58 protein-coding genes and 1 tRNA gene (2 of these 59 only partly in view) are annotated in these 55,555 nt (G+C 62.7%); 14 read left to right on the forward strand and 45 right to left on the reverse strand.

Going from position 1 to position 55,555, the window contains the following annotated elements; genetic code table 11:
* Positions 1-31: the final stretch of a Gfo/Idh/MocA family protein gene (locus ACKLNI_RS17720; protein WP_413720428.1), read on the forward strand. 1,085 nt of this gene lie to the left of the window's left edge; 31 of the gene's 1,116 nt are visible here — the last part of the coding sequence; its start codon lies off the left edge, out of view; its stop codon occupies positions 29-31.
* Positions 28-891: a MurR/RpiR family transcriptional regulator gene (locus tag ACKLNI_RS17725; RefSeq protein ID WP_413720429.1), complete on the forward strand. Its 864-nt coding sequence runs from the start codon at positions 28-30 to the stop codon at positions 889-891. Before ACKLNI_RS17720 ends, ACKLNI_RS17725 begins: the two co-directional genes overlap by 4 nt.
* On the opposite strand, the gene ACKLNI_RS17730 is transcribed toward ACKLNI_RS17725, so the two are convergent.
* The 5 genes from ACKLNI_RS17730 to ACKLNI_RS17750 form a co-directional block, all read right to left on the reverse strand.
* Positions 888-1,964, reverse strand: a complete 1,077-nt coding sequence (locus ACKLNI_RS17730) for a Gfo/Idh/MocA family protein (protein ID WP_413720430.1) — start codon at positions 1,962-1,964, stop codon at positions 888-890. The two genes, ACKLNI_RS17725 and ACKLNI_RS17730, sit on opposite strands and share 4 nt — an antisense overlap.
* Before the next feature lie 2 nt (positions 1,965-1,966).
* Positions 1,967-2,782: an SDR family oxidoreductase gene (locus tag ACKLNI_RS17735; RefSeq protein WP_413720431.1), complete on the reverse strand. Its 816-nt coding sequence runs from the start codon at positions 2,780-2,782 to the stop codon at positions 1,967-1,969.
* 164 nt (positions 2,783-2,946) lie between these two features.
* A complete protein-coding gene (locus ACKLNI_RS17740) occupies positions 2,947-3,210 on the reverse strand; it encodes a hypothetical protein (RefSeq protein ID WP_413720432.1) in 264 nt (87 codons plus the stop codon).
* Positions 3,211-3,326: 116 nt separating this feature from the next.
* Positions 3,327-4,034 (reverse strand): hypothetical protein, encoded by a 708-nt coding sequence (locus tag ACKLNI_RS17745; protein ID WP_413720433.1) that lies wholly within the window; start codon positions 4,032-4,034, stop codon positions 3,327-3,329.
* The gene (locus ACKLNI_RS17750; protein WP_413720434.1) at positions 4,031-6,472 is read right to left on the reverse strand and encodes a Lon protease family protein; all 2,442 of its coding nucleotides are present in this window, start codon (positions 6,470-6,472) and stop codon (positions 4,031-4,033) included. The genes ACKLNI_RS17745 and ACKLNI_RS17750 overlap by 4 nt, the downstream gene beginning before the upstream one ends.
* Positions 6,473-6,585: 113 nt before the next feature.
* Here ACKLNI_RS17750 and ACKLNI_RS17755 point away from each other — a divergent pair, with 113 nt between their 5' ends.
* Positions 6,586-7,893, forward strand: a complete 1,308-nt coding sequence (locus ACKLNI_RS17755) for an APC family permease (RefSeq protein WP_413720435.1) — start codon at positions 6,586-6,588, stop codon at positions 7,891-7,893.
* 80 nt (positions 7,894-7,973) lie between these two features.
* Here the strand turns inward: ACKLNI_RS17755 and ACKLNI_RS17760 are convergent.
* The 10 genes from ACKLNI_RS17760 to ACKLNI_RS17805 form a co-directional block, all read right to left on the reverse strand.
* Positions 7,974-8,049: transfer RNA gene (locus ACKLNI_RS17760), tRNA-Ala, on the reverse strand.
* 197 nt (positions 8,050-8,246) lie between these two features.
* A complete protein-coding gene (rpmE, locus tag ACKLNI_RS17765) occupies positions 8,247-8,468 on the reverse strand; it encodes a 50S ribosomal protein L31 (protein ID WP_413720436.1) in 222 nt (73 codons plus the stop codon).
* Between the two features lie 11 nt (positions 8,469-8,479).
* The gene (gene rplS, locus ACKLNI_RS17770) at positions 8,480-8,863 is read right to left on the reverse strand and encodes a 50S ribosomal protein L19 (RefSeq protein ID WP_413720437.1); all 384 of its coding nucleotides are present in this window, start codon (positions 8,861-8,863) and stop codon (positions 8,480-8,482) included.
* Positions 8,864-9,041: 178 nt separating this feature from the next.
* A complete protein-coding gene (locus ACKLNI_RS17775) occupies positions 9,042-9,584 on the reverse strand; it encodes a hypothetical protein (protein WP_413720438.1) in 543 nt (180 codons plus the stop codon).
* Positions 9,581-9,985, reverse strand: coding sequence for a hypothetical protein (locus ACKLNI_RS17780; RefSeq protein ID WP_413720439.1), 405 nt, complete (start codon positions 9,983-9,985; stop codon positions 9,581-9,583). Before ACKLNI_RS17780 ends, ACKLNI_RS17775 begins: the two co-directional genes overlap by 4 nt.
* A gap of 39 nt (positions 9,986-10,024) precedes the next feature.
* On the reverse strand, positions 10,025-10,825 hold the full coding sequence (trmD, locus tag ACKLNI_RS17785; RefSeq protein WP_413720440.1) for a tRNA (guanosine(37)-N1)-methyltransferase TrmD: 801 nt from the start codon (positions 10,823-10,825) through the stop codon (positions 10,025-10,027).
* Positions 10,826-10,918: 93 nt separating this feature from the next.
* Complete coding sequence (locus ACKLNI_RS17790) at positions 10,919-12,277, reverse strand: S41 family peptidase (protein ID WP_413720441.1); 1,359 nt, start codon at positions 12,275-12,277, stop codon at positions 10,919-10,921.
* 9 nt (positions 12,278-12,286) lie between these two features.
* Positions 12,287-13,396, reverse strand: coding sequence for a murein hydrolase activator EnvC family protein (locus ACKLNI_RS17795; protein WP_413720442.1), 1,110 nt, complete (start codon positions 13,394-13,396; stop codon positions 12,287-12,289).
* Positions 13,393-14,919, reverse strand: a complete 1,527-nt coding sequence (gene gpmI / locus ACKLNI_RS17800) for a 2,3-bisphosphoglycerate-independent phosphoglycerate mutase (RefSeq protein ID WP_413720443.1) — start codon at positions 14,917-14,919, stop codon at positions 13,393-13,395. Before gpmI ends, ACKLNI_RS17795 begins: the two co-directional genes overlap by 4 nt.
* A 99-nt stretch (positions 14,920-15,018) precedes the next feature.
* Entirely contained in the window at positions 15,019-16,023 is a 1,005-nt protein-coding gene (locus tag ACKLNI_RS17805) for a ligase-associated DNA damage response exonuclease (protein WP_413720444.1), read from the reverse strand.
* Between the two features lie 159 nt (positions 16,024-16,182).
* Here ACKLNI_RS17805 and ACKLNI_RS17810 point away from each other — a divergent pair, with 159 nt between their 5' ends.
* The 4 genes from ACKLNI_RS17810 (at position 16,183) to ACKLNI_RS17825 (ending at position 19,778) form a co-directional block, all read left to right on the forward strand.
* Positions 16,183-17,607, forward strand: coding sequence for a circularly permuted type 2 ATP-grasp protein (locus ACKLNI_RS17810; protein ID WP_413720445.1), 1,425 nt, complete (start codon positions 16,183-16,185; stop codon positions 17,605-17,607).
* The gene (locus ACKLNI_RS17815) at positions 17,604-18,566 is read left to right on the forward strand and encodes an alpha-E domain-containing protein (protein WP_413720446.1); all 963 of its coding nucleotides are present in this window, start codon (positions 17,604-17,606) and stop codon (positions 18,564-18,566) included. Before ACKLNI_RS17810 ends, ACKLNI_RS17815 begins: the two co-directional genes overlap by 4 nt.
* The gene (locus ACKLNI_RS17820; RefSeq protein ID WP_413720447.1) at positions 18,566-19,372 is read left to right on the forward strand and encodes a transglutaminase family protein; all 807 of its coding nucleotides are present in this window, start codon (positions 18,566-18,568) and stop codon (positions 19,370-19,372) included. The genes ACKLNI_RS17815 and ACKLNI_RS17820 overlap by 1 nt, the downstream gene beginning before the upstream one ends.
* A gap of 88 nt (positions 19,373-19,460) precedes the next feature.
* The gene (locus ACKLNI_RS17825) at positions 19,461-19,778 is read left to right on the forward strand and encodes a hypothetical protein (protein WP_413720448.1); all 318 of its coding nucleotides are present in this window, start codon (positions 19,461-19,463) and stop codon (positions 19,776-19,778) included.
* Between the two features lie 59 nt (positions 19,779-19,837).
* On the opposite strand, the gene ACKLNI_RS17830 is transcribed toward ACKLNI_RS17825, so the two are convergent.
* The 4 genes from ACKLNI_RS17830 to panC form a co-directional block, all read right to left on the reverse strand.
* Positions 19,838-20,836 (reverse strand): molybdopterin-binding protein, encoded by a 999-nt coding sequence (locus ACKLNI_RS17830; protein ID WP_413720449.1) that lies wholly within the window; start codon positions 20,834-20,836, stop codon positions 19,838-19,840.
* A complete protein-coding gene (locus ACKLNI_RS17835; protein ID WP_413720450.1) occupies positions 20,833-21,831 on the reverse strand; it encodes an XdhC family protein in 999 nt (332 codons plus the stop codon). The genes ACKLNI_RS17830 and ACKLNI_RS17835 overlap by 4 nt, the downstream gene beginning before the upstream one ends.
* 321 nt (positions 21,832-22,152) lie before the next feature.
* A complete protein-coding gene (panB, locus tag ACKLNI_RS17840) occupies positions 22,153-22,968 on the reverse strand; it encodes a 3-methyl-2-oxobutanoate hydroxymethyltransferase (RefSeq protein ID WP_413720451.1) in 816 nt (271 codons plus the stop codon).
* Positions 22,965-23,822, reverse strand: a complete 858-nt coding sequence (gene panC / locus ACKLNI_RS17845) for a pantoate--beta-alanine ligase (RefSeq protein WP_413720452.1) — start codon at positions 23,820-23,822, stop codon at positions 22,965-22,967. The genes panB and panC overlap by 4 nt, the downstream gene beginning before the upstream one ends.
* 149 nt (positions 23,823-23,971) lie before the next feature.
* Here panC and ACKLNI_RS17850 point away from each other — a divergent pair, with 149 nt between their 5' ends.
* Positions 23,972-26,473: a GcvT family protein gene (locus ACKLNI_RS17850; protein WP_413720453.1), complete on the forward strand. Its 2,502-nt coding sequence runs from the start codon at positions 23,972-23,974 to the stop codon at positions 26,471-26,473.
* Between the two features lie 173 nt (positions 26,474-26,646).
* On the opposite strand, the gene ACKLNI_RS17855 is transcribed toward ACKLNI_RS17850, so the two are convergent.
* From ACKLNI_RS17855 to meaB, 5 genes are all read right to left on the reverse strand, one after another.
* Positions 26,647-27,252 carry a DUF6639 family protein gene (locus tag ACKLNI_RS17855; protein ID WP_413720454.1) on the reverse strand — a complete coding sequence of 202 codons (606 nt, stop codon included), beginning with the start codon at positions 27,250-27,252 and terminating at the stop codon, positions 26,647-26,649.
* A 291-nt stretch (positions 27,253-27,543) separates the two neighbouring features.
* Complete coding sequence (locus ACKLNI_RS17860; protein WP_413720455.1) at positions 27,544-27,942, reverse strand: c-type cytochrome; 399 nt, start codon at positions 27,940-27,942, stop codon at positions 27,544-27,546.
* Positions 27,943-28,646: 704 nt separating this feature from the next.
* Positions 28,647-28,934, reverse strand: a complete 288-nt coding sequence (gene rpmB, locus ACKLNI_RS17865) for a 50S ribosomal protein L28 (RefSeq protein WP_413720456.1) — start codon at positions 28,932-28,934, stop codon at positions 28,647-28,649.
* A gap of 142 nt (positions 28,935-29,076) precedes the next feature.
* On the reverse strand, positions 29,077-29,859 hold the full coding sequence (locus ACKLNI_RS17870; RefSeq protein ID WP_413720457.1) for an alpha/beta fold hydrolase: 783 nt from the start codon (positions 29,857-29,859) through the stop codon (positions 29,077-29,079).
* Complete coding sequence (gene meaB / locus ACKLNI_RS17875) at positions 29,859-30,848, reverse strand: methylmalonyl Co-A mutase-associated GTPase MeaB (RefSeq protein ID WP_413720458.1); 990 nt, start codon at positions 30,846-30,848, stop codon at positions 29,859-29,861. The genes ACKLNI_RS17870 and meaB overlap by 1 nt, the downstream gene beginning before the upstream one ends.
* A gap of 104 nt (positions 30,849-30,952) precedes the next feature.
* Between meaB and hrpB the strand changes: the two genes are divergently transcribed.
* Positions 30,953-33,346, forward strand: a complete 2,394-nt coding sequence (gene hrpB, locus ACKLNI_RS17880; protein WP_413720556.1) for an ATP-dependent helicase HrpB — start codon at positions 30,953-30,955, stop codon at positions 33,344-33,346.
* 56 nt (positions 33,347-33,402) lie between these two features.
* Positions 33,403-34,008, forward strand: a complete 606-nt coding sequence (locus ACKLNI_RS17885; protein WP_413720459.1) for a 2-hydroxychromene-2-carboxylate isomerase — start codon at positions 33,403-33,405, stop codon at positions 34,006-34,008.
* Positions 34,009-34,022: 14 nt separating this feature from the next.
* On the opposite strand, the gene ACKLNI_RS17890 is transcribed toward ACKLNI_RS17885, so the two are convergent.
* Positions 34,023-34,910: a LysR family transcriptional regulator gene (locus tag ACKLNI_RS17890; protein WP_413720460.1), complete on the reverse strand. Its 888-nt coding sequence runs from the start codon at positions 34,908-34,910 to the stop codon at positions 34,023-34,025.
* Positions 34,911-35,003: 93 nt separating this feature from the next.
* On the opposite strand from ACKLNI_RS17890, the gene ACKLNI_RS17895 reads away from it, so the two are divergent.
* Complete coding sequence (locus tag ACKLNI_RS17895; protein ID WP_413720461.1) at positions 35,004-35,228, forward strand: hypothetical protein; 225 nt, start codon at positions 35,004-35,006, stop codon at positions 35,226-35,228.
* A 60-nt stretch (positions 35,229-35,288) separates the two neighbouring features.
* Here ACKLNI_RS17895 and ACKLNI_RS17900 read toward each other — a convergent pair whose 3' ends face one another.
* From ACKLNI_RS17900 to pgsA, 4 genes are all read right to left on the reverse strand, one after another.
* A complete protein-coding gene (locus tag ACKLNI_RS17900) occupies positions 35,289-36,170 on the reverse strand; it encodes a hypothetical protein (RefSeq protein ID WP_413720462.1) in 882 nt (293 codons plus the stop codon).
* A gap of 174 nt (positions 36,171-36,344) precedes the next feature.
* A complete protein-coding gene (locus ACKLNI_RS17905) occupies positions 36,345-36,785 on the reverse strand; it encodes a molybdenum cofactor biosynthesis protein MoaE (protein ID WP_413720463.1) in 441 nt (146 codons plus the stop codon).
* On the reverse strand, positions 36,782-37,033 hold the full coding sequence (gene moaD / locus ACKLNI_RS17910) for a molybdopterin converting factor subunit 1 (protein ID WP_413720464.1): 252 nt from the start codon (positions 37,031-37,033) through the stop codon (positions 36,782-36,784). Before moaD ends, ACKLNI_RS17905 begins: the two co-directional genes overlap by 4 nt.
* Positions 37,030-37,692: a CDP-diacylglycerol--glycerol-3-phosphate 3-phosphatidyltransferase gene (gene pgsA / locus ACKLNI_RS17915; RefSeq protein ID WP_413720465.1), complete on the reverse strand. Its 663-nt coding sequence runs from the start codon at positions 37,690-37,692 to the stop codon at positions 37,030-37,032. Before pgsA ends, moaD begins: the two co-directional genes overlap by 4 nt.
* A gap of 108 nt (positions 37,693-37,800) precedes the next feature.
* On the opposite strand from pgsA, the gene trhA reads away from it, so the two are divergent.
* Positions 37,801-38,448: a PAQR family membrane homeostasis protein TrhA gene (gene trhA, locus ACKLNI_RS17920; protein WP_413720466.1), complete on the forward strand. Its 648-nt coding sequence runs from the start codon at positions 37,801-37,803 to the stop codon at positions 38,446-38,448.
* Positions 38,449-38,452: 4 nt separating this feature from the next.
* On the opposite strand, the gene ACKLNI_RS17925 is transcribed toward trhA, so the two are convergent.
* The 13 genes from ACKLNI_RS17925 to ACKLNI_RS17985 all read right to left on the reverse strand — a co-directional run bounded on the left by ACKLNI_RS17925 (position 38,453) and on the right by ACKLNI_RS17985 (position 52,367).
* The gene (locus tag ACKLNI_RS17925; protein ID WP_413720467.1) at positions 38,453-39,283 is read right to left on the reverse strand and encodes a DUF6544 family protein; all 831 of its coding nucleotides are present in this window, start codon (positions 39,281-39,283) and stop codon (positions 38,453-38,455) included.
* 9 nt (positions 39,284-39,292) lie between these two features.
* Positions 39,293-41,158 carry an excinuclease ABC subunit UvrC gene (uvrC, locus tag ACKLNI_RS17930; RefSeq protein ID WP_413720468.1) on the reverse strand — a complete coding sequence of 622 codons (1,866 nt, stop codon included), beginning with the start codon at positions 41,156-41,158 and terminating at the stop codon, positions 39,293-39,295.
* Positions 41,159-41,470: 312 nt separating this feature from the next.
* Positions 41,471-42,256: an SDR family oxidoreductase gene (locus ACKLNI_RS17935; RefSeq protein WP_413720469.1), complete on the reverse strand. Its 786-nt coding sequence runs from the start codon at positions 42,254-42,256 to the stop codon at positions 41,471-41,473.
* Entirely contained in the window at positions 42,253-43,212 is a 960-nt protein-coding gene (locus tag ACKLNI_RS17940; RefSeq protein ID WP_413720470.1) for a calcium/sodium antiporter, read from the reverse strand. Before ACKLNI_RS17940 ends, ACKLNI_RS17935 begins: the two co-directional genes overlap by 4 nt.
* A gap of 4 nt (positions 43,213-43,216) precedes the next feature.
* Positions 43,217-43,378 (reverse strand): hypothetical protein, encoded by a 162-nt coding sequence (locus ACKLNI_RS17945; protein ID WP_413720471.1) that lies wholly within the window; start codon positions 43,376-43,378, stop codon positions 43,217-43,219.
* Between the two features lie 7 nt (positions 43,379-43,385).
* Positions 43,386-44,186, reverse strand: coding sequence for a S49 family peptidase (locus ACKLNI_RS17950; RefSeq protein ID WP_413720472.1), 801 nt, complete (start codon positions 44,184-44,186; stop codon positions 43,386-43,388).
* 106 nt (positions 44,187-44,292) lie between these two features.
* Positions 44,293-45,054, reverse strand: coding sequence for an ABC transporter permease (locus ACKLNI_RS17955; RefSeq protein WP_413720473.1), 762 nt, complete (start codon positions 45,052-45,054; stop codon positions 44,293-44,295).
* Complete coding sequence (locus ACKLNI_RS17960; protein ID WP_413720474.1) at positions 45,051-45,980, reverse strand: ABC transporter ATP-binding protein; 930 nt, start codon at positions 45,978-45,980, stop codon at positions 45,051-45,053. The genes ACKLNI_RS17955 and ACKLNI_RS17960 overlap by 4 nt, the downstream gene beginning before the upstream one ends.
* A 186-nt stretch (positions 45,981-46,166) precedes the next feature.
* Positions 46,167-46,787, reverse strand: coding sequence for a 30S ribosomal protein S4 (gene rpsD, locus ACKLNI_RS17965; RefSeq protein ID WP_413720475.1), 621 nt, complete (start codon positions 46,785-46,787; stop codon positions 46,167-46,169).
* Positions 46,788-47,009: 222 nt separating this feature from the next.
* A complete protein-coding gene (locus ACKLNI_RS17970; RefSeq protein WP_413720476.1) occupies positions 47,010-47,936 on the reverse strand; it encodes a DUF4253 domain-containing protein in 927 nt (308 codons plus the stop codon).
* Positions 47,937-48,063: 127 nt separating this feature from the next.
* Positions 48,064-49,113 (reverse strand): Hint domain-containing protein, encoded by a 1,050-nt coding sequence (locus ACKLNI_RS17975; RefSeq protein WP_413720477.1) that lies wholly within the window; start codon positions 49,111-49,113, stop codon positions 48,064-48,066.
* 78 nt (positions 49,114-49,191) lie between these two features.
* A complete protein-coding gene (locus ACKLNI_RS17980) occupies positions 49,192-50,109 on the reverse strand; it encodes a lipid A-modifier LpxR family protein (RefSeq protein ID WP_413720478.1) in 918 nt (305 codons plus the stop codon).
* Entirely contained in the window at positions 50,085-52,367 is a 2,283-nt protein-coding gene (locus ACKLNI_RS17985) for an adenosylcobalamin-dependent ribonucleoside-diphosphate reductase (RefSeq protein WP_413720479.1), read from the reverse strand. Before ACKLNI_RS17985 ends, ACKLNI_RS17980 begins: the two co-directional genes overlap by 25 nt.
* 114 nt (positions 52,368-52,481) lie before the next feature.
* Here ACKLNI_RS17985 and ACKLNI_RS17990 point away from each other — a divergent pair, with 114 nt between their 5' ends.
* A complete protein-coding gene (locus ACKLNI_RS17990; protein WP_413720480.1) occupies positions 52,482-52,910 on the forward strand; it encodes a DUF1489 family protein in 429 nt (142 codons plus the stop codon).
* Between the two features lie 78 nt (positions 52,911-52,988).
* Positions 52,989-53,321, forward strand: coding sequence for a DnaJ family domain-containing protein (locus ACKLNI_RS17995; protein ID WP_413720481.1), 333 nt, complete (start codon positions 52,989-52,991; stop codon positions 53,319-53,321).
* Between the two features lie 3 nt (positions 53,322-53,324).
* Here the strand turns inward: ACKLNI_RS17995 and hisG are convergent, their stop codons facing one another.
* The 3 genes in view from hisG to hisS are tightly spaced (each overlapping or abutting the next) and all read right to left on the reverse strand, a layout consistent with a single transcriptional unit that may run on beyond the window.
* Positions 53,325-54,017: an ATP phosphoribosyltransferase gene (gene hisG, locus ACKLNI_RS18000; protein ID WP_413720482.1), complete on the reverse strand. Its 693-nt coding sequence runs from the start codon at positions 54,015-54,017 to the stop codon at positions 53,325-53,327.
* A complete protein-coding gene (locus tag ACKLNI_RS18005) occupies positions 54,014-55,066 on the reverse strand; it encodes an ATP phosphoribosyltransferase regulatory subunit (RefSeq protein WP_413720483.1) in 1,053 nt (350 codons plus the stop codon). Before ACKLNI_RS18005 ends, hisG begins: the two co-directional genes overlap by 4 nt.
* A protein-coding gene (gene hisS, locus ACKLNI_RS18010; RefSeq protein WP_413720484.1) for a histidine--tRNA ligase crosses the window boundary here: on the reverse strand, positions 55,063-55,555 show its final stretch. The gene runs 989 nt beyond the window's last position; 493 of the gene's 1,482 nt are visible here — the last part of the coding sequence; its start codon lies beyond the right edge, outside the window; it ends in the stop codon at positions 55,063-55,065. Before hisS ends, ACKLNI_RS18005 begins: the two co-directional genes overlap by 4 nt.

A 55,555-nucleotide genomic window follows, 5' to 3' on the forward strand; every position in this document is an offset into this window, starting at 1 on the left:
GTCGCAACAGGAGCGCTGGCTGGACACATGATGGAACCCCCCGCCGACTACGAGGATCTGATCCGCATCATCCACGAACGCTATGACGGGATGAGCAAGACGCACCAGCGGATCGGGGAATACCTGACGCAGAACCCGAACGACGTTGCAGTGATGTCCGTGAACGCCATCGCGGACACCTGCGGCATCCATGCCTCCAGCTTCGTGCGCTTTGCTCAGTCCCTCGGTTATTCGGGGTTCAAGGATCTCCAGACACTGTTCCAGAAGCGGCTCTCGACCGCGGCGCCGGGTTTCGCGGCACGCCTGCGCGCGCTGGAAGCTGAGCTGACCGGCGATCAGGGCGACAAGCAATCCAACATCCTCGGCGAGCTGGTTGTCCGCGACGTCGCCTCGCTGCAGGATCTGATGACATCCACGCCGCCGGACCAGATCGACAAGGCGGTCAGGATGATGGACAAGGCACAGACGATCTACCTGATCGGCCAGCTCCGCTCCTCGCCCCTCGTATTCCTCTTGCACTACGTGCTGACGATGATCGGGAAACCCTGCGTTCTCCTCGACGAAGCCGGCGGCCTTGCCACGCACCGCGCGAAACTGATCACGAAGAAGGACCTGCTCTTCGCTGTCTCCTTCCGCTTCTACGCGACAGAAGTCGTGACCATTACCGAGGAAACCAAGAAGCGCGACGTACCGATCCTGGCCATCACAGATTCAACGCTGTCACCGCTGGCCAAGTCCGCGGATCTCATCTTCTCCATCCCCGAGCACGCCTACACCTTCTCTCGTTCGCTGGCTGCACCGATGTGCTTGGCCCAGGCGTTGGCCGTTGCGCTCGCAGCGCGCATGCAGCGTGACAGCGATCCGCGAATTCCGACGGTGACCCAGCCTTAAAGAACCAGACGCCGGTCGGTTCTGGGCAGCACACGAACACAGGCTTGATCCGGGTGGTTGTCACGGTTCGGGGTGTCCACGCGCTGCGGTTGGCCCGTCTTCGCGGCCGCCTCGATCGCCAGCAGGGCACGTACGTCCGCCAGCCCTTCCTCGCCGTCGGGAACAGGACGCTTGCCGCTCAGGATGCAATCCGAGAAATAGGCCGTCTGCCCGGCAAAATGGTCCGTTTCCGGCACATCGATCTCACGGCGCTCCCGTCCCTTCGACACCCAGATCCGCGGATTGAAGTGCAAGTCATAACATTGCTCCACGGTGATTTCGCCCTCGGTCCCGATGATCCGGTAGGTGTCCGTATCGTCGGACTCGAAGCTGATGATGAACTGCGCAAGTCGGTCCTTCGGAAATCGCATGGTCACCGCCATCGAACCTTCCACCTCGCGGAACCGCGGGTCTCCGTTTCCGTGGACCTTCATCGCAGTCACCTCGACAGGCTCCGAACCCAGGCAATGCCGCGCCGCGTTCAGGCAATACACCCCGATATCCTGCAGCGGGCCGCCCCAGTGCTTGGCAAGCAGCCGATGGTTCTCCGGCGCCGACTGGAACGAGAAGGTTGAGGCGAACAGCTTCGGCTCGCCGATCTCGCCCGACCGGATCAGATCCAGCACCTTCACCGTGCCCGGCTCCGAGTGCAGCCGGTAGGCCGTCATAAGCAGCGTGCCGTTCTCTTCGGCCGCACGGATCATCGCCTCGCACTCGGCAACCGACACCGCCAGCGGCTTCTCGACCAGCGCATGCTTGCCCGCTCTTGCAGCACGGATCGAATAGTCCGCATGCATCGAGTTCGGCAGGGCAATGTAGACCGCGTCGACAATGTCCTCCGCCAGCATCCGATCATAGTCGTCGTAGCCGAAGACATGCGGAATGTCGTGAAACTCCGCCAACTGGCGCGCCACCTCGCCGCTGCCAGAGACGATCGCGGTCACCTCGGAATTCGGCGTCGCATGAATGGATGGCAGGAAAGCTTCCTGGCTGATCCACCCGGCGCCAACGACGGCATATCTGACCCTCTGCATCATCATACTCCCAAGGGTTCGGCCGGTGCCGGTGCCTGACCGTCGTATCCGCCCCAGACCGACTGGTCGAACTGGATGACCGAGCCCGTCATCATCCCGCTGTCATCGGACGCAAGGAATGCCACCGCCCGCGCCACCTCCGCCGGGTCCAGAAGCCGGCCGAAGGGTAACGTCGCCGCGACACGGTCGATGAAGTCGGGATCGCCCTGCTCCTCTTCCTGGATCTTGCGCTCATGGTCCGAGTTCATCCAGCCGATATCCAACTGGTTCACGCGGATCCTGTTGCGCATCAGCGCATAGCCCGCATGCCGGGTCAGTGTCGAAAGGGCACCCTTCGACGTGGAATACGGCGCAAGAAATGGCTGCCCGGCGCGGCTCGAAGTCGACCCGATATTCACGATGCTGCCTTCGGCACCCTCCCGGATCATCAGCTTGATCGCTCCCTGCATCAGGAAGAATGGCGCGCGCACGTTGACGGCCATCATCCGGTCGAACAGGTCGGGCGTCGTGTTCAGCATGTTGCCCCGATCCGTCAGCCCGGCGGCATTCACCAAAACATCGATACGACCGAAATCCCGGTCGGCGGCCGCGATGATTGCCGCACAGTCATCCAGCGACTCGAGATCCGCCTGAACGAAAGTGACCGGCGTCCCGTACGCCTCGGTGATGGAGGCAGCTACCGCTTCGCCTTTCGCCGCACCACGGCCGCATGTCACGATACCTGCGGCACCGGCCGAGGCAAAGTTCCTCGCGATTGCAGCCCCTAAGCCCTGCGTGCTGCCCGTGACGACAGCGATCTTTCCATCAAGTCTGTTCATGACACCCTCCCTTGGCCGGCATAAGCCGACATGAACCTATAATTGCGATACAGTCAAATCCGCAATTTTGATTGCAGCAACTTCCGCGAATACCCGACGGCAAAAATGCCGCCTCGTCAGGGCCCGGCCGCTGAAAACGTCCGGACCCGGCACTGTCCCAAGGATCAGTGAACCCTGTGCGTGCGGTCGTTTCTGTCCTCTGCGCTCTCTTCCTCGGCAAGAGCCAGACCATCGGCGACCATGTCGAGAATATCGGAAGACGGAACGCCGGCGCGCGCCAGATTGGCAACCATCTCCACGATGAACCGATCGGTCAGGCAATCCACGCAGATGCCTCTTTGCTGCGCACGGTGCCCAAGACGCGCCATTTCCTCTTCGATGAAATCTTCGAAGCCCGGTTGTCCCTCGTGAATGGGTTCGTCCTGCATCGTTTCTCCTATTCTGACCATCACAGGCTCAGACGCCCGTGCCGGGCCCCTCATGAAGCCAAAGAGTCTCTTCAGCCGGTCCCGGAATGTAACGGCAACAATATGAATGCATTGCGCTACGATCCAGTGTCGACTTTCGATCGCGAAAGACGGCTTCCACCCAGTACCGCAACAGGACACCTGGCCGCGGCGAACAGCCGCCGGAGATCATCCGCGCTCTTGAATGGACCAGATTCCAGATCGACAACTACCGCACAGGCATAGCTTCGGTCTACGCGGGAAACGATATCGTCCTTTTCGGCCTGGCTCTCTTTTCGCATGGCGACAACCGACGTGGAGGTCGCACGCGCCAACGCTTCGGCAAGACTTCGCGACGCCTCCGATGGCCCGTGCTCGGCCTCAAGCAACAGCACCTTCCCGCTGCGCCGAAGCATGCGACGCTGCCCCAGTAACAGGATGTCGTTACCCGCCACTGCAGCGCATGCAGCACTGACGAGTTCCCCTCGAGACACCTCGCAGGCCCAGTCGGTATCAAGCGCCGCCGCAAGGCTGGCAAGCCGCGCACCCAGCAGGTTTGCGTCACCCCGTGCAATGCGCCGCAGCCTGTCCGGGGACGGCACAGCAAGAACGGCGCCGCTCGTCGAGACAAGCCTTTGATCACGGCTTGTCCAGAACGGCGTTCCGTCCGGCTCGATGATAAGACCTCTCGGCTTTGCCGGCCCCCACTCGAGTATCGTTCGACAGAAAGAAAGAGCAGCTTCCGCACCGCCAAGACTTTCGGCGGCAATGACCAGCTTTCGATCCCTAGCGTTCGCCGCGCTCACGTGTGCTCTCCCGCTTCAGGTGCAGGACCACGTGACGCGAACGATTTCCGGACCTGTGCGAATTCGCGAAGCCGGGCCTCCACAAGCTTGTTCACGCTCCCATCCGGGAAATTTCCATCCGCCCCCCGCTTGCCGGCCGGAACCCCGGTCAGAAGTTCGACGGCCTCGTCGACAGTCGAAACCGGAATGATTCCGAACCGCCCGGCCGCCACCGCTTCCATCACACGATCCCGCAGCATCAGGTGATCCACGTTCGCCGCAGGGATAATCACCGCCTGCGCGCCGGTCAGACCCCGCTCGGCGCAAATGTCGAAGAACCCTTCGATCTTCTCGTTCACCCCACCAATCGCCTGAACTTCGCCAAGCTGGTTCACCGACCCGGTCATGGCCATGTCCTGACGCACATCCTTTTGCGACAAGGCCGACAGAAGGGCGACAAGCTCCGCGCAGGACGCGCTGTCGCCTTCGATGCCGCCGTAGCTTTGTTCGAACACCAGGCTCGCATGAAGCGAGAACGGCACGTCAAGCGCGTATGTCGACGTCAGGTAGCCGGACAGGATCATGACGCCCTTGGAATGCAGCGGGCCGCCCAGTTCCACCTCGCGCTCGATATCGATCAGCTTGCCGGTCCCCATCCTGACACGCGCGGTGATGCGCGAGGGCCGGCCAAACCGGAAGCCACCCATTTCGTGAACTGAAAGGCCATTGATCTGGCCAACCTTCCGGCCTTCGGTGTCGATCATGACCGTCCGACGCGCAATGCTCTCTTGCACCCGGTCGCGGACACGGGAGGCGCGTCTGTCCTGCTCTTCCACCGCGCGCTCGATATCCTGCCGCCGCACTTCGGCGACAGACTCGGCACGGGCGTAATGTTCCGCTTCCCTCAGGATATCGGTAACCGGACTCAGCCTCAGCGATAGCTTCGTCGCATCCTCCGCAATCCGCGTGGCTTCATCCAGAAGACGTGCCAGCGCATCGTCGGCAAGCGGCAGCAACTCTTCCTTTTCTGCATAGTGCCTCAGAAGAAGCGACATCCCGGCAAGGGTCTCGTCGTTTCGGACCACGGACTCCTCGAAGTCCGCCTGAACCTTGAACAGCTCCTGGAAATCGGGATCCAGCATCACCAGGAGTTCGTGAAGAAAACGATCGCCGACAAGAACCACCCTGACATCCAGCGGAATCGAATCCGGCTCCAGAGAGGTGGTCGAAAACAGGCTCATGCGCTCGGCCAGCGACGTGATCTTGATCGCGCGTTCCTTGATGCTGCGCTTGAGAGCATCCCACGCGTATGGCTCGCTCAGTACCCGGCGCGCATCCAGCACCAGGTAACCGCCATTCGCCCGATGCAGCGCACCCGGACGGATCAGCGTGAAGTCCGTCACCAGCGATCCCATCTGCGAGATATGCTCGATCCTGCCAACCAGGCGGTCGAAGGTGGGAAGATCCTCGACAACGACCGGAGCGACACCCTTGGCATCCGCCGAATGTGCAACCATGACGTTCACCATGTAGCGCCGGAACACTGGCTCCAGATGCGCCTTGCCCAAGGCTTCGGGAAACGGCCCGTTCGATTTCTGCGCGGCCGCCTGAAGGAAAAGCTCGGGGTTCTCGATCATGTCGTCGTGGACCCGCGTCAGAAAATCGGCAACCACCTTGGTGTCGCCCAGCACTTCCCGCGCTTCGTCGATTCTGCTCGACACCACGCGCCCGGCCATCTCGGCATTCAACGCCTCGATCCTTATCCGGTGCTCGCGCTCCAGCTTCGGCCCATTGCTCAACACCTCGGACAATTCCGCCTGGAACCGCGCGATCTTCTCTTCGATAACGTCCTGCTCCGCCTCGGGAAGCTTCTTGAAATCCTCTGTCTTGACGACCTCCCCATTCCGAGTAGCCGCCACCATGAAACCCATCGGCGTCCGGATGAGAGCGATGTCCTCGGCACGCGCGCGACTGGTGAAATCCGCCATCGCCTGTTCCTGGCGCTCACCGAACTCTTCGTCGATCGCGCGCCGCTGGGTCTGGTACTCCTCGGATTCGAAAAGCGCCGGAATGTCGTTGGCCAGGTCGTCCACGACACGAGCCATCTCATCCCTCAGCTTGTCAGCCGCCCCGGGGGGAAGCCCAAGCACAACCGGCTTGTGCGGATCGTCGAAATTGTTGACGTAGACCCAGTCTTCGGACGGTTTCCGGGTAGAGGCATGTTTCCTCAGGATATTCTCGACCGCGGTACGGCGACCGGTGCCCTGCGGCCCAAGCACGAAGAGATTGAAATCGTTGTGGCGAATTTCGACGGCCAGGCGCAAAGCGCTCAGCCCGCGTTCCTGACCGACAAGGCCGCTTTCCCCGCCCTTGGCCGCCGCGGCTCGCGCAAGGACCTTGGGGTCGCATCTTCGACCAAGCCGCTCGACCGGCAATGGCTCCGGTACCTTGCTCACCATCTCCGTCCTCCCGCAAGATCGTACAGTTCAACGCTAGCGTTTCTGCCGCCGGCAAACGCTGATCTCGGTCAAGCATCACCACCCTCGGAAACGTTGACATTCGTCAAAGCCCGATGCGGGCACATTCTGCGATTATCCCACTACCCACGCGATACCGGGAGGTCGCCATTAGTAACGGGAACCAGCCCAACTCCGAGGCCGGCAAGGCGAAGCTGAGACGGTCGATCGGATTGACCGGCCTCGTGCTGTACGGCCTCGGCGTGACTATCGGGGCCGGGATATATGTCCTGGTCGGCGAGACCGTGGTGCGCGCGGGTACGCACGCCCCGGCAGCATTTCTCCTTTCGGCAATCGTCATGGCCTTCACCGCCGGTTCCTTTGCCGAGTTGTCCGGACGGGTGCCGCAGGCAGCCGGGGAGGCGATCTACGTCGAAGCCGGTTTCCACCGGGGCTGGCTGACGCTGATCGTGGGACTTGCGGTGCTGATCGAGGCGATGATCGCTGCCGCTGCCATCGCGGTCGGCGCGTCCGGTTACGTCGCCGAACTGATCCCCATGCCGCAACCGGTCCTGATTGCGGGAATCGTGCTTCTGATGGCAACAGTCGCGGCATGGGGCATCCGCGAGTCCGTCGCTATCGCAGGTGCGATGACGCTGATCGAAATCCTCGGGCTCTTGGTGATCATCGTGTCCGGGATCAGTATCGATCCGGCCGCACTGGCGGAACTGCCCGCAGCACTGGCCCCTCCCCTGTCGGACGCGAACGCGGTCGGGGGCGTTCTCGCGGCCAGCCTCATCGCATTCTTCGCCTTCATCGGCTTCGACGACATCGTGAACCTCGTCGAAGAGGCCCGCGATCCGAAACGGGACCTGCCGTGGGCGATCGCAATCACGCTTTTCATCGTAACGCTGATTTACGTTCTCGTCTCATTCGTCGCCATCAAGGCGGTTCCGGTCGAGGCACTGGCCGAAACGAATGCGCCGATCAGCCTGCTGTTCGAGGAACTCACGGGGCTTCCACCCTTCGCGATCAACCTGATTGCGATCCTGGCGACGATGAACGGCGTGGTGATCATCCTCATCATGGCCGCCCGCGTGGCCTATGGGATGTCGCGCGAAGGCCGCCTGCCGGAATGGCTGGGCGAAGTGTCCCCCAAAACGAGAACCCCGCTCAGGGCGACCGTTCTCGTAGCCGCAGCGGTTCTCGTGCTGGCGCTCTTCACACCACTCGACGTACTGGCTGAAACTACTTCCGCCGTCATGCTGGCGGTATTCTTCATGGTCAACATCGCGCTCGTTCGACTCAAGATGACCGGCGCTCCGACACCAGTAGACGGTTTCACCGTACCCCTGATCGTGCCCATCGGCGGCGCGCTGAGCTGCCTCGGACTGCTGGCGGGCGCCATGTTCCCGGGCTCCTGACACGGCTGGAAGCGAACGCTCGAAAATCCCGGCGTCGGCAACGGCCCGGGGGATCAGCGATGCAATGCTCGGAACTTGTCTGGTGGAGCCGATCGGGATCGAACCGACGACCTCGTCATTGCGAACGACGCGCTCTCCCAACTGAGCTACGGCCCCACGACGCAGGCGATGTACTGCGAAGACGGGCGCGGATCAAGAGGTGTCACGGCCAAGACGGCCGTGCACGCGGAAAACACATCCGAAACCCCGGCGGGACGCCATCAGCAAATCCCGAGGCTCTCCACCCCTCATCCCAACGAAAAACGCCGCCCCGGATCCGGAGCGGCGTTCTGTCCCTCGCATGGGGCTCTGGATCAGAAACCCAGTCCCTCGTATTTCTTCTTGAACTTGGACACGCGGCCACCGGTGTCCATCAGGCGCGACGAACCGCCAGTCCATGCGGGATGCACGGAGGGGTCGATGTCCAGCGCCAGTTGGTCGCCTTCGGAGCCCCAGGTCGACCGCATTTGCACAACGTCGCCATTGGTCATCTTGACCTCGATGACGTGATAGTCGGGGTGAATATCTTTTTTCATCTCGCCGCTCCTTACGCGTCTGCGCCGTCGATCGGCTTGTAGTTGGAATCTTCCGCGATCCGGGCCGATTTTCCGCGGCGCGAGCGGAGATAGTACAGCTTGGCACGGCGAACGCGGCCGCGACGCACAACGGTGATGCTGTCGATGTTCGTCGAATGCAGCGGGAACACACGCTCCACGCCCTCACCGAAGGAAATCTTGCGAACGGTGAACGATCCGGCGATGCCCGAGCCATTCTTCCGGCTGATGCAGACGCCTTCATAGTTCTGCACGCGGGTGCGCGTGCCTTCCGTCACCTTGTAGCCGACACGAATGGTGTCGCCCGCTTTGAAGTCCGGAATTTCTTTGCCGAGCGCAGCGACCTGCTCGGCTTCCAGTTCAGCGATCAGATCCATCTGACCAACTCCTATCTTGCCCCGGGTACATCCCGAGAGGTGTCTCGCCTCATAGCTCCGCATGGTTGGGGCTGGATCATCGCCGCCCGCCGGAGGGTTCAGGTCGTCTTTGCTTGGGTGTTCGTCCTTGCGAACTCGCGCCGTATAAGGCCCTCGCGGCCGCCGATCAAGGGAAAAGTCAGGCCGATTTGCGCCAGTCATCACCCGGATAACTCAGATGCAGGCCAGCATCATCCCAGAACGCGTAGCCGGAGGATACATGGCGCTCATACCCGTCGTTCGGATCGATTTTCGGGTCCAGCAGGCCCTCCGGACGCGGCAGGGCGGCAAGCTGCGCCGCAAGAGCCTCAGCGCCCACAGACCGCCTCTTCGCCGAGGCAACGGTACGGATCGAATCGAATTGGTACAACCCGGCATTGTATCGGCGCACCACATCTGCGAAACGCGAAAGGATGTCGCCGCCCATCTCCGGTCGTTCCAGCATGCACTCGACGAAGCTCAGGATGAAATCCGACGCCGTCGCCTTGTCGCATTCGGGCCGCTGGAGAATCCGGAATGTCGCGTCCAGCCGTTCTCGAGCAGATGGTCGCAGTTCGGGTCGTCCACCTGTTCCTTCCAGGCCGCGCAAGCGTCGTGACGTGCGGTGCGCATACCAGTCATCGACCTTCTTCCTCAGATCGAGGAACGCCGCCGTGTCCCGGACCCCGCGAAACTCCTTCATGGGCGGAGCGCTCCGGTCTGCATTGAACGTGTCAACGAACCGTAGCAGTTGCGTTCTGACCGCAATTCGTCGTCCGGCGTCGCGCCATCGACGACCCTCTGCCGGGCGATATTGCCCAGCACCACCGCCATGCCATCGGCCGCCGAAAACAGCGTGGTGCTTCCCCGCTCTTCCGGTTTCAGCGGCTTCCAGAAGGTCCTGGGCTTGAGAAGCCCCAACCGGCCAAACCGTATCAAATAGGCATGCCGTCCCAGATAGATCAGACCGGCGACCCCTAAGATGGCGATTATGACATCCTGGGACTTGGCCGACTCCATCATCGTGGCCGGAACGGCAATCGCGGCAAACAGGAAGGCCAGGAAAAGGAGTGTAGTAAGAAACGTCCGCATGAAGTCAGTCATGGCGTGCCAATCTGTCCAGATTGTGCCCTCAAACCGGCGTCAGTCGCCCGCGTCCCTGGCCAGCAGGTCGGGCCGGCGTTCTCGCGTAATTCGCTCTGCCTGCTCCCTCCGCCACTTGGCGACCTTCCCGTGATCGCCCGACGTCAGAACCTCGGGGATGGTCCGGCCTTCCCATTCGGCGGGGCGTGTATATTGCGGATGCTCCAGCAAGCCGTCCGAGAAACTCTCCTCCTCGGTAGAGGCTGCGTTCCCCAGAACGCCGGGAAGCAGCCGCACAGTCGCGTCGATCACCGCCTCGGCGGCGATCTCGCCCCCGGTCATCACGAAATCGCCCAGGCTCACCTCTTCGATCCCGAAATGCTCGATCACCCGCTCGTCCAAGCCCTCGAAGCGGCCGCAGATCAGCGTCATGCCATCGCATCCCGCGAACCGCCGCGCGGCCGCCTGATCAAAGGGTCGCCCACGCGGGCTCAGATAGACGATCGGCCAGCGTGCACGGTCTTCCGGCACGCCGCGCTGCGCAAAGCGGATCGCCCTTCCCATGACATCGGCCCGCAGCACCATCCCGGCTCCGCCGCCTGCAGGTGTGTCGTCCACATTGCGATGCTTGCCCTCGCCGAAAATCCGCAGGTCGATCGGCTCTAGGCGCCACAGACCATCCTGCAACGCCTTGCCCAAAAGAGAGGCGCCCAGGAACCCCGGAAATGCCTCGGGCAGAAGCGTGATCACCTTCGCCGTCCACGCACCCTTCAGATGCGGACGGTCGGTCATCAATTCGCGCGGCCGCGCAGTCGCGCTGATCGCAAGCCGGCCATGGGATTTCGAAGGTGTATCGGACATGGCGCGGGGCATAGCGCGCCGCCCGCGAAGGAGCAAATGAAAAGGCCGGCCACACCGGGCCGGCCTTTCGATTCGAGCGTAACGCGATGCGCGTCAGTTCGCCCGGCGCGCCAGTGCGGCGGCATATTCCGGGCCAAGCGCAGAAAGGCCCTTCAGGATATCGATGGCATAGGCCAGCTGATAATCCTCAAGCCGCAAGTCGGCGGCCTTCTCGGCCTCCGCGCGCTCTTCCTCAATCTGGCGGCGCTCGTCCTCGGTCAGGCTGTCGTTCGAAAGCGATCCGCGCAGATCCGCCTCGCTCCGGCCATTCCGCTGAGCTTCTTCCTCCTCCGTGGCCTCGCGCCGCGGCGGCTGCTCCACGATGATGTCGGGCGACACGCCCAAGGCCTGGATCGACCGCCCGGAGGGCGTGTAGTACCGCGCGGTTGTCAGGCGCATCGCGCCTTCGCCCCGCAGCGGCATCACCGTCTGAACCGATCCCTTGCCGAAGGACTTGGTGCCTACCACGATGGCCCGGCGATGATCCTGCAGCGCACCGGCCACGATTTCGGACGCCGATGCCGAACCGCCATTGATCAGCACGACGATCGGCTTTCCTTCTGCAAGATCGCCCGGCTCTGCATTGAAGCGGTCGCCGTCCTGCGGTTCACGCCCACGGGTCGAGACGATCTCACCCGACTCCAGAAATGCATCCGACACCCGAACAGCCTGCGTCAGCAGACCGCCCGGGTTGTTGCGCAAATCCAGTACGAAGCCGTTCACCTTCTCCATGCCGCCCAGTTCTGCAACCCGCTCGTTCAGCTGGTCGCGCAGCGTGGGGAAGGTCTGGTCACTGAATGTGGTCACACGAAGCACGACCGTTTCTCCTTCGATGCGCGAACGCACCGCAGTCAGCTTGATCGTGTCGCGGATGATCGAGACATCGAACGGTTCCGCCTCGCCCTCGCGCACGATGGTGACGATGATCTCGCTGCCCACCGGGCCCCGCATCATGTCAACGGCTTCATCCAGTGTCAGACCAAGAACGCTTTCGCCATCCACATGCGTAATGAAGTCGCCCGCTTCCAGCCCCGCGTCATCGGCCGGTGTGCCATCGATCGGCGACACCACCTTCACGAAACCCTCTTCCTGGGTCACTTCGATTCCAAGCCCGCCAAACTCGCCACGAGTCTGAACGCGCATGTCCGCCGCGTCGTCAGGCGACAGGTAGGACGAGTGCGGGTCAAGCGACGTCAGCATGCCGTTGATGGCCGCCTCGATCAGTTCGCCCTCGTCGACCTCTTCGACGTACTGCGACCTGATCCGCTCGAAGATATCGCCGAAAAGATCAAGCTGCTCGTACACCGATGCCTTGCGCTGCGCCTCCTGGGCAAGAAGCGGTCCGGCGATCTGCGTGGTAACGACCGTACCGAACATGACGCCGGTGATCGTGGCCAGAATAAACTTCTTCATCTGCTTTCCTTATTCTTGCGAAGGGCGAAGAAAGGCCGCGGGATCGACCGGTGCCTGACCCTGTCTGATTTCAATATAAAGCGTTTCATCGCGAGGTTGACCACCGAGAAGCGAAGTTTCGATCAAATTCTCTTGTGCAGAGGCCTCACGCCCCCCCATCAGCGCAATTGGTTCGCCTTCCGAGACAATCTGCGTCCTGCGGACAAAGTTCGTCGCCTGCCCGGTCAGAATCACAAGACGTCCGGGCGAGGTCTCCAGAATGATGACCGGCCCATTGCTCGGCATGCTGTCTGCAAAACGCACCGTCGCGTCTGCAGGCGCGGTCACCAGCGCCTCGGCAGCCGTGCCGATCAGCCACCCGGGACGGCGCACCCCGGCCTCGTCCGCCTCGTCGAATGTCCGGATGATGTCGCCCGCCACGGGCATCGACCAGCCGCGATCCGCACCGCTGCCCGCATCGCCCGAGGTCACGAGGCTGTCGGCAAACCCGGCCAGAGTCTCGGCCGAGTTGATAAGTGCTTCCATGGCCGCCTCGTCCGTCGCCGCGGGCTGCGGCAGGTCCGTCCGCTCGGAAATCGCCTTCGACAGCTGAAACCGCGCGTCGCGCACCTGTTCCAGTCCGCTGCTCAGAGTTTTGATCCCAGCTTCCTGAACCGTCCGCAACGCGACGATATCCTGCAGATCCCGTTCCAGCGCGTCCGAGCGCTCCTCCAAAGAGGGAACAAGCGCGGCACCCAGAATCCCGGCACGCACGGTCTGAACCGCACCGCCCGGATGCAGGGCCGAGCGGGCCTGACCGGCACGCGTCACTTTCTGCAAAAGGGCAAGCAACTCCCCAAGTTCGGCATCCTGCCCCACCAGCCGAGCGCTCACATCGCGCTCGCTCAGCGCCGCCTGCCGAAGACCTTCGCGCATCGCGGCCAGACCTGCCTCGTAGGCGCGTATCGTGTCGGTCAGGGCCGCGATCCGGTCCGAAGCGCCCTCGGCATCCGCCAGGGCCTCCGCCGCCCGCCCCAAAGCCTCGGAAGCCTCGATCGCCAGCCGGCCCGCTTCGTCGCCGGCCCGCGCCAGTCCTGCCAGCGCAATGAACGCAATCGCGGCCAGCCCGGGAAGTCTCATTTCCGGATCAGACTCCCGCCCGTCATCTCATGTGGCTTCGGCAGCCCCATCAGCTCAAGCAGCGTAGGCGCAAGATCGGCCAGCCGCCCGTCATTCAACGACGCGCCTTCGGGTCCCCCGATCATGGCCACCGGGACGAGGTTTGTTGTATGCGCCGTGTGCGGCCCGCCGGTTTCCGGGTCGATCATCGTCTCACAGTTTCCGTGATCCGCGGTCAGAACCATCGCGCCACCGGCCTTTTCCAGCGCCGCGACCACGCGCGCCAGGCCTTGGTCCACCGCTTCGCAGGCTTTGATGGCCGCATCCAGATCGCCTGTATGCCCCACCATGTCCGGATTGGCATAGTTCACCACGATCAGGTCGTAGCCCGCTTCGATCGCCGCCACGAACCGGTCCGTCACCTCCGCCGAGGACATCTCGGGCTGCAGGTCATAGGTCGCGACCTTGGGCGATTTCGGCATGAACCTGTCTTCGCCCGCCTCCGGCACCTCTTTCCCTCCATTGAGGAAGAAGGTGACATGCGGGTACTTCTCGGTCTCGGCCAGACGGAACTGCCGTAGCCCGTGCTTTGCCACCCATTCGCCCAGCGTGTTCACCAGTTTCCGCTTCGGGAAGACAGTGGTCATGTAGGCGTTGTGCGCATCCGAATACTCGACCATGCCGAGCAGGCCCGCCAGCTTGGGCCTTTCCCCGGTATCGAATTCCGCGAATCCCGGCTCGCCGATGGCCCTCAGGATCTCGCGCGCTCGGTCAGCTCGGAAATTGATGAAGAACACGCCGTCGCCGTCCTTCACGCCCGCGTAGTCCCCGATCAGGACCGGTTCGATGAACTCGTCGTTCACGCCCTTTGCATACGAGGCCTTCGCAGCCTCGGGTGCGCGTGCCGCGACACGTCCCTCGGTCTCGCCAAGAACGATCGCGTCATAAGCCCGTTTCACCCGCTCCCAACGGTTGTCCCGGTCCATCGCGAAATACCGCCCGCAGACAGTGACGATCGCCGCGCCTGCCGGCAGATCGCGCGACAAGGTCTCAAGCTGACCCGCCGCCGATGTCGGAGCCACATCGCGCCCGTCGGTCAGTGCATGCACCGCCACCTTCAGTCCCCGGTCCGTCAACGCCTTCGCAGCCGCCACGATGTGATCCTGATGCGAATGCACGCCCCCCGGAGACGCCAGCCCGACCACATGTGCCGTCCCGCCGCTGTCCTCCAGCGCGGTGGCAAACTCCAGGATCGCCGCCTCGTCGAAGAACGAGCCATCCTCGATCGCAAGGTCGATCTGACCGAGGTCCATCGCCACGACCCGCCCCGCGCCGATATTCGTATGCCCGACTTCGGAGTTGCCCATCTGGCCCGTTGGCAGACCGACATCCGGCCCGTGCGTGATCAGCGTCGCATGCGGACAGGTCGCCATGATCCGGTCATAGGTCGGCGTGTCGGCCAGCAAGGGCGCGTTGCCCTCACGCTCGGTCCGCAGGCCCCAGCCGTCCAGGATGCAAAGAACCACGGGTTTCGGTGCGCTCATGTCTTGCCTCGTTCTGTTTGGCCGCACTCATACAGCGCTAACGGGGCAAGGGGAACCGCCCACCCGGCAGCGCTGCCCAAATACGCATTTCCCGGCCTGTCAGTCCGCCTCGTCCGCGTCAGTTCCGAACTCGGTCTCCACGATACCCGCGTCATAGCCCTGTTCCCCCAGCCAGCGCCGGAACACCGAGGTATAGCCATGCGTCACGAACACTCGCTCGCACCCCGTCGCCCGAATTGCGCTGTTCAGCCCCTCCCAATCCGCATGATCCGACATCACGAAGCCCCGGTCCGCCGCCCGCCGCCGCCGGACGCCCCGAAGCGCCATCCACCCGCTGGCGAAAGCGGTCGAGGCCGGGCGGAACCGTCCGGCCCACGTGCTGCCAAGCGCCGATGGCGTGGCCAGAACGAAGGCCCCGGAATACGCCTTTACGTCCAGCTCCGGCGTCACCCGCACCGTCTCCGGCAGCGCGATGCCCTGCCCGCGCAACACCGCGTTCGTGTTCTCGATCGCGCCATGGGTCAGGATCGGCCCGACCGACGGATCAAGCGACGCTAGAATCCGCTGCGCCTTGCCCAAGGCATAGGCCCCGCAGATCGAGAACCGTCCCGCCTCCCGGTTCGCCGCCCACCAGCGGTTGATCTCGTCGGCCACCGCTTCGGGCGTATTCCATTTGAATACCGGCAGACCAAAGGTGCATTCGGTGATGAAGGTATGGCAATCGATCGGCTCGAACGGTTCGCTCACGCCGTCCGCCACGACCTTGTAGTCGCCCGAAACCACCCAGACCTCGCCGCCGACCTCGACCCTGATCTGCGCCGATCCCGGAACATGACCGGCAGGGTGAAAGCTGACAGACGCATCCCCGATGCGTCGCGCCTCGCCATAGGCCACCGTCTCCAGCGCAACCTCGCCCAATCTGTGGCGGATCACCGGCGCGGCGGAATGCGTCGACAGGTAACGCCCCATCCCGGAACGCGCATGATCGGAATGCCCGTGCGTGATCAGGGCGCGATCGACGGGTCGCCAGGGGTCGATGAAGAAATCGCCTGCCGGACAGTAGATGCCCCTCTCGGAAAAGGTCAGAACGCGTTCCTTGGCCATGGTCTCTACCTAGATCGCCGCCGCCAAAGTCGCCACAGGAAACGCCAACGCCCGCTTTCTGCTCATTTTCTATGCAACCGTCGCCAAAACATGCAACTCCGGAGAAACCTGCTTTTCATCCCCCGCACACTCGACATAATGGGAGTGAATGAGGGACACATGACCGGGAAAACACCCACATATTTCAATGAAATGTTCGAGAACGGTTCCGTCCGGCCACCCTATGCCGGGCTGGAAGACTGGGCCCGCGACATGCCCGACGAGTTCCGATCTCTCAAGCAATCCGAGGCCGAGGCCCTGTTCCGCCGGATCGGCATCACCTTCGCCGTCTACGGCGAAGGAGGCGACCCGGACAGACTGATCCCCTTCGATATGTTCCCCCGCGTCTTCGCCGCCGATGAATGGCGAAAGCTGGAGCGCGGGATCAAACAACGTGCCCGAGCGCTTAATGCTTTCCTGATGGACGTCTACGGTCAGGGCGAGATCGTCAAGGCCGGCCGCATACCGGAACGGCTGGTCTATCAGAACGAGGCCTACGAGAAAGCCGTCGTCGGCTTCAAACCGCCACGCGGCGTCTATTCCCACATCGTCGGCATCGATCTCGTACGCACCGGCCCGGATGAGTTCTTCGTACTTGAAGACAACTGCCGCACGCCCTCCGGCGTGTCCTACATGCTGGAAAACCGCGAGATCATGATGCGCATGTTCCCGCATCTGTTCCGTGAAAACCGCATCGCCCCGGTCGAAAGCTACCCGGCGCAGTTGAAACGCACTCTGGCCTCCGTCGCTCCCCAGAAATGCGAGGGGGATCCGACTATCGCGATCCTCACACCCGGCCATTTCAACTCCGCATATTACGAACACAGCTTTCTTGCCGACATGATGGGCGTGGAATTGGTCGAGGGTCAGGATCTCTTCGTCGAAGGCGACTTCTGCTGGATGCGCACGACGCAAGGCCCGAAGAGGGTCGACGTGATCTACCGCCGTATCGATGACGCCTTCCTCGATCCGCTCTGCTTCCGTCCCGATTCGATGCTGGGCGTTCCCGGCCTGATGAACGTCTACCGCTCGGGTGGTATCACCATCGCCTCGGCCCCCGGTGCCGGGGTGGCCGACGACAAGGCCATCTACACCTTCGTCCCCGACATGGTGCGCTTCTATCTCGGTGAAGAACCGATCCTGAACAACGTGCCCACCTGGCAATGCGCCAGGCCGGACGAACTGAAATACGTCCTCGACAACCTCGGCGACCTCGTCGTCAAGGAGGTGCACGGCTCGGGCGGCTACGGCATGCTGGTCGGTCCCCGCTCCACGAAGGAACAGATCGAGGCGTTCCGCCACAAGATCGAGGAAAACCCCGACAACTACATCGCCCAGCCGACGCTCGCCCTCTCGACCTGTCCGACCTTCGTCGAGGAAGGCATCGCGCCCCGCCATGTCGACCTGCGCCCCTACTGTCTTGTCGGCGAGACCATCGAACTGGTCCCCGGCGGCCTGACCCGCGTCGCGCTGACCGAAGGCTCGCTCGTGGTCAACTCGTCCCAGGGCGGCGGCGTCAAGGATACATGGGTGATCGCAGAATGACCCTTCTCGCCCGCCACGCAGACAACCTCTTCTGGATCGGCCGCTACGTCGAGCGCGCCGAAACACAGGCGCGCCTTCTCGAAGTGGGCGCGCGCAACGCGCTCATCCCGAACACCTCCGGTGGCTTCCGCAACGAATGGGAAAGCGTGCTTTCCGCCACCGGCGCAAACCTTGGGTTCGTTCAGAAATACGGCGACGATGTCCGCCAGCGGAACATCGAAAGCTATCTCTTCTTCGACGAGGACAATCCATCCTCGGTCTTTTCCTGCATCTACGCGGCCCGAGAGAACGCCCGCATCGTGCGAACCGCACTGACAAGCCAGTCATGGGACGCAATCAACTCCGCCCTTCAGGAAATCCGCGAACTGAAACGGACCGAGCGCTCCAAGCTCTCGGTCAATGACCTGATCGACTGGACCCTCCGGCAGGCCGCGCTTATCCGAGGTACGGTCGAGGACACCCAGCTTCGGATCGACGGGTACGATTTCCTGAATATCGGGCTCTACCTCGAACGCGGCGACAGCACAGCGCGGCTTCTTGACGTGAAATATTTCGTTTTGCTTCCGCAGATCGACTATGTCGGTTCGGGGCTCGACAACTACCAATGGCGCACGATCCTGCGGGCCATGTCCGCGCACCGCGCCTTCAACTGGGCTTACGGTGGCGAGGTAACACCGCGCAAGATCGCAGATTTCCTGATCCTGAATCGCAAGTCGCCCCGTTCGCTGATTACCTGCGCCGAGGAGGTCAACTGGCATCTCGACCGGTTGGCACGCGCCTATGGCCGTACGACGGTGGCCCAGACCCAGTCCCGCAACATTCTGGCCTACCTCGCGGAAGTAACCGTGGACGACATATTCGACGAAGGCCTGCACGAGTTCCTGACAAGGACGATCAGCGAAATCGCCTCGCTGTCCTCGACCATCACGAATGTCTATCTCAGCGGGGAGATGCGGTGATGCGGCTGGAAATCAGGCACGACACCACATACGAGTTTCACCCGCCCATGCGGGGCGTCGTGCAATCGCTCAGACTCTGGCCCTCCCGGTTCGAAGGACAGGCCGTCGTCGACTGGAGCGTTGTCGTCGAAGGGGCCGTGCGGGGCGCAGGCTTCCGGGACGGTGCCGGCGACAAGATCGAGACAGCCGTAGTCATGGGCCCGGTCGAAACCGTAGTCGTCTCAGTCGCGGGCACGGTCGAAACAACCGATCTCGCAGGCGTCCTGCGAGGTCATCGCGAAAAGATCAAACCCGCCGCCTACCTGCGGCATACCGGCTTTACCAAGCCGGACGCCGCCCTGTCGGATCTTGCCCGGTCGGCGGTGGACCAGACCTCCGGGGCTCTTGAACGCGGGCATGCCCTGTCGAATGCCATAGGTGACGCGATCGCCTATACCCCCGGACAGACCGATCACAACACCACGGCGGCCGAAGCGCTGGCCGCGGGGCACGGCGTCTGTCAGGACCACGCCCACGCGCTGATCGCCGCTGCACTCTCACTCGACATCCCGGCGCGCTATGTCACGGGCTATCTCCACGCCGAGGGCGGCATCGCCGAGGCCAGCCACGCCTGGGCCGAACTGTACGTGCCCGACCTTGGCTGGGTCGGCTTCGATCCTTCGAACGGGGTCTGCCCGAACGAGCATTACGTACGCATCGGTTCAGGCTTCGACGCGCTCGACGCCGCTCCGATCCGCGGCGTCGCCCAAGGCCGGGGAACCGAGGCGCTGAAGGTAGACGTCAATGTCGTAGAGGCCGCGCAATAGGCCGCGCAGGAGAGGCCTGACACCGGAAAGTATGCCTTCTGCGCTATCTGTGCTACCCTGAAGTCTCACACTCACAGGGGGATGGACGATGTCCATGATTGCACGCTGGCACTTCGAGGCGAAGTTCGGCCACAAGCAGGAAGCTATCGCACTCAGCAAGGAATGGGACGAACAGATCGGCAAACAGACCGACCTCGATTTTGACGGGACGCGCATGTTGTCGGGTTCGGTCGGAGCGAAAGAGGCAGAGGTTCAGGTCGAGTTCGAGATCGACGGCCTCGACGAACTTCAGACGTTCTTCGACAAGATCGCGTCCATAAAGATGCACGAGGACTGGGGCAAAAGGATGGGCGAGGTGATCGTCTCCGGCTCCACGTACTGGGAAGTTTTCCGTATCGTGGACTGACCCGCCGCTGCCACGGCCGACATGAGACCGGCCGGCCGGCGCCGACCGGAGCGCCGGGTTTAGCTACTGCGTTTCGGCCGGCGCGGATGTGGTCTGTCGGGCATCTCCTTCAGCAACCCGCCGACCCCCATCGCGGCAATGTCGGCATCGGTCACCCTTAACCCGGCCGCCAGACGCTCCAGCACCCAGTCGGCCCCGTTCAACGCGGGCGAACGGGCACAGCCCGGCAGTCCGACCACGGGTTTCCCCCGAAGCGTTCCCATGAACAGCAGGTTTCCGGGATCGACCGGCATGCCGAAACGCTCGACGGAACCGCCGGCCGCGACAACGGCAGCGGGCGCGACATCCTGCCGGTCCGACGTAGCCGACGCACCAAGGATCAGCGTCAGATCGGCGTCGCCTCTAAGGGCAGCGGCGACCGCGGCGGTGTCGTGATCGACGATCGCGACCTCTTCCAGCCGGTAGCCCAGAGCGGTGACGCGATCTCGCACGACCGCTTCGCCCTTCTCCAGCAGACTGTCCTTGAACCCAGCGGTCCGCGTCAGCACCAGACAGGCTCGCCCGCCGCGAAACGGCAGATGCCGGATTGACGCACTGCCCAACGCCGCCGCGGCGCGGTCGACAACCTCCGACGGCACTCCGTAGGGGATGATCTTCACCGTGGCGACAAGCTGGTCGGCCTCGACCCGCATAAAATCGGCCAGTGTCGCCAGCGTGACGCCTTCATCCACCGCATTCATCGCGGAGACTGCGGCGGCATCCACCCTAACCAATCCGGCCGCTTCGGCAATCAGGTTCACGCGTCCCGTCGAAGCCGGTCCCAACCTCAGCCCGGGGCCCTGCAGGCTGTCTGCGATACGCCCCGCCGCCGCATCCTCGGACAGATCCCCCGGCTCGAAGCGGGCGACGACCACGGCATCCACGCCACCCGATGCGAGACGACGCAGGTCTTCAGTTCCCAGAACGGTCCCCTTGCGAATGACGCCATCCGCGACCTTCGCGGAATGCGCCAGAATAGCGCCCTCCGCGTCACCAACGGGAACAGTCCCAAACTTCACGGACGCGCGCCCGGACGGGTTTCGGGCCGCCTCAGCCGCTCGGTCATCTCCGCCATGATCGACACGGCGATCTCGGCCGGGGACACCGCCCCGATGTCCGCGCCGACGGGCCCGTCGATGCGCGCGATCACCGCCTCCGGCAACCCGGCCTCCGTCAGGGCCGCGACACGCTTGGCATGGGTCCGGGTCGAGCCAAGCGCCCCGATATAGAAGGCCTCGCTGGCCAGCGCCACCTGAAGGGCGGGCGTGTCGATCTTGGGGTCATGACTCAGCGTGACAACCGCCGTCCGCGCGTCCAGCCCAAAGGCTTCCAGCGCCTCATCCGGCCAGCCTTCCAGGAATGTCTCTTCGGGGAAACGCGACGCGCTTGCGAAACTGTCCCTGGGATCGCAGAGAACGACATCATACCCCGACAGCTTCGCCATCTGCACGAGGGGCTGCGCGATATGGACCGCCCCCACCAGAACCAGCCGCAGCGGCGGATTGTGGACGCCGCGGAAAACCTCGTCCTCGCGCACCGACCTGTCGGTCCTGAAACGCTCTTCCAGATCGGCATCCGAGACATCGCGCTCCAGAAGCCGGCGGGTCCAGGTCGCGGTATTCACCTCCCAGACAACCGGCCTCCTGGCGGCCCGCGCGGCGACAAGCGCGCGCAATTCCTCGACGGATGGTCCACTGCCCATGCCAACAGGCTCGACCATGACCTCGATCTCACCGCCGCAGGCCAGCCCGACTTCGAAGGCACTGTCGTCCGAGACACCGAACGACAGAACCCGGCAGGTTCCGTCGCGCATCGCGTCGACCGCCTCGAAGATCACTGCGCTTTCCACACAGCCGCCTGAGACCGAGCCTTCAAAGGCCATGTCGGCGTCGATCACCAATTGCGCTCCAACCGGTCTCGGGGCCGAGCCCCAGGTCTTGACCACCGTGGCCAGTGCCACCTGGCGGCCCTGCTCGATCCAGTCCAGGGCCAGTTCGGGTATCGTGTTGTCCATGAACGCGCTCTCCTCCGGTTCGATAGGATACAGCAGGAAGGCAGGCGATGGAAACGCATGTCCGCGTTCATCGATCGTTAAGTCGCCGTGCGTAATGCTAGGGGCGGGAGGTCGGGGGAAAAGCGGGCAGCCGGCATTTTATTCAAAGTGTCTCGGACGTGAGTCTTCCCTGATCTGGCCCGTCAAAATCCAGATAAGACCCCGGATCCGCCATAAATAGGCCCGAATTCCCGGCGATTGTTTCCATGTAGACGCCATTGCGGCGTCTCCATCTTCCTCCCTGACTGGACTGGCCGTCTTTTAAAGACGGCCATTTTTTTCTCAGCGGTAGACCTGATCCTCAGTCGGAAACTTCCGTTCCTTCACATCGTCGGCATAGGCCGCGACCGCGCTCTCGATCTGGTTCAGCAAATCGCCGTAAACCTTAACGAATTTTGGCGGGCGGACATTCAGACCAAGCATGTCCTCCAGAACAAGGATTTGCCCGTCGCACTCTGCACTCGCACCGATCCCGATGGTCGGAATGTCGATCTGCCGGGTGATGCGGGCGGCAAGCGGCTCCACCATGCCCTCCAGAACAACGGCGAACGCCCCGGCTTCGGATACGGCCCTCGCATCCTCTTCATGCGCCGCCCAGGTATCCTCATCCCGGCCCTGCGTCTTGAACCCCCCCATCACATGGGACGACTGCGGTGTCAGACCGGTGTGCGCCATCACGGGAATCCCACGCTCGACGAGGAAATGAATCGTCTCGGCCATGCGCGCCCCGCCTTCCAGCTTCACCGCACCGCAGCCGGTTTCCTTCATGATCTTGGCGGCGTTCCGGAACGCCATGTTGGGGCTTTCCTCGTAAGTCCCGAAGGGCATGTCGACGACGATCAGCGCCCGCTTGGTCCCTCGAACAACCGCACGCCCATGCATGATCATCAGATCCAGTGGAACGCCTACGGTCGTCTCCATCCCGTGCATCACCATGCCCAGGCTGTCACCGACAAGGATGAAGTCAGCGTATTTGTCCACGATCGCCGCGGTATGCGCATGGTAGCTTGTCAGCGACACGATCGGGTCTCCGCCCTTGCGGGCCGCGATCTGCGGCACGGTCATCCGGCGGACGGGTTTTGCGGGTTCGGTACTCATGGAACTATCTCCCTCTGGTCGATCAGAAGAACGGCGTCCTCGCCTTCTCCGAATTCGACGGACATCATGATGGCGATCGGACGGTTCAGCGGCCCTTCGACCGGTTCGAAACTCTCGGGGTCCACGACATCGAAGGCCATGAGTTTACCACTCGTCCGGCCCTGCACCATCTCTTGAACGTCCGCCTTCAGCCCCGCCACGGTCGATGCCGTTCCCATCAGTGTCTCGGCATGGTCAAGGCATTGATTCAGAACGACAGCTTCCTTCCGGTGTTCCGGTGACAGGCGAATGTTTCTTGACGACATCGCCAGGCCGTCGGACTCCCGCACGGTCGGCACGCCAACGATTTCCAGCGGCATGTGCAGATCTCGCACCATCCGCCGGATCACCGCCAGCTGCTGGTAATCCTTTTCGCCGAAATAGGCGCGATCAGGTTGAGCGATGTTGAAAAGTTTCGTCACCACTGTTGCCACGCCCCGGAAATGCCCCGGCCGGACAAGACCGTGAAGTACATGCGCCAGCCGCGTCGTCTCGACGATCGTCTCGTCACCCCGCGGATACATTTCTTCGACCGAGGGGATCAGCACGGCATCCACCCCGGCGGACCGGAACATCTCCAGGTCCTGCGCTTCGGGCCTTGGGTATTTCTCCAGATCGGCGGCCTGGCCGAACTGCGTCGGGTTGACGAAAATGGTCGTTACGACCCGGTCGTTCCCGGATTTCGCTCTCTCGACCAGCGCCATGTGCCCGGCGTGAAGCGCGCCCATGGTCGTCACAACGCCAACGCTCTCGCTCGCGGCGCGGAACGTCGCGATCTCGGCGCGATACTCTGCTATGGTGCGACAAACCTTCATGGCCGATGCTTAGCTTGTCGCACGTGGACCCTCAAGACGAAGGCGCAGGGCTCCTCGCGTCGTATTTTGCCAAGATTGAGTCGGATGAACCTGACGAACCGCCCGGAATTGCGCTTAAATCGCGCACGAAACGGGAAGGAATCGGTCTCATGAAAACCCATGTCAAAGCTCTGGTCGTCGGCGGTGGCGCGGTCGGCACCTCCATCGCGTATCACCTCGCCAAGGCAGGCTGGTCCGACGTGATGCTGCTCGAACGCGACGAGCTGACCTCGGGTTCGACATGGCACGCGGCTGGCCTCCTGCCGCTGTTCAACATGTCTTACGCCACGACCCACATCCACAAGTACTCGGTCGATTTCTACAAATCGCTCGAGGCGGAAACCGGCCTCAACCCCGGGTTCTACGTCGTAGGCAACCTGCGCATGGCCCAGACGCAGGACCGCATGGACGAATACATGCTCTACGCCTCCACCGCCGAGACCTGCGGCGTTCCCTACGAATGGATGACCCCCGACCAGATCAAGGAGCGCTGGCCGCTGGTGCGCACCGACGACCTGAAGGGCGCGATCTACCACCCGACCGACGGCTACATAAACCCTGCCGACGTGACCCAGGCCATGGCCAAGGGCGCCCGCCAGCGCGGTGTCACGATCGAGCGCAAATGGCAGGTCGACGGCTACACCTGGAAGGGCGATCACTGGGACGTGCTCTGCACGAAGATGGTCGAAAAGGGCGGCAACCTCGTCCCCAGCGACGAACAGGTCACCGTCCACGCCGAACATGTCGTCACCGCCACCGGCAACCACGCACAGCGCACCGCGAAGCTCCTCGGCATCAAGATTCCCGCGATCCCAGTCGAGCACCAGTACATCGTCACCGAACCCGACCCGGCGCTGGTCGAGTGGCGCAAGACCAACCCGGAGCACCCCGTCCTCCGCGATGCCGACGCCAAGTGGTACGTCCGCGAGGAGCGTGGCGGCTGGATTTTGGGACCCTACGAATACGGCGCCCCCGCCCGCTTCGAGTACGCCGTCCCCGACAGCTTCCGGGCCGATCTCTTCCCGCTCGATCTCGAACGGATCGAGGAAGAGTACATGTCGATGATCCACCGGATTCCCACCTCGGAAACGGTAGGGCTCAAGGACGACTTCAACGGCCCCATCTGCTACACTCCCGACGGCAACCCGCTCCTCGGCCCCGCACCCGGCCTCCGGAACATGTGGCTGGCCGAAGGTTTCTCCTTCGGGATCACCGCCGCCGGCGGCACGGGCGAATATCTCAGCCAGGTCATGGTCGAGGGCGAGGCCGAGATCGATATGGCCTCCCTCGATCCCAAACGCTACGGCTCCTGGATGACGACCGAGTACGCGGCGCGGAAGAACGAGGAATGCTATTCCCACGTCTTCATCCTGCACCACCCGGACGAAGAGCGCGAAGCCTGCCGTCCCTTGCGCACCGCGCCGGTCTATGACCGCCAGAAGGCGCTCGGCGCGCAATTCGGTCAGGTCAACGGCTGGGAGCGCCCGAATTACTACGGTCCGCTCGACGCGCCCGACAGCTTCGACCACGACGCCCGCTCGTTCCGTCGCGGTGGCTGGTGGCAATACGCCAAGGCCGAGGCCGAGGCGATCCGCGGCGGCGTCGGCCTGATCGACGCCACCGCCTTCACCAAGCATCTCGTCCGCGGCCCGGGGGCCACCGCCTTCCTCGACCACTTCACCTGCAACCGGCTGCCCAAGGTCGGTCGGATCAACCTGACCTATGCGCTTACCTCCGCTGGCACGACACGCACCGAATATACCATCGTCCGGCTGGCCGAGAACGAATACTACCTCATCTCGGCGGGCGCCTGGACAGCCTATGACGGTGATTTTCTCCTGAAATCCGCCGACGATTTCATGGTCTCGGGCGGCGGATGGGTCGATATCCACGACGTCACAACCCAATGGGGCGTTTTCGCCATTGCCGGCCCGAAATCCCGCGACGTTCTGAATGAACTCGTCAAGGATGCCGACCCCGCGACGGTTCTCTCCAACAAGCGTTTCCCCTGGCTCTCCTACCGCGACATCGAGCTCGGCATGTGCCCGGTCCGCGCGGTCCGCGTCGCCTACACCGGCGAATTGGGCTGGGAGCTTCATCACCCGATCGAGATGCAGCGCTACCTGTGGGATCAGCTTCTCGCCGCTGGCGAAAAGCACGGCCTGAAACTCGTCGGCGCCCGCGCTCAGAACTGGCTCCGGCAGGAGAAATCCTACCGCGCTTTCGGCACCGAACTCGGCCGGGACGCCACCCCTCTCGAAGCCGGCCTCGACCGCTTCGTCGATCTCGACAAGGATTTCCATGGCAAGGCGAGGATGCTGGAAACCGGCCTCCGCTCCATGTGCGTCACTCTCCTGATCGACGGCCCCGACGACGCCGATCCCTGGGGCCGCGAAGCGCTCTACTCGGGCGACACACGCGTCGGCCGCCTGACCTCGGGCGGTTATTCGGTGGCCTTCGGAAAATCCATCGGCATGGGCTACGTCAGACCCGACCTCGCAACGCCCGGCACGAAGCTCAAAGTCCTGATCCAGCGCAAGCTCTGGGATGCCGAAGTCACCGAGGACAGCCCCTACGACCCGAAGAACGAGACGATCCGAAAGGACGGCTGATAGCCTTGCCTCAAGACGGTTCACGGAAACGGCCTGACGCCCGCCCCGTCATCTTGCCGTAAATATGCAAATGGCCGAACCGCGCCACCGCGCGGTGGGTTTGGGCTCAACGGAGACATCAAGCAATGTCCGCCTTACGTCTGCTTGGCGGACGAAACGGCCTTCAAGCTTCGTTATCTCAACTCTGGCCTGACTGCCTTCGAAAAGCTGACATCGCCCACCACAATCTGCTGGACCGGCGCACAGCCGTTTTCGGGGAGGTTGAAGTGCTGCCAGGCATTCACCGCGAACTTCCTTGGGGAAAAGGCATATATCCATATATCAATGAGGCCGACCTTGGGGGGCAAAGTTACAGTAGACGCTCCAAGCAAGACGTCGCGCCATGCTTCTTCCATGAATTCGAGCTCCATGGAGGCTGCAATATATTCCTGGTCGACCAGCGCCACCTCTCTGTCACCGGCAGTCTGGGCGACGAGAGCATGTGTGATTTCATGTGTCAGCAATGCTTTCAGGGTGACATTCGCGGGGAGACCGGCGTAGGCTTGGTCCTCTTCCAAAAGCGCATCCCAAGTTGACGGATTGGTGACGCGAACCAGATCGAATTCGCAGTAAAAGTAGGCGAGGCAGTTCGCGAGCGGATGGCTAGCTCCATCCGCAATTTCTATCGTCAGCACGCGAGACTGTTTCAACCCGCAGACTTCCAACTTGTCGCGAATTTCCGTTGCCATCTCGCAGAGCTGGAGAGTCATTGTGTCGTCATTTGCATCCACCGCGAACATCGGATCCGCACAAACCAATGGTCCGCAAAAAGCAGGAGACAGGGATATCCATACAAGCGTGGCTAGGACTGCGCAGCGGCTCGAATTGATAGAGTTTCTCGGAATACCCATGTTCTGCCGTATTCCTTCAAAGTGTCCTTGGCGTCAGAAAAGTTGTTGCACCTCAGCAAGAAAGCGGCGGCTTCGCCCGTTCTTACGCGCCAATACCGAGCTCAGGCGACGCGATCGTCGCTGATTAAATCAGCAAAGCAGAGCAAACGGTTGGTGGAAACCGAAACTCTCGATTGTTTGCTACTTCTGGACTGACTGAAGGTAGTATACGAGCGAAAGGACACGTCCGCGAGTTACCATGTCTGCGGTCTCTCCACGCTGGCTCGTTGCCGATGCTTGGAAGCGCTCACCCCAGACCGGCATCGTACTCCCATGCGCCCGGATACCATCGCGACCGTCGATGGTGGTCAGAACTTCTTCGAACGGAAACTCGCCGTCGTTCCCTTTCGAGAGTTCCGTGAGATTTGGAGTGGTGATGCTCAGAAGCCCGGCAAGAGGCCCGTCACCCATTGCACTCTCACCATGGCACCCCGCGCAAGCGACCATGTACTCCTGTTGGCCAGCGACGTCGGCAATGACAGGGTTACTGGTCAGCAGCAGGGCTGCAACGAAACTTGCAAGAGTTCTCGAGTGTTTCATGATTGGCCTCCCAAGCAAATAGATATGGTTGATGCTATGAATGGTGCCAACACGATCGAACATGGCGCATTGATCTAAGACAATTCCTCCAATTTCGCGGCATGAAAGCCTGTCTCAAGCTTTGCCGACATGTCCGCATCGGGCTCCCAGCGGGCCATGGCCATGTCATAAACAAAAGACCGCTCTGCAAGTTAACCGGACCTGAACGAGAGCCCAAGAGACTCGTGCCGTTCGAACCCTGCGGGACGCGGGCCTGACAGGCCTGCGTCACCAGCTCCGGTGACTGGGGGAAACCCCATCCAAGACGGCCAAGGATCGCACCGGCCCGCATCGGCGGCGCCGCCACCCTTGCTTCCACCGGGATCGCTCCCGGCACCCCGGATCGCGCAAGATCAGGCGCCGTCCGGGCCTTTTCCATGCCCGGCGTCCAAATACTGACAAATCATGAACCGGGCGACCGCCCTTGCCATACACTTTGCCATACGGAATGCCGACGCTTTGCAGACGGAATGCCGACAGCGTCGCCGAGCCGGATAGCATATGATTTACAATGACTTGCGCGCCCACCCAACGGCAAGTCCCGGGTTTTCACCCCGGACCATCGCACGCTTCCCGCCAGGCATTACCCCACCGAGCGCAGGCAACACCCCGGACAAACAAAAAACCCCGCCGAAGCGGGGCTTTTCGATCCTGTTCGGAAAGGATCAGGCTGCAGCCTGGGCCTTCACGATCTCTTTCTTGATCTTCAGCGCGCTGGGGCTCAGCTCGGCGTCTTTCGCCTTGAGCAGATAGGCGTCCAGCCCACCGCGGTGATCAACCGTGCGCAGGGCCGACGACGACACCTTCAGCCGGAAGGTCCGGCCCAGGGTTTCCGACATCAGCGCAGTTTCGGTCAGGTTCGGCAGGAACCGGCGCTTGGTCTTGTTGTTGGCATGGCTGACATTGTTGCCAGTCATCGGGCCTTTTCCGGTCAATTCGCAACGGCGCGACATGGTTTTCGTCCTTCGATGTTCGTCTCGTCGACCAGACCCACCGGGGCCTCGTCAATGCAAACGGGCAGCGCCATCGGCCCTGCCCAAGAATCCGTCCGCGCGGAATACGGTCTCTCCCGCTCCGCGTCAAGCCCCGGATGGCTCATCCTGTCGGAAAGGCCTCCACGACCGCCCGGGCGCTGCCCCCGGGATTGTCCAGGAACATCGCATGGCCCGCCTCCGGCACCACGACGACATGCACTCCCGCAGCGCTCAGCATCGCCGGGTCCGGCACATCGGGAGCCAGGCCCTCGGCCAGGCTACGGTCGCCGAAAATGAAGGTCCGTGGAATCGACATGCCCAGAAAGGCGTCGCCAAAACCGGGCTCCAGCCCGACCAGCGCCGCCGCGTTGCCCCAGACAACGGCCGGATCCGCACTTTCCCAGCCATCCGCCAGCCAGGCGGAGCCTACTTCCCGCAACCGTGCGCCCAGAGCGGCGCAGCCACCTTCGATGAACGCCTGCCTCTCGTATCGCATGATCCGCGACGAGGTGGCGCCACCGCCGGGGACAAGATTTCCCTCTCCGATTCCCAATCGGCCGACCAGCCTCGGATGATCCAAAGCCAGTCGGATCGCCACCGAACCACCCATAGAATGGCCCAGCACGTCCACGGCCTCCAGGCCAAGCGCCTCAAGCACAACCGCAACGCAACGCGCATGCGCGGCAAGGCTGAAATCGAAATCCGCCGGGCGGTCGGACGCCCCCGATCCCAGATAGTCGATAAGGATGATCCGTCTGCCGGCCAGCACCGGGCCTTCGATCATCGCACCGAAGACCGACAGGACCGGCACGCTCAGCGCCGGCAAGACGACCAGAGGCCGGCCCGCGCCGCGCTCATGCCAGCGTAGCGTCGCACCGAATTCCGGGAAACTAATCTCTCCCATCAGTCCGATCCCCCCAGTCGCGCCAGCACATCAGAGGCAGCCGCGCCCGGCGCACGCCGCCCTTCGGCAACCTCATGACCCAGAGCATCCATCGCGGCCTCGGCCTCGGGGTCCTCCTGCAGGCGCCGCAGCAAACCTTGCCGGACCTCATCCTCGAACCAGTGCCGCGCCTGCGCCGCGCGCCGCGCCCGCCAGAACCCTGTGTCGCGCCGGAACTCCGCCAACTCCGACATCGCCGCCCACGCCTCGCTCAGCCCGGCACCCTCGACAGCAGAGACCGGCATGGCCTTCGGATAACCTTCGGGATCGCCCTCGCGTTTGCGCAGAAGCCGCAGCGCGCCGGCATAGTCCGCGACGGTCCGCGTTGCGACTTGCTTCAAGGCGCCGTCGGCTTTGTTCACGAGAATCAGGTCTGCGATCTCCATGATGCCCCGCTTCACGCCCTGCAACTCGTCGCCGCCCGCAGGCGCAATCAGCAGGACGAACAGGTCCGACATATCCGCCACGATGGTTTCGGATTGCCCGACACCAACCGTTTCGATCAGCACAATGTCGAACCCCGCCGCTTCGCAAAGCGCAACCGCATCGCGGGTGCGCCGGGCGACACCGCCCAGTTGCGTCTGACTCGGCGAAGGCCGGATAAAGGCTTTCGGATCGCGCGCAAGGCGCTCCATCCGCGTCTTGTCGCCCAGGATCGACCCGCCGGTCCGCGCCGACGATGGGTCCACCGCCAGGACCGCGACACGCAGCCCTTGTTCGGTCAGCATGCAGCCGAATGCCTCGATGAATGTCGACTTGCCCACGCCTGGCGTGCCCGACAGTCCGATCCGCAACGCTTGCCGTTCGGAGTCGGCCAGCACTTCCAGCAGCCGGTCCGCCTTCGCCCGGTGATCCTCCCGCGCACTTTCCACAAGCGTGATCGCCCGCGCCAGCGCGCGGCGATCCCCAGCCCTCACGGCCCCTGCCAAAATCTCGATCTCATCCGTCATCGGCGGCGACCTTGGCCTTTGGCAAGGGGCGTGTCCAGAGCCACCCGCAGGCTTTTGTCACGCGCAGGGCTGGCATCCGGCGCGGGCTGCGCTATGGCAGGGACATGGACAGGCTTCCGATAGACGACGCGCTCCCTGATCTGATCGACGCGCTCCGCAAGGCGGGCCGCGCCGTGCTTCAGGCGCCGCCGGGCGCGGGCAAGACCACGCGCGTACCGCTTGCCATGCTGGACGCGGGCCTGACCGCGCAAAAGATCGTCATGCTGGAGCCCCGTCGCCTTGCCGCCCGTGCCGCCGCCGGGCGCATGGCCGAGACCCTGGGCGAAGACGTGGGGCAGACGGTCGGCTATCGCATCAGGGGAGAGGCCAAGACCTCGAAATCCACCCGGATCGAGGTCGTAACCGAGGGCATCCTGACCCGAATGATCCAGTCCGATCCATCGCTCGACGGTATCGGTGCGGTGATCTTCGACGAATTCCACGAACGCTCGCTCAACGCCGATCTCGGCCTTGCCCTTGCGCTCGAAGTCCGCACGGCACTTCGCGACGACCTGATCCTCGTGGCCATGTCCGCGACGCTCGACGCCGCCCCTGTGGCCCGGCTGATGGACGATGCGCCCGTCATAACCTCCGAGGGACAGAGCTTCCCGGTCGAGACGGTCTGGCTCGACCGCCCTCTGCCCCGGGATATCCGCTTCGAACGGGCCATGGCCGACCTGATCCACCGCGCTGCGCACGAGACCACGGGTGGCATGCTCGCCTTCCTGCCCGGCGAGGGCGAAATCCGCCGCGTCGCCGCGGCGCTCGATCTGCACGGCATCGAGATTCTCCCGCTCTACGGCGCCCTGCCCTTCGCCGCCCAGCAAAAGGCGCTGGCACCGGCCAAGGGCCGCAAGCTGGTGCTTGCCACCGCCATCGCCGAAACCTCGCTCACCATCCCCGATATCCGCGTCGTCATCGACGGTGGCCGCGCCCGCCGCGCGCGGTTCGATCCCGGCTCCGGCATGTCGCGGCTGGTGACGGAGCGCGTCACCCGCGCCGAGGCCGACCAGCGCCGGGGCCGCGCAGGCCGTGTCGCCGAGGGCACCTGCTACCGACTCTGGACAAAGGGCGAGGAAGGCGCACTCGACGCCTATCCTCCCGCCGAGATCGAAGCCGCCGATCTGGCGGGTTTAGCGCTCGAACTGGCCGAATGGGGTTCCGACGACCTGCGCTTTCTCACCCGCCCCCCCGAACGCCCGCTTGCCGAGTCGCGGTCGCTTCTGGCTGACCTCGGCGCGCTGGACGCCGCCAATCGCATCACCGAACATGGCCGTACCCTCGCTGCCATGCCGCTCCATCCCCGTCTCGCCCACATGCTGGCCGTCGCGGGCAAAACCGCCGCCCCCCTTGCCGCCCTTCTGGCCGATCAGGACCCGCTTCGCGGCGCTGGCGCAGATCTCTCCCGCCGCCTCGCGGCCCTCAGCAGCGACAGACGCGATCCCCGGCTCGACCGCATCCGCGCCGAGGCACGGCGGCTCGAACAGCTAGCCAAGGGCAGCCATCGCACCGATCCCGCCGAACAGGCCGCACTCGCCTATCCGGACCGTATCGGCCTTCGCCGCCCCGGCGACGATCCGCGCTGGCTGCTCTCCGGCGGCAAGGGCGTGAAGATGGACGCGGCCGATCCGCTGGCGTCCCAGCGCCTCCTCGTCGTCACCGACACCGACGGTCACCCGACCGAGGCCTCCATCCGCACCGCTCTCGCAATCTCCGAAGCGGCGCTCCGCGACGTCCTCGCCGACCGCATCGCCGAGGCGCGCTTCGCCGAGTGGTCCCGCCGCGACGGGCGCGTGGAGGCGCGGGTCGAGGAACGCCTTGGCGCCATCGCGCTGTCATCGAAACGCTGGACCGACGCGCCGCCCGAGCGCATCGCTGCCGCCATGCTCGACGGCATCCGCCAGCTTGGCTTCTCCTTCTCCGACGCCGCACAGCGCTTCCGGGCCCGCGTGGCGCTTGTGCGGGCGGCAGGCCACGACCTGCCCGACATGGGCGACGCCGCCCTGATGGACACGCTCCAAGACTGGCTCCTCCCGCATCTATCCGGCGTCCGCTCCTCCGCCGAATGGCGAGCGTTCGATCCCCTGCCCGCACTCCGCGCCATGCTCGACTGGGATCAGACGCAGACGCTCGACCGTGAAACTCCGGCCAATTTCGAAACACCCCTCGGGCGGAAGATCCCCATCGACTATTCCGGGACCGACCCCGAGATCGCGCTTCGCCTGCAGGAGATGTTCGGCGTCACCCGTCACCCGGTCGTCGCCGGACGCCCGCTCCGCGTCACGCTCCTCTCGCCCGCCGGACGGCCCGTCCAGACAACCATGGACATCCCCGGCTTCTGGGCCACCTCCTATGCCGATGTGCGGAAGGACATGCGCGGTCGCTACCCCAAACACCCCTGGCCAGAAGACCCGACCGTGGCCGACCCGACGCTTCGCGCCAAGAGGCGCGGTGAATAAGCCACCTGTTGACATAACCGGCACATCGCCCAGACTGGCTTTCGGGGGGAAACGCCATGACCCAACCGGAATTCTGGATATCGATCGGCAGCACCTACAGCTATCTGACCGTCTCTCGCCTGCCTGCAATCGAGGAAACCACGGGCATCCGCTTCGACTGGCGTCCGTTCAGCGTCCGCGAGATCATGATCGAGATGGACAACATCCCGTTCGCGACCAAGCCGGTTAAGGCCGCCTATATGTGGCGCGACATCGACCGGCGCGCGAAGATGCATGGCCTTTCGCCAGTGCTGCCCGCGCCATACCCGCTGAAAGAGTTCGATCTGGCGAACCGGATCGCCGTTCTGGGCCGCGCGGAAGGCTGGGCGCGCGACTATATCGCGGCCACCTACAAGCTGTGGTTCGAGAAAGGTCTCGAAGCAGGCGGACCCGAGAATCTCACCCGTGCACTGGCCCGGATCGGTCAGGACCATAACCGGATCATCGCCCGCGCCATGTCGGACGACATCGAGACGGCCTACCGCGCTGCAACGACCGAGGCACGCCAGAGAGGGATTTTCGGCGCGCCAAGCTTCGTCATAGACGGCGAGCTCTTCTGGGGTGATGACCGACTTGAAGACGCCCTGTCCTGGTTCCGCGAGACGCTGCATCACACGTCCTAGACAGCATCAGCCAGCTACTTGAACAGAGCCGCATACCTCGGGGCAAAGAACTTGGTGAATTCCCGAACCTCTGGCCGACGATAGGCGTCGGGGGACACCAGCATCACATGTTCGGCCGACAGTTCTTCCGGCGGGTCGAAACAGCAGATCAACGACGGATCGCCCTCTGCCATCTTCAGGTTGGCGATACCAAGCCCCCGTCCCGCGCGGATCGCCGAGTGCATCATGTCGGTCTCGGAAAACGACAGAACGATCTGATCCGGGGTGGCGTACTTCAAAAGCCACTGGTGAAACACCTGGGGAATGTCGTCACGCTGGAATGTCAGCAACCTGTGCCCCGCCAGATCGTCGGGCGAAGTCGGCAGCCCGTATTTCTCGGCATAGCTTGGTGAACCGAACAGTGAAAACCGCGCCGTGCTGATCTTGCGACAGATCAGGTCCGGTTCAATTGGCGAACGCGTAATCCGCAGGGCAACATCCGCCTCCCCCGCCATCAGGTCCAGAACCTGCGAGCCGGGAAGAAAATCGAACTTCACATCCGGCCTTTGCTCAACGAAATCGCTGAAGATCGCGCTGATCCGGGACGAAAAATTGGCCCGATTTGCCGTCACGCGGATTGGACGGCAGGCCTTCAGCCCCTGCGCCTTGTCCTCGAAATCCGCCGCCGCCTTTTCGAATGTCTCGGCGATCGGCAACAGGGCCCGCGCCACCTCGGTCGGATGGAACCCGCGCGTATCCCGCTCGAACAGCGTCAGCCCGATCTCGTGCTCCAGCGCGTCGATCCTCCGGGCCACGGTTGGCTGCGCGATATCCAGCCTGCGCGACGCGGCAAGGGTCGATCCCTCACGCATGACGGCAAGAAACACGCGAACATCGGACCAGTTGCGGAATGCGCTCTTCATTTTTGAATAACAGCACAACGCCAGCGCCAATTCCAGCAAATTGCTCGCCCCGCTAGCCTTGGATCAAGGCATCATACGGCAAGGATCAAGCACATGACCCACACGGCACTTCCCGCTTTCGCTCCATCGCTGACCGAAACTCTGTTTTCGTGGATGCGCTCCATCCGCCCGTCCCGGACACCAGTCGCTCCTGCCACGCCTGACGAGACCCGCGCACGACGTGACTTCATCATCGATATGCTCGATGAGAAGGCGACAGCGCTGGCCAGCGAAGCGGACGTGCAGACCATGATGCTGATCTATCCCTGCCGGTTCTGAACGGGCAAAAAAACGCCCCCGGGAATGACCCGGGGGCGTCCGTTTCAATGTCGTCAAAACTCAGTCGTAGTAGTAATAACCGGGATTGAGGGAGAACTGTCCGCCTATCGCATGGTCACCGGTTCCCGTCGTCAGGGTCCCGCCAATGCCGCCAGCGACCTGGTTTCCGGTTTCACCGTAGATGCCACCCATGAAGTCGAACGTTCCTTCCGCACCGCCAGTTGCGAAAGCGCTGCCAGCTACGCGGCTGCCCGAAATCGCGCCGTCAATTTCTCCGAAGACGGTACCCGAACTTCCCGAGGACTCTTCCTCGCAGCATAGAGATTCGCTGTAGAAACTGCCGAAGAACACACCGTCGATATCACCGCTGGCAAAGTCCAGCACCATGCCCATCGAACCGCTCATCGACGCCGTTTCGCCGCTCATCGCGAAAGATCCGCCATAGGTGGCTGCATCTGTCGTCAGGGCATCTACCGGCGTTTCCAGTCCATAGTTGCCAGAGCCAAACCCGTCGGATCCATAATAACTCCAGTATTTTGCGTAGTCCGGGTTTGTGTCCGAGTTGAGGTACACAGTTCGTGTTCCATCAGTGTAATTTCCGTAGAAGTAAGAACCGGAGTCATAATACGACGTCCGTGTCGGGAATTCGCGCTCCGGCCCGCCATCGACCGAGACATAAGCGGTCGAACGATCCTCGCTGACGCGGACCAGAACCTGACTGACCGTACCGTCGGAGTTCCCGACAAAGCCAGGAACACCCTCGCCTGTAATCTGGTCTATCGGAGTTGTTTCACCATCATTGACGACGGGCACATAGATATTGCCCGGCAACATGGCGCTGCTCAGGACTTCGCCATTCACGACAACTTCGTCGCGGATAAGGCCACAGGCAGAAACCGAGAGCAAAGTCGCGGCAAGCGCGCATTTAGTGAAGAATTTCATTTGGCTACCTTCATTGAACAATCTCATGAAGGCGTTTCATTCTCGGTTCAGGGCGGAAAAATGGCGCAATCCGCCCGAAATCCGGCTTCCGAGAAATAAACGATTAACCAAGAAATTCTCTGGCAAATTAGCAACAATATTCCCGCATAGACTGTATTGTTCAGCGCCAAAAATCTACCAGCGATTGAGCGCCGCCTCATCCTCGTCTTTGGCAGCAACCCATGAATCGCCGTCTTTGCCGAATTCCTTCTTCCAGAACGGCGCGCGTGACTTGAGGTAGTCCATCAAAAACTCGGCGGCTGCAAAGGCGTCGCCCCGATGCCGGGCGGCGGTGGCGACCATCATGATCTGGTCTCCGGGCTTCATCGGACCGAAACGGTGGATGATCATCGCGTCCGTCAGCGACCAGCGCTCGACTGCTTCGGCCCGGATCTTCTCCAGCGCCTTCTCGGTCATCCCCGGATAATGCTCGATCTCCATCGCGGTCAGCGTGCCCGCCTCGTCGCGCACCAGCCCCGAAAAGGTCACAACTGCGCCTGCGCCCTTGGATGCGGCCGTAAAGGCCTCCACCTCGGCGCCCATGTCGAAGGGCGCGTCCTGAACCCGGACGCTCACCCTCCCGTCATCGGCGGGAAGAAAGCCACTTCCCGCGCGTCCCCGATAGCCGCCGACAGGTCCTCGACCAGTTCCTGGTCCAGCGCCGCGCGCACGGCAGTGATGTCCGAAAAAGCCAGCGCATGGGCATCCGAGCGCGCCTTCAGTTCCTCGATCAGTTCGGCCACGGTGCCCGCTTTCGTATCGATGCGCTCCTTCGGCGCTCCGATCCGTTCGCGCAGCCATGCGAAATACAAGACGTCGATCATGCCTCGTCCTTCAGGTAAGGCAACGATTTCCTGAAATAATCGAAACCCGTGATTAGGGTCAAAGCGGCAGCAACCCACAATAGCGCAACGCCGACCCACCAGGTGACCCAGTAAGCCTGCTGAATCAGCCGAAGGTTCAGCGGATCATCCCCGCCCTCGAAAATCTCGGCGATCACCGAAGCGTCCATTCCGACGGTGCGTTCGATCAGCATGTGCTGGAATATGCCCGTCGCGAAAAGCACCGCGATGGATACCATCTGCGCCGTCGTCTTCCACTTGGCCAGCTTCGTGACCTTCAGCGTTCCCGCCGTGTCACCAAGAAACTCCCGAAGCCCCGAGACGAAAACCTCGCGGAACATGATCACCGTCGCGGGCAGCAGGATCCAGGGGTCCATGCCCGCGTATCCGGTGATTACCAGAAGCGCGATGACCACCATCGCCTTGTCGGCAATCGGGTCCAGCATGGCGCCCAGCTTCGATTCCTGCTTCCAGAGGCGCGCCAGGTAGCCGTCGAACCAATCGGTGACCGCCGCGCTGACAAACAGAAGCAGCGCGAACCAATCCGCCCAGGGGCGCGTGAAATACAGAAACATTAGGACCACGCCCGGCGCCGCCAGCAGCCGGAGAGTCGTCAGGATGTTCGGGATCGTCCAGGTCATGTCACGGGAATAATCCTCCTGCCGCCCGAGGGAAAGGGCTTGCTTGACCAAACGGCACGGTACGATGATGTCATGTGCAATTAACACCGGAAGACTATGTAAGCTCGTATGGGTATCACGCTTGCAAAACGCGAAGGCTACAGCAGGGCCGAGTATCTCTCGGACATGGCCGTCCATCTTGCCGGAATTCTGGCAGTCACGGCGGCGGTGCCCGTCCTGATTGTCCTCGCGGCCCTTCTCGACGGCAACGTGTGGCAGGTAACCGCAGCGTCGGTCTATGGCGCTTCGCTCTTCGCGATGATCGGCTGTTCGGCACTCTACAACATCTTCCCGCACCCCGACTGGGAATGGCTTTTGCAAAGGCTCGACCATTCCGCGATCTACCTGAAAATCGCGGGCACCTATACCGCCTTCGTGCTGATCGCCGGGCACGGCTTTGCGCTTGCCGCAGGTCTGTGGGCGGCGGCAGCGGCTGGAATATCGCTCAAACTGATTTCCCCCGCGCGATGGCGGCTGGTCGGCCTCGCCCTCTATATCGGCATGGGTTGGGCGGCGACCCTCGTGGGTTGGGATCTCTTTCGCAACCTGCCGGGACCTGTTGTCACGCTGGTTGCGACGGGGGGCCTGCTCTACACGGTCGGCGTCGTTTTCTACCTCTGGGACAGGCTGCCGTTTCACAACACCATCTGGCACTGCTTCGTGCTTGCAGCCAGCCTGACGATCTATTCCGGCCTCGTCGTCGCCGTCGTGCTTTGAAGCCTCAGAGAAACTCCAGTGCGGTGACCTTCGCCCGGAAGAACGGGAAATAGTCTGGCGTGTCGATCAGGTTACCGCCATCGACGCGGGTGGGCACCCGGAAACCGTCGAACGTGCGATATTCGGACAGCAACCCGCCAAACGGCTGCAAACGGTATTCACCATCGGAGTTCGCGTTGCTCCAGCGTTCGATGACCACTTTCAGTGGCGCACCGTCTTCTCCGACCGTGATATCGACCCACTGCGTAAATGCGCCGAAGGTCACGGTCGCCCGCGCTACGTCGTCACCCCGCGCCTCCCACGTCACGGTACTGGACGGAAAAAGCGCGGCAGGGGCCCAGAAGGCCGCCTCCGACACCACACGCCCGAAAGCCGAGCGGTGATGGTCGGGATCGCCCGAAATGCGCACCACAGGCGCCAGGTGAAAAAGCCAGAAGCGAGTCCATGAAGTCTCCGGCAACGCCGCGTCGGAACCCGTGATCATCCCGGTATTGAGCCGCCACAGCAAACCGTGCGGCGGAGCCAGGATCTGTCGCGCCCTCATCGGCTGGTACTTCGGATTGTCCTTCGTCCCAAGGCCAAGCTGCCCGTCCATCTCGATCACCGCGACCGTGCTCAGCCGGGTGCCGGGAGCGATCGTGAAATTGAAGTACCGCCGCGCCGGTTCCGGCAAACCGGCAACCATCGCCGGGTCGAAAACCGCCACGCTGTCCGCACCGACCGACGCCAGCCGCGACCAGGCGGCATTGGCCCGCACGGTATCTGTCAGCCGCCAGAGCAGCAGCCCAAGAACAACCGTCAGGATCAGGGCCAGGAACAGTTTCAGAAAGACCATGCGAAAAGGCTACTTCTCGTGGAAGAAATCATAGATCGTCTCGGCGATCGTATCCGAAATCCCTTCCACGGCCTTGAGGTCGCTCAAATCCGCGCGCGCCACCGCCTTGGCCGAGCCGAAATGCGCGAGAAGCGCCCGTTTCCGGGTCGCGCCCACGCCAGGCACGTCGTCCAGCGGCGTGGCGCCCACGGCCTTCGACCGCTTCGCCCGGTGCGCGCCGATCGCGAAACGGTGCGCCTCGTCGCGCATCCGCTGGATGAAATACAAGACCGGGTCGCCACGCTTCAGAACGAAAGGCCGCTCCTTGAACCGATGGAACTCTTCCTTCCCGAGGTCCCGGTCGATGCCCTTGGCGACACCCACCATGGGTACGTCCTCTACGCCAAGCTCCACCATGATCTCGTGGACCGCGCTGACCTGACCGGCGCCGCCGTCGATCAGCAACAGATCGGGCCATGCGTCCGACTGGCGGTCCGGGTCCTCTTTCAGCAGCCGCTTGAACCGCCGCGTCAGGACCTCCTTCATCATGCCGAAGTCGTCGCCGGGCGTCAGGTCCTCGCCCTTGATGTTGAATTTCCGGTACTGGCTCTTAACGAACCCTTCAGGCCCCGCCACGATCATCGCGCCAACCGCATGGGCACCCTGGATATGGCTGTTGTCGTAAACCTCGATCCTCGACGGCGGAGCGTCCAGATCGAACGCCTCCGCCAGACCCGCGAGCAGCTTCGACTGCGTGGCGGTTTCCGACATCTTGCGGGCAAGGCTTTCCCGCGCGTTGCGCAATGCCCCCGCGATCAGGTCCTTCTTCTCGCCCCGCTGCGGCACCTCGATCCGCACCTTCCGCCCTGCTTTTTCGCTGAGTGCCTCCGAGACCAGGTCCGCGTCCTCGATCTCGTCCGACAGCAGCACCAGCCGGGGGGGATCCTTCTGGTCATAGAATTGCGTCACGAAGGCCTGCATCACCTCGGCGGCCTCAGCCCCCGAGCCAGTGCGCGGATAGTAATCCCGATTGCCCCAGTTCTGGTTCGCGCGGATGAAGAACACCTGCACGCAGGCCTGCCCGCCCTCCATGTGCAGCGCGACGACATCCGCCTCGGTCACACCCGCCGGGTTCACAGCCTGGCTGCCCTGCACATAGGTCAACGCCTTCAGGCGATCGCGCAATGCGGCCGCGCGCTCGAATTCCATGGCGTCGGACGCCGCCTGCATCTCGGCGGCCAGCGTCTCCTGAACCTTGGTCGTCCGACCCTGCAGGAACCGCTCGGCATCCGACACCAGCCCGGCATAGTCAGCCTCGCTGATATAGCCGACGCAAGGCGCGCTGCACCGCTTGATCTGGTACAGAAGGCAAGGACGGGTACGACTCTCGAAGGTGGCATCGGAACAGTTCCGCAACAGGAACACCTTCTGCAACTGGTTCAGGGTCCGATTCACCGCCCCGGCCGAGGCGAAGGGTCCGTAATAGGCGCCCTTCTCCTTCTTCGCGCCCCGGTGCTTCTTGATCTGCGGAAACGCGTGCTCCTTCGAGACAAGGATATTCGGGAACGATTTGTCGTCGCGCGCCAGCACGTTGTAACGCGGCTTCAACTGCTTGATCAGGTTCTGTTCCAGCAGCAAAGCTTCGACCTCGGTCCGCGTCGTCAGGAACATCATCGAAGCCGTATCGCGGATCATCCGCGCGATCCGCGGGGTATGGCCCGTCGGTCGCGCATAGGACGACACCCGCGCCTTCAGGTTCCGCGCCTTGCCGACGTAAAGAACCGCACCTTTCTCATCCAGCATCCGATAGACGCCCGGCGACGCGTCCAGCGTCCTCAGGTAGGACTGGATGACTTCGTGGCCTCTAGGGACGGGTTTTGTCGGTGTGTCGGTCATCGGTCTAGTATGAAGCGATTCTGAATCTGGCTGCACCGACTGGCCGTCGGCGGCAAGGGCAAACCTGTCCACGGAATCTGTGGATAACCCTCGGGAGAACTCTGCGGCACAGGGAATTTTCTGTTAGTTTCAGGAGCTTTCATGTCATTGCACAATTTTTAGGCAATTGTCTAAATAATTGATTTCATTTAATATTTTTTTCGCGTTAAGCAAAATGTTGAAAACATTAGGTATTTTGTAACACATTGGTGAAGACCCGGACCAAGCGGTGCAAAACTTGCGCCGCCTCATCCCACGGATTGGACATCCAGCCTATTCGACACCCAGCACATCCGGCGTCTGCCAGCCAAGGTGCTGGCCTCCATCGATGCACAGAAGCTGGCCGGTCACAGAAGGCGCATCCAGGAAGTATCCCAGCGCATGGGTGATATCCGAAGGGTCAGCGCCGCGCTTCATGATCGTCGCGGCCCGTTGATTTGCGAAGTGCTCTTCGGACTGCCGCACGCCCTGCATGGTCGGACCCGGGCCGATCGCGTTCACGCGCACTATCGGGGCCAGAGCCTGCGCGGACGTCCGTGTCAGCGTCCATAGCGCCGACTTGGCAATCGTATAGCTCATGAACTCGGGCGTCAGCTTGCGAACCCGCATGTCGATCATGTTGACGATCAGCGCCTGGGCGGTGGGTTCATTCCAGCGCCCCTCGATCACCGGTTCGGGCGCCTGCTCTGCAAACTTCTGCGTCAGCACGAAAGGCGCGCGAAGGTTCGATTCCAGGTGCCGGTCCCAGCTCTCTCGGGTAGCCGTCTCGATATTGTCGTACTCGAATATCGAGGCGGAGTTCACCAGCACCACAAGAGGCGCTCCGATCGCGTCCACCGCCTCGGAAACCAGCGATTGCATCTGCGCTTCCGCCGTCAGGTCCGCCTGAACGGTCACGGCATTGACGCCATGGCCTCGGCACATGCCAGCGACTTCCTCAGCCTCCTTGGCCGAACCGTTGAAGTGGATTACAACGTCATGGCCACGCTCGGCCAGGAACAGCGCCATCGCCCTGCCCAGCCTTTTGGCCCCACCTGTGACAAGCGCCGCTCCGGTCATCCGCTCACCACCATGACCACGTAAACGACGTAGAGAGCGCTCAGCACCACGCCCCAGCGACGGGTCAGGTCAAGCCCTTTCACAAAGACGAACGGCAAAATCAGAAGCGATGCGGCAAGCATTACCCAAAGATCGAAATCCAGAAACTCGGCTCCAACCGGGATCGGGCCGAACAGGCTGGCCACTCCGATGATGGCCAGAAGGTTGAACATGTTCGAACCGATAACGTTGCCCAACGCCACATCCGCCTGCCGCCGAATAGCCGCCATGACGGTGGTCGCAAGTTCCGGCAGCGACGTGCCTAGCGCGACAAGGGTCAGCCCGATGACGGCATCCGACACCCCGAAGTTTTTCGCGATCACCAGAGACGCATCCACCAGGATGTCTGCGCCCAAGGGAAGACCGATCAGGCCAAGCGCCAGAAAGACCCCGATCTTCCACCAGGGCATGTTCGGGTCGAGACCCTCGATGTCTTCGTCCTCGCCAAGAGTCCCGTTGGCCTTCTCTCGCCGATGTCCCAAAGCTTCGCGCGCCTGATCCAGAAGGATCAACGCGAGGATGGCCAGGAAGATCAAACCATCGATCCATGTGATCGGACCCATGAACGAAAATCCGATGAAACCGGCCGTGACCAGCAGCATCAGCACATAACTCTTCCGCGTATCGCAATGCGACGTGTGCAATCGAGAAATCAGCGCCGGTATCCCAAGGACCAGCAGGATATTGGCCGTGTTCGAGCCGACGACGTTGCCCAGCGCAAGACCCGGCGCGCCGTCGATGATCGCCTTCACCGAGATCAGCAGCTCAGGTGCCGATGTACCGAAAGCCACGATCGTCAGGCTGACCAGAAGGGCCGGAATCCCGACCCGAAGCGACAGGTTCACCGCGCCACGGACCATAAGGTCACCGGCCAGAAGCAGGATGATCAGACCCAGACCCGCAAACAACCACTCCATCCGGTCAGGCCTTCCCGCAGGGGCATGGGCCACGCCCGATGCGATACCGCCCGCACGACGGGCACTTGGCCGAGGTCAGCCGCCGCGGCAGCAATAGCCCCAGCTTCCCGAACATGCCGAGGACGGCGATGAACACGAGGAACAGGGAGACTATCTTGAGTATCATGAAGGTCTCAGACCCCGAACCGGGCAAAAGCGGCCCGGCTTTCGAGTTCTGCCATCGCATCGCCGGCGAGCGAAGCTCCGAACCGGGCCAGAAGCGGGCGACGCTGCTCATAGACTTTCAGGACGACCTTCTCGCCGAAAATCTCCTTCATCTTCGGCACCAGATGCCCGACGCCATCGATCAACCCGGTCTGCACGGCACCATCTCCGACCCAAATCTCTCCGGTGAACAACTCCTGCGCCTCGTCCAGCTTGGCGCCGCGCCGCTCCCTGACATGCTCGATGAAACCCCGATGGATATGATCCTGCAATTCTCTCAGACGGGTAACGTCCTCGGGCTTCTCGGGACGGAATGGATCAAGCATGCTCTTGGACTTGCCCGCCGTATAGACCCGGCGCTCTATACCGTGCCGTTCGATGAACTGGTCCAGCCCGAACCCGGCAGATATCACGCCGATCGATCCGACGATGGAATGCCGGTCAACCCAGATTTCATCGGCCGCACAGGCGATGTAGTAACCGCCAGACGCGGCGACATCCTCGACGAAGGCATAGACCTTCACGCCCTTCTCTTCCGCCAAACGGCGAATGCGCGCGGCGATCAGGGACGACTGCGACGGACTGCCACCCGGCGAATTGATCGACAGCGCCACGGCCTCGGGCTTTCCTCGCGTGAACGCCTTCTGGATCATCCCTGCAAGTCCGGCATCGCTCAACGTGGCGCCACGCGACTGTGCCGCGATCATCCCCTGGAGGCGGACAACCGAGACAACCGGCGGAGCTTTGACGAATGGGATATAGCGCCTCATGCCGAGCGATGTAGGCCGCATCGCACACCGCAACAAGGCGGGATCGGAGCAGAAAGCGAGATTGTTGCGACAAATCCTGTTCCGGAACGCGCCGAGTGACGTGCGATCATTGCTTGATCCGGTACCCGGTCCGGAAGATCCACCAGACGATACCAAGGCACGACACAAGGAACAGCGTGATCGCCGCAAGGCTGGCAGCAACAGGAACATCCGCCATTCCGAAGAACGACCATCGGAAACCCGATACCAGGTAAAGCACCGGATTGAAGTGCGACACGGTTTGCCAGAAGGGCGGCAGCATCGAGATCGAATAGAACGACCCGCCAAGGAAGACCAACGGCGTGACGACGAGAAGCGGCACAAGGTTCAACTGCTCGAAGCTCCTCGCCCATATCCCCAGAATGAAACCCAGAAGCGCAAAACTGACCGAGGTCAGCACAAGGAACAGTAACATCAGGATCGGATGCGCAATGCTCAGATCGACAAAGAAGAACGACGTTCCCAGAATGATCAGCCCGATCAGCAAGGCCTTGAACGCCGCCGCACCGACATAGCCGATCACGATCTCGAACGACGACAGAGGCGCCGACAGAACCTCGAAGATGGTGCCGATGAACTTGGGGAAGTATATCCCGAAGCTGGCGTTCTGGATGGCCTGCTGCAACACGGTCAGCATGATCAGCCCCGGCACGATGAAGGCGCCATAGCTCACACCGTCCACTTCCTCGATCCGGCTGCCGATGGCCGCGCCGAAGACAACGAAATAAAGCGAAGTCGACAGGACAGGCGACACGATCGACTGAATGATCGAGCGATAGAAGCGCGACATCTCGAAACGCCAGATGGCAAGAATTCCATACAGGTTCATGCCGCGCTCTCCCGCACCAGGCCCACGAAGATGTCTTCCAGAGAAGACTGGCTGGTCTGAACGTCCCGCAGCGTCAGCCCGGCAGACTGCAGATCCCTCAAAAGCGAGGTGATGCCGGTTCTCTCGCCTTTCGTGTCATAGCTGTAAACCAGCACGCGCCCATCGTCTTCGATGCTCAGATCGTACCCGGACAAAGCTGCCGGCAATGCCCCGACAGCGCTCGTCAGCTCGATCCGCATCTCTTTTTTCCCCATGCGCGCCATCAGCGCGGTCTTGTCTTCGACAAGAAGCAACTCGCCCTTGTTGATGACCCCGATCCGGTCGGCGATGGCTTCGGCTTCCTCGATGTAATGCGTGGTCAGGATGATGGTGACGCCATCCTGCCTCAAGCGCTCGACCAGGTCCCACATGTCCCGGCGCAATTCCACGTCGACCCCGGCCGTCGGTTCATCCAGGAACAGAACCCGCGGTTCATGCGCCAGTGCCTTGGCGATCATCACACGCCGCTTCATCCCGCCCGACAACGTGACATTGCGGTTGTTCCGCTTGTCCCAAAGCGACAGGTCTTTCAGGATCTGCTCCAGGAAGGCCGGGTCGTGACGCTTTCCAAAAAGCCCCCGGGAAAACCGCACCGTATTCCGGACGAACTCGAACGGCTCGATCGAGACCTCCTGTGGCACAAGACCGATCAACTGTCGCGCGGCACGATAGTCCCGCATGATGTCATGCCCGCCGACAGTCACCTGCCCGGAGCTGGGCGACGTGATCCCGCAAATCGTCGAGATGAGCGTCGTCTTGCCCGCGCCATTGGGGCCCAGCAGCGCGATGATCTCGCCCTGCTCGATATCAAGCGAAACACCCTTCAGCGCCTGAAAACCGCCGTCGTAGGTCTTGGTCAGATCCCTGACCTGAACGATGCCACTCATCGGGCACCTCCTTTCCCACCTCAGATAGTGCACCCACGCAGGGTGCAACACTGCGATAACGCGCATGGTCACTATGCCGAAATGCATAGGCCTCAGGGGCGCGGAACAACTTGCCCGCCTGCAAACGAAAGCCCCAAACAAAACGGGCCGCCCCGAAGGACGGCCCGGAAACTCGGCGCGACGCGCTTAGTTCTGAGCGTAGTATTCGATGACGAGGTTCGGTTCCATCATCACCGGATACGGCACGTCCGACAGGCCCGGCGTGCGCACGAAGGTCGCCTTCATCTTCGAGTGATCGACTTCCAAGTAATCCGGGACGTCACGCTCGGGCAGTTGGGCGGCTTCCAGAACCAGCGCCATCTGCTTGGATTTGTCGCGAACCTCGATCACGTCGCCTTCCTTCACGCGGTAGGAGGCGATGTTTACCCGGCTTCCGTTCACCAGGACATGGCCGTGGTTCACGAACTGACGCGCGGCGAAGATCGTCGGCACGAACTTGGCGCGGTAGACGACGGCGTCGAGGCGGCGCTCCAGGAGGCCGATCAGGTTTTCGCCGGTGTCACCCTTCACCCGAGCAGCTTCCGCAAAGATGCGCTTGAACTGCTTTTCCGTCAGGTCGCCGTAATAGCCCTTCAGCTTCTGCTTGGCGCGAAGCTGCAGACCGAAGTCGGACATCTTGCCCTTGCGGCGCTGGCCGTGCTGGCCGGGGCCGTACTCGCGGCGGTTGACGGGGGATTTCGGACGGCCCCAGATGTTTTCGCCCATCCGGCGGTCGATTTTGTACTTGGCAGCGGTGCGTTTGGTCACCTCTGATCTCCTTCTGAATGCCCCAGTGGGCGTGAAGGGCGTTGTCCTCCTTCCCGGATTTTGCCGGGACGACAGGTTTCCCCTTGCGGGGTCCACCAACACCAATGAAGCGGCGCTTATACAACGGATTGAACGGCTGTCAACAGGTCAAACGCCGCGCTGCGGCGCGCACGGCAACCCAGCAAACGCGCACGCCGAAGACTCAGGTTTTCTTGGGGAACCTCAGTCCCACCAGACCCACCAGCGCGAGACGCCAACCAGGCTCGATCCATCGGTTCCGCGGTTCTCTGCGTTCACCTCGTCCGCGCAGAGTACGAAGAAGCGGCTCAGGATTTCACGCGCCTCTTCCTCTGTCTCCGGCGGACGGGTAACCTCGAAGCCAAGGTGATCCGTGGAGGCCGTGATGATCCGCGCACCGTACTTTTCCCACAGCCAGCGGCAATGGGCGACCAGAACAGGTTTCGGCACCGAAGTTGCATAGGTCCCATGCTGCAGCCATGCGGCAGACTTCCACGGCGCGTCCGTCGCGATAAGCCCGGCGGCCAGGGTGTCTCCGTGCCGGGGTGTCAGATAGTCGATCGGATCGGGGTAGATCCGGTGCCCGGTGCCCTCCGTCTCGATCGCCCCGATGACGTCCCGGATCTCCCTCAATTCTTCGTCGCTGCCCTCGCCCGAGAACTCCAGTTCGGCCAACTGCGCCTTCAGCGTCTCGACGGTGCTGGCCGGCTGCGGCGCGTCATCGCCCAACGGCCCGATGTCGAAGGGCGTACTGGAAAGCAAGGCAGGACGCGTTCCAGTCACGGCCCAGCGCAACAGTCGGACAGGAAGAACAAGCGCATCGTAGGGCAGGATAAGCACGCGCCAGATGGCATTGAACCGTTTCAGGGACCCTTCCATCTCCGCTTCCGCATGGGCCAGTTCCGGTCGCCGCGCAGCGAACCACTCGTCCACGTCGATCGTACCGGCTTCCGCGAGGATGGCATCAGGATCCTCGAACTCGTCGACGCACTCGGCCCATTCGACAGAGAACACATCTGCATCCCCCAGAAGAACCGGAACAAGCCCGGGCCGGTCCTGCATGATCCTGTGCAAGCTCTCATCGGCGGACGATACGGGAAGTTGCTCAAGCGAAAATGGAAGTGAAATCATGGGCGCGCGCGGATCTTGAAACTCTGATCCGGCCAGAAACTCTTCCAATCATGGCGAAAACAGGGCGGCGCACGATCCAATCGGTGCCAGTCCGGCCCTTTGTTGCCGGAACACATCACAACCGGGATCAGGCTGCGGCCAGCAACGCCACTTCCGCGCGGCTCAGAACCGGGCGCACCAAAGGACCATAAGCTGCAGGTTCGGCATTCAGCGCCGGCATCACATCGAACAGCCTCTGACGCTCGGCCTCCGGCAAAGCGTGCAGGGGAGCCGCGGAAGGATGGAACGTCTCGGTCTCGAACCCGTTGGCCATGATGACGTGATGCTGCTCCAGCAGCAGAAGAAAATAGGTGACAGGGCGGTGCAGCGCCTCTCTCAGGATGGCGTCGCCATCCACAAGATCCCGGGCCGCGACAAGCGCCTCGGTGACTTCCTCGGCGTCGGCATGCCGGCCTCGCATCAGCAATCTTTGATACGGCGAGACGACCAGGGGTTCGTCGGCCCGGAACCGGTCCAGCGCCCCTTGGCAAAGCTTCACCGGCGCCAGCTCCGGCTCACGCCACAGCTCCCCGATGCTCAGTGTCCGCGCACCGATCCAGATCAGTTCCTGAACCCCCGCATCGAGAGTCAGAACCTTGTCGCCCGCCGAGAGATGCTCGATCTGCCTCGAACCTCCCGGTGTCTCAATCCATGTGCCGCTGGTCAGCCCAAAGACGCCGCTCGCTCTGCCAACACTCTTGGTGATCCCGAATGTCTCGACCCATTCGATCCGAAGCGGCAGGCCCGCGGGCGGGACGCCGTCGGCAAACAGCAAGAGCGGATGCTCCAGACCGGATATGGAGATCATGGTCGCCATCCATGTTTCACGGCCATCGGACAGCCTGAAGCTGCGATCCGGCCGACCAGCAGGCGACGCTGAAGCCTCGACCAGCTTGTCTGTTGCTTGCCCGATTACGGCGCGCGCTGCGGCGGCGGCATGATTCCGGAATGCGGTGTCCGAAGAAAACGTCCCGCGTTCCGCCAATCGGACCGCTGCGCTTATGTCAACAGCCTCACCCGACCAGCGCCAGTAGGCGTTGGTCCGGATATCCGCCTCCGGAGCTTCGGCGTGACCGTCGACTTCGGTCTGAGACCACGACATCAGAAACGCGCCGGACCGGCCCGCTGTACTGCTCATCCTACCCGCCTCGTTTTTTATCGTTGCCGGCACTTTAACAGGACGAGGACCCCGGGGAAGAGCCATGGGTTCGTTATCTCAGAACCTGAGTCCAAGGTGCAACGCACCCACGAACTGCCCCTCCCGCTGGGCCTCGAATTCACGACCCAGCCAGGAAATCCCGTAAAAAACGTCGAACCGCTCGCGTTCATAGTGAACTCCGGCGCGCAGACGCGTCCGCATGTCGGTCAGGTCATACCCAAGGGATGCGGGCAGATAGAGGCTCTTGCGAACCCACGCAACGTCGCCCCCCACGAGGAAACTGACGCCGTCATTCCCCTGCCGAACCAACGGCACGCGGTGCCCGGTAACGGGAAGACGGGTCATGAGGTCGTCGCGTCCGATGCCCCCAAAACTCAGATCGGCGCCGATGCGCACAAGGTCTTCAGGTCCCGCCTGGGCCTCCAGGAACGGTCGGATTTGGAAACTTCCCGCATCCCAGGCCCGAGAGATCTCGCCGCTGACCTGCGCCCGCACGGCATCCTCGATCTGGAAATCGTCCAGCGTCGGAACCGGAAAACCGAGGATGCGGTGCAAGTTCCGCTGAAACTGCAACAGTCCGGTTTGCGGCCCGACCACGAAGAGGTCGCCGCCAAGGCGCAGGTCGAACGCGCCACGTGACGCATGTGTATCTACACCAAGTGCGAAGACCCCCGCATGACGCCGGTCGGTCGGCAGCGGCGACGTCAGATTGGACGGCGTCAGGATATCGCTGCGCAACCGCCATTCCAGCAATTCGCCCAAGGTCGCCGGAGCGCGCCCCGTCCACGCGGGACCGGTCGCCAATGCGACTTGCGCCGAGTTGCTCTGCCAGCGGTCATACCAGTCCCCGAGAGAGTCGTTTGATCCGGCAAAGGACAAGCCCAGCGTCTCAGCCGAACAGACTCCGGCTGAAAGGACAAGGCACAGAGCTGCCGCAAGGCAGCGCTGGATCAACCGCACTTGGAATGGCCACACGAGGGACAGGTCATGCATCCTTCGATCATCTGCATCCCGAACTGGCCGCAACTCGGACAGGCGGGCCCCCGCGGCTGATCGAGGTTGACCACCTGCGCGCGCGGATCCTCCTTCAGCCCCATCCCTTCACCACCGATGAAGCCGATCGAGATGAGATGCCGCTCGATCACACCGCCGATCGCGGCCAGGATCGACGGCACATACTTGCCGTTCATCCAAGCGCCACCCCGCGGGTCGAACACCGCCTTGAGTTCTTCCACCACGAACGACACGTCGCCGCCCCGCCGGAACACCGCCGAGATCATCCGCGTCAGCGCCACGGTCCAGGCGAAATGCTCCATGTTCTTGGAGTTGATGAAGACCTCGAACGGCTGCCGCCGCCCGCCGACGATGATGTCGTTGATCGTGATATAGATCGCGTGCTCGCTGTCGGGCCACTTCAGCTTGTAGGTATTGCCCTCCAGCGTCTGCGGCCTGTCAAGTGGCTCGGCGATGTAGATGACGTCGCCATGCGGCACGTGCGGCGCATCCTCATCCTTGGCCACGACCTCGGTCGATTTCTCTTCGCTGACACTCAAAACCGACCCCGTCACCGCGTTCGGCCGGTACGTCGTGCAGCCCTTGCAGCCGGTCTCGTAGGCCTGAAGGTAAACGTCCTTGAAATCCTCGAAGGAGATATCCTCGGGGCAGTTGATCGTCTTCGAGATCGAGGAATCCACCCACTCCTGCGCCGCCGCCTGCATTTTCACGTGGTCAGCGGGGGCAAGTGTCTGCGCGTTCACGAAGAACTCCGGCAACTCTGCGTCCCCGAACTTTTCGCGCCACATCTGCACCGCGTAATCAACGACCTCTTCCTCGGTGCGCGAGCCGTCTTTCTGAAGAACCTTGCGCTTGTAGGCATAGGCGAAGACCGGTTCGATCCCGGACGAAACGTTCCCGGCATACAGGCTGATCGTGCCAGTCGGCGCGATCGAGGTCAGCAGCGCATTGCGGATACCATGCTGGCGGATCGCATCCCGCACATCATCGTCCATCTTCAGCATGGCGCCCGAGGCAAGGAACTTGTCGGCGTCGAACAGCGGAAACGCGCCCTTCTCCTTCGCCAGATCGACGCTCGCCAGATACGCCGCACGCGCGATCCGGTGCATCCAGTCCCAGGTCTGCGCCACGGCCTCGTCCGAGCCATAGCGCAGGCCCAGCATCAACAGCGCATCCGCCAACCCGGTCACGCCCAGCCCGATACGGCGTTTGTTCCGCGCCTCTTCGGCCTGCGCAGGCAGCGGAAAGCGCGAGGCATCGACCACGTTGTCCATCATGCGCACCGCTGTCGCCACAAGCTGGTCCAGCGCAGCGGTGTCGATATCCGCACCCTCTTCGAACGGGTCCGACACAAGACGGGCAAGATTGATCGACCCAAGCAGGCAAGCGCCATAGGGCGGCAACGGCTGTTCGCCGCAGGGGTTTGTGGCGGCTATGGTCTCGCAATAGGCCAGGTTGTTCATCGCGTTGATACGGTCGATGAAGATCACGCCCGGTTCGGCATAATCATAGGTCGCCCGCATGATGCGGTTCCACAAATCCCGCGCCTCGACGGTGCGATAGACCTTGCCTTCGAAAACCAGATCCCAAGACCTGTCGGCCTTCACCGCCTCCATGAAGGCATCGGTCACCAGCACCGAGACGTTGAAATTGCGCAACCGTGACGGGTCAGACTTGGCGCTGATGAAATCTTCGATATCCGGGTGATCGCAGCGCATGGTCGCCATCATCGCGCCCCGGCGCGATCCGGCGGACATGATCGTCCGGCACATCGCATCCCAGACGTCCATGAAGGAAAGCGGCCCCGAGGCATCCGCGGCCACGCCCTTCACATCCGCGCCCTTCGGACGGATCGTGGAGAAGTCATAGCCGATCCCGCCGCCCTGCTGCATGGTCAGAGCGGCCTCTTTCAGCATGTCGAAGATCCCGCCCATGCTGTCAGGGATCGTGCCCATGACGAAGCAGTTGAACAGTGTCACCGATCGCGCAGTGCCCGCGCCGGCGGTGATCCGGCCTGCCGGCAGGTATTTGAAATCCTCCAGCGCGGTATAGAACACATCCTCCCAGTGCGCCGGGTCGGCCTCTTCCGCCGCCAGCGCCCGTGCGATCCGCCGCCAGGTATCCTCGACCGTCACATCGATGGGCAGACCGTCAATGTCCTTCAGACGGTATTTCATGTCCCAGATTTGCTCGGCGATCGGGGCAGCGAAGCGGGTCATGGCGATTCCTGTCAATTGAGGCTCTCCAATGTAGACGTTGCGGCTAATTTGCACAACAGCTTGAAGCCTGCGTGACAGCCGCTACGATATGATGTGTTGCTTGGGGACGACTCTGTGGATAACTCGCTGAACCTCATAAAACTCTGCGTCGGCGCAGAAGGTGTCCAGGACCTGATCGACTGGCAGAAGACCCCGCGTGCCAAAGGCCCGGACGGGCTGCCGCGCCATGTGACCCGCATGTGGCCCAAGCGCGACGCCGAGTTGCTGGAGGGTGGGTCGCTCTACTGGGTGTTCAAGGGCGTCGTCCTGGCGCGTCAGCGGATCGTCCGCCTGGACGAGGTGGATCGCGGCGATGGAATCCGGTGTTGTGGCATTGTTCTGGACCCCGAAGTCGTGCGGACCGAGGCCGTGCCGAAACGCCCGTTTCAGGGCTGGCGCTATCTGGAAGGCAAGGTCGCGCCCCGCGATCTGCCCCGCGGGAAAGCGAACGACGATCTGCCCCCGAAACTGATGGCAGCACTGGCCGAGATCGGAGTGCGATAGCGGGGCTCGGTTCTCGAAGGAATTCAGACAAGACTCAACAGGGTTGATCAAAGCCGTGCCACGACCGATATCCATGTCATGGCGTGGTGGGACCGACTGATCGAGCGCCGCATCCTCAAGGCGCGGGCCGAAGGGCAGCTTGAAAACCTGCCCGGCGAAGGCCAGCCGCTACCCGACCGGCCCGGAGACGCGCTGGTGGATCCGGGACTGGCGGCGGGCTACCGCATCATGGCCGAGAACGGAGTTCTTCCCGAAGAATTCCGCATCGCCAAACTGGCCTCCGAGGCCAAGGAACATCTGGCCACCCTGTCCGATCCCGCGGCACGCAAGGCCGCAATGGCGAAACTCGCCGATCTCGAGATGCGGCTGGCCATCGCCCAGGAAGCCCGGCGCAAGTTCCACGGCAACTGAGGCCTAGGCAATCCCGAGTTTCGCAAGAAGCCGCGCGAGATTGTCCTCGTCCTCGCCGTCCAGCGCGACCGTCTTGGACCGGAACAATGTCGCCTGGCTGGCGTGAATCACATTGCCGATGATCTTGAGGTGATTGGCATCCAGCGTCGCCCCCGTAGAAGTGATATCGGCGATGGCCTCGGCGGTCAGGTTGGCCACCGTTCCTTCGGTCGCGCCCTGGCTGTCGACCAGCTGGTACCCGGCGACACCCGCCGCTTTCAGGTGGGCCCGGATCAGCCGGTGATACTTGGTAGCGATGCGCAGCCGGAAGCCATGCGCCTTCCAGAAAGCGTCTGCGACAGCATCCAGATCATCCAACGAGGAAACATCCGTCCAGCTTTTCGGCACGGCAAGAACAAGATCGGCCTGACCGAAGCCCAGCTTGGCAAGGGGCGCAATCTTGCGGTCCCATGCCGCAATCTTCTCCTGCACGACATCCGACCCCGTGACGCCCAGTGCAATTCGGCCACGCGCCAGCTCGCCCGGGATCTCGCCAGCCGAAAGAAGCACCAGTTCGATGCCCTCCGCGCCATGCACACGTCCCGCATACTCGCGGTCGGCACCGGTGCGTTCGACCCGCACGCCACGCTCGGCGAACCAGTCGAACGTGTCCTGCATCAGACGCCCCTTGGAGGGAATGCCGAGTTTCACGCTCATGACCGGCTCCCCTTCAGCGCCAGAAGAACCTCGGGGCGGATCACGCCGCCCACCGCCGGGATGGTCGCGCCACCGTTCATTGCGGCGGTCAGAAGGTCATAGCGCCCTCCGGTCGCGACCGGTGCCAGACCGGACGCCTTGAAGCCGAAAACGAAGCCGGAATAGTACTCCAGCGACGTGAGACCGAAGCTGGCCTCGAAGAGCAGTTCGCCAGTATCGATGCCACGTGAGGCCAATGCATCCAGCACAAGCGCGACCCGGTCGGCGGCAAGTGCGATCAGCTCGACGCCGTCGGCGATGCGCTTCATGCGTTCGACCGCAAGCGGAGCGGTATCGGCCAGCGACAGCAAGGCCCGGATGCGCGCGACCTCGTCAGCAGCAAGCGGCGGGGTCTCGGCCTCCTCGGCCAGAAGCGCCACGCGCGCCGCGATCTCTTCCGGCGAGCGCAGGCCCACGTGTGGAATGCCCGGGTCAGGCAGCGGCGGTGGCGGCGGAGCCGGGCGCGAGAAACGCTCGATCAGCGCATCGAACCGCCTGGGACGCCAGAGATGGCGATAAAGCGCCTTCTTCCGCCGTTCGGGCGTGTCGAGGCTTTCAATGGCCGCGGTCAGGACCGAGAAATCGCCGATGGTCCGCGTAACCGGAACATCGCCCAGGGCTTCATCCATGGACGCGAAGACCTCCGCATCGGCGGCCTCCTCATCGTCGCCGCCGAACAGCTCGTATCCCACCTGGATGTACTCGCTGGGCCGGTCCTCGTCGTCTTCCTGACGCCGAAAGACTTCGCCCGCATAGGTATAGCGCGCCGCGCCGGTGCCGCTGTCCAGATGACGCTGCACCAGGGGCACGGTGAAGTCCGGCCGCAGCATCATCTCACCGCGCAGCGGATCCTGCGTCACGAAGGCGCGCGCCCGGATATCCTCGCCATAAAGGTTCAGAAGCGCACCTGCGGGCTGCAGGATATCGGCTTCGAACACCTCGGCACCCCGCGCCTCAAAGAAAGCGCGCAGACGGTCGGCCTCGGCCCGGATATCGGACTTGGCGCTCACCTTGCGAGGATCTCGCGCACCTTGGCCACCATCTCGGCCCTGGCACACTCGAACTGGGCGGGCTGATCCTTCCACTCCTCCAGCGTCGCGGTCTCGGCAATCTTGGCGCCCAGGATGAGGTCCTTGATCTGAAGGACACCGCGCTCGGCCTCATCAGAGCCCTGGATGATGGCGACGGGGCTCTGGCGCTTGTCGGCGTATTTGAGCTGGTTGCCGAAGTTCTTGGGATTCCCGAGATAGACCTCGGCGCGGATCCCGGCCGCGCGCAATTCTGCGGCCATCGACTGGTAATCCGCCATCCGGTCGCGGTCCATCACCGTGACGACGACGGGGCCGGTCGTGCCGGAACCAGCTCTCCCCTTCATGCGAAGGGCCGCCAGCAAACGGTCGACGCCGATCGAAATCCCGGTCGCGGGGACGGCCTGCCCGGTGAAACGCTTGACCAGATCGTCATAGCGCCCGCCACCAGCGACAGAACCGAACTGGCGG

The sequence above is a fragment of the Silicimonas lutimaris genome (assembly GCF_047314965.1).
Lineage (GTDB): Bacteria > Pseudomonadota > Alphaproteobacteria > Rhodobacterales > Rhodobacteraceae > JAVJUV01.

Bases quoted from the DNA above. Each gene is read 5' to 3' on its own strand.
- ACKLNI_RS17725 (WP_413720429.1), top strand. From the start codon at position 28: ATGATGGAACCCCCCGCCGACTACGAGGATCTGATCCGCATCATCCAC.
- ACKLNI_RS17730 (WP_413720430.1), bottom strand. From the start codon at position 1,964: ATGCAGAGGGTCAGATATGCCGTCGTTGGCGCCGGGTGGATCAGCCAG.
- ACKLNI_RS17735 (WP_413720431.1), bottom strand. From the start codon at position 2,782: ATGAACAGACTTGATGGAAAGATCGCTGTCGTCACGGGCAGCACGCAG.
- ACKLNI_RS17740 (WP_413720432.1), bottom strand. From the start codon at position 3,210: ATGCAGGACGAACCCATTCACGAGGGACAACCGGGCTTCGAAGATTTC.
- ACKLNI_RS17750 (WP_413720434.1), bottom strand. From the start codon at position 6,472: ATGGTGAGCAAGGTACCGGAGCCATTGCCGGTCGAGCGGCTTGGTCGA.
- ACKLNI_RS17755 (WP_413720435.1), top strand. From the start codon at position 6,586: ATGCGGGCACATTCTGCGATTATCCCACTACCCACGCGATACCGGGAG.
- rpmE (WP_413720436.1), bottom strand. From the start codon at position 8,468: ATGAAAAAAGATATTCACCCCGACTATCACGTCATCGAGGTCAAGATG.
- rplS (WP_413720437.1), bottom strand. From the start codon at position 8,863: ATGGATCTGATCGCTGAACTGGAAGCCGAGCAGGTCGCTGCGCTCGGC.
- ACKLNI_RS17775 (WP_413720438.1), bottom strand. From the start codon at position 9,584: ATGAAGGAGTTTCGCGGGGTCCGGGACACGGCGGCGTTCCTCGATCTG.
- ACKLNI_RS17780 (WP_413720439.1), bottom strand. From the start codon at position 9,985: ATGACTGACTTCATGCGGACGTTTCTTACTACACTCCTTTTCCTGGCC.
- trmD (WP_413720440.1), bottom strand. From the start codon at position 10,825: ATGTCCGATACACCTTCGAAATCCCATGGCCGGCTTGCGATCAGCGCG.
- ACKLNI_RS17790 (WP_413720441.1), bottom strand. From the start codon at position 12,277: ATGAAGAAGTTTATTCTGGCCACGATCACCGGCGTCATGTTCGGTACG.
- ACKLNI_RS17795 (WP_413720442.1), bottom strand. From the start codon at position 13,396: ATGAGACTTCCCGGGCTGGCCGCGATTGCGTTCATTGCGCTGGCAGGA.
- gpmI (WP_413720443.1), bottom strand. From the start codon at position 14,919: ATGAGCGCACCGAAACCCGTGGTTCTTTGCATCCTGGACGGCTGGGGC.
- ACKLNI_RS17805 (WP_413720444.1), bottom strand. From the start codon at position 16,023: ATGGCCAAGGAACGCGTTCTGACCTTTTCCGAGAGGGGCATCTACTGT.
- ACKLNI_RS17810 (WP_413720445.1), top strand. From the start codon at position 16,183: ATGACCGGGAAAACACCCACATATTTCAATGAAATGTTCGAGAACGGT.
- ACKLNI_RS17815 (WP_413720446.1), top strand. From the start codon at position 17,604: ATGACCCTTCTCGCCCGCCACGCAGACAACCTCTTCTGGATCGGCCGC.
- ACKLNI_RS17820 (WP_413720447.1), top strand. From the start codon at position 18,566: ATGCGGCTGGAAATCAGGCACGACACCACATACGAGTTTCACCCGCCC.
- ACKLNI_RS17825 (WP_413720448.1), top strand. From the start codon at position 19,461: ATGTCCATGATTGCACGCTGGCACTTCGAGGCGAAGTTCGGCCACAAG.
- ACKLNI_RS17835 (WP_413720450.1), bottom strand. From the start codon at position 21,831: ATGGACAACACGATACCCGAACTGGCCCTGGACTGGATCGAGCAGGGC.
- panB (WP_413720451.1), bottom strand. From the start codon at position 22,968: ATGAGTACCGAACCCGCAAAACCCGTCCGCCGGATGACCGTGCCGCAG.
- panC (WP_413720452.1), bottom strand. From the start codon at position 23,822: ATGAAGGTTTGTCGCACCATAGCAGAGTATCGCGCCGAGATCGCGACG.
- ACKLNI_RS17850 (WP_413720453.1), top strand. From the start codon at position 23,972: ATGAAAACCCATGTCAAAGCTCTGGTCGTCGGCGGTGGCGCGGTCGGC.
- ACKLNI_RS17855 (WP_413720454.1), bottom strand. From the start codon at position 27,252: ATGTTCGCGGTGGATGCAAATGACGACACAATGACTCTCCAGCTCTGC.
- ACKLNI_RS17860 (WP_413720455.1), bottom strand. From the start codon at position 27,942: ATGAAACACTCGAGAACTCTTGCAAGTTTCGTTGCAGCCCTGCTGCTG.
- rpmB (WP_413720456.1), bottom strand. From the start codon at position 28,934: ATGTCGCGCCGTTGCGAATTGACCGGAAAAGGCCCGATGACTGGCAAC.
- ACKLNI_RS17870 (WP_413720457.1), bottom strand. From the start codon at position 29,859: ATGGGAGAGATTAGTTTCCCGGAATTCGGTGCGACGCTACGCTGGCAT.
- meaB (WP_413720458.1), bottom strand. From the start codon at position 30,848: ATGACGGATGAGATCGAGATTTTGGCAGGGGCCGTGAGGGCTGGGGAT.
- hrpB (WP_413720556.1), top strand. From the start codon at position 30,953: ATGGACAGGCTTCCGATAGACGACGCGCTCCCTGATCTGATCGACGCG.
- ACKLNI_RS17885 (WP_413720459.1), top strand. From the start codon at position 33,403: ATGACCCAACCGGAATTCTGGATATCGATCGGCAGCACCTACAGCTAT.
- ACKLNI_RS17890 (WP_413720460.1), bottom strand. From the start codon at position 34,910: ATGAAGAGCGCATTCCGCAACTGGTCCGATGTTCGCGTGTTTCTTGCC.
- ACKLNI_RS17895 (WP_413720461.1), top strand. From the start codon at position 35,004: ATGACCCACACGGCACTTCCCGCTTTCGCTCCATCGCTGACCGAAACT.
- ACKLNI_RS17900 (WP_413720462.1), bottom strand. From the start codon at position 36,170: ATGAAATTCTTCACTAAATGCGCGCTTGCCGCGACTTTGCTCTCGGTT.
- moaD (WP_413720464.1), bottom strand. From the start codon at position 37,033: ATGATCGACGTCTTGTATTTCGCATGGCTGCGCGAACGGATCGGAGCG.
- pgsA (WP_413720465.1), bottom strand. From the start codon at position 37,692: ATGACCTGGACGATCCCGAACATCCTGACGACTCTCCGGCTGCTGGCG.
- trhA (WP_413720466.1), top strand. From the start codon at position 37,801: ATGGGTATCACGCTTGCAAAACGCGAAGGCTACAGCAGGGCCGAGTAT.
- ACKLNI_RS17925 (WP_413720467.1), bottom strand. From the start codon at position 39,283: ATGGTCTTTCTGAAACTGTTCCTGGCCCTGATCCTGACGGTTGTTCTT.
- uvrC (WP_413720468.1), bottom strand. From the start codon at position 41,158: ATGACCGACACACCGACAAAACCCGTCCCTAGAGGCCACGAAGTCATC.
- ACKLNI_RS17935 (WP_413720469.1), bottom strand. From the start codon at position 42,256: ATGACCGGAGCGGCGCTTGTCACAGGTGGGGCCAAAAGGCTGGGCAGG.
- ACKLNI_RS17940 (WP_413720470.1), bottom strand. From the start codon at position 43,212: ATGGAGTGGTTGTTTGCGGGTCTGGGTCTGATCATCCTGCTTCTGGCC.
- ACKLNI_RS17945 (WP_413720471.1), bottom strand. From the start codon at position 43,378: ATGATACTCAAGATAGTCTCCCTGTTCCTCGTGTTCATCGCCGTCCTC.
- ACKLNI_RS17950 (WP_413720472.1), bottom strand. From the start codon at position 44,186: ATGAGGCGCTATATCCCATTCGTCAAAGCTCCGCCGGTTGTCTCGGTT.
- ACKLNI_RS17955 (WP_413720473.1), bottom strand. From the start codon at position 45,054: ATGAACCTGTATGGAATTCTTGCCATCTGGCGTTTCGAGATGTCGCGC.
- ACKLNI_RS17960 (WP_413720474.1), bottom strand. From the start codon at position 45,980: ATGAGTGGCATCGTTCAGGTCAGGGATCTGACCAAGACCTACGACGGC.
- ACKLNI_RS17970 (WP_413720476.1), bottom strand. From the start codon at position 47,936: ATGATTTCACTTCCATTTTCGCTTGAGCAACTTCCCGTATCGTCCGCC.
- ACKLNI_RS17975 (WP_413720477.1), bottom strand. From the start codon at position 49,113: ATGAGCAGTACAGCGGGCCGGTCCGGCGCGTTTCTGATGTCGTGGTCT.
- ACKLNI_RS17985 (WP_413720479.1), bottom strand. From the start codon at position 52,367: ATGACCCGCTTCGCTGCCCCGATCGCCGAGCAAATCTGGGACATGAAA.
- ACKLNI_RS17995 (WP_413720481.1), top strand. From the start codon at position 52,989: ATGGCGTGGTGGGACCGACTGATCGAGCGCCGCATCCTCAAGGCGCGG.
- hisG (WP_413720482.1), bottom strand. From the start codon at position 54,017: ATGAGCGTGAAACTCGGCATTCCCTCCAAGGGGCGTCTGATGCAGGAC.